Genomic DNA, 57,671 nt, shown 5'->3' with positions numbered 1-57,671 from the left:
TTTTTATCACAAACAAATATTGATAAAATTAAATCTGAAAATTATTTGAAACGGGGTTTAGTGCTATATAATTTTCTATATTATCAAAAATCAAATTTTTATTTGAAAAAATCTTTAGAGTATAATTCAAGAAATTATATTGCAAGATATTTTTTAGGCTGGAGTTATTTTAAAAGTGGATTTTTACAAAATGCTTTATTTGAATGGGAAAATTTAAAATCTTTAGGATATAAAGATGACCTTTTGGATAATATGCTAAATAACATTTATTTCCAGGAAGGGAATATAGCAAAATCCAAAATTGTTAATGATTATACCTTTTATTCAAAAATTGATGGTAAAAAGTTACAAAGTAGTTTTTTTCTATGGCCATTAGGTATGACAATTGATCCAAAAAACAATATATTTATTTCAGGGCATAGATCATATAATGTTTTATTAATGAATAATGGCCAAATTGAGAAAAGTATAAACATTTTTGGTGAATTTTTAGGTTATCCTTATGATGTTGCTTATGATAATTTATCCCATACATTATATGTTACAGATTTTAAAAATGATTCAGTTATTCATATGACTACTTCTGGCAAAATTCTTAATAAGATTGGAGAAAATCTAAAAGGTAATCAGAAATTAATTGGTCCATCTGGAATTGATATTGATGATGATGGTAATTTATATGTTGTTGATCAAGGTAATAATCGAGTAGTTAAATTTGATAAAAATGGGAAGTTTCTTTTTTCTTTTGGAGATTTTGGTAAAGAAAAAGGGTATTTTTTTAGACCGATTGATATAGTTTATGATAAATATAGAAAACAATTATACATCTCTAATAGTTATTCCAATAGAGTTGATATTTTTGATTTATGGGGTAATTATATTAGTTCCATTGGGGAAAAATTTTTAGAGAATCCTAAGGGTTTGTTTTTATATAAAGATAATCCTTTATATATAGCTGATTCAAACGGTGTATATTATTATGATTTTGAAAATAGATCAATAAATAAAGTTAATTTAGGAAATTATAAATTCGATAATCCTTATTTTATTTTAATAGATAAAAATCAGAATCTTATTTTAAGTGAACCTTACAAAAATTATGTTGATTATTTTGTTCCTAAAAATCAATTATATCTTAACCTTGATGTAAAATTAGAGCATATTGATATAAGAAGTTATCCTCTTATTGTATGCTATATTTCTGTTAAGGATCAATCTGGTAACCCTATATATGGTTTAAAAGATGCTAACTTTTCTTTTCAGGAAGGTGACCAGATTATTACCAGAGTTAATTCTGATTATTCAAAAACTATAGAAAATTATAAAGCTCTCTCTATTGTTATAGATTCTTCTAAAAGCATGGAGAAAAAGAAAAATGAAGTTGTTAAACTTTTAGAACAGATATTTACAGAAGATAAAGGTTCTATTAATTACAATCTATTCTGGTCTTTTAAAATTAATCAGGTAACAGATTTTTCCTATTCTAAAGAAGTAATAAGAAATGATATCTCTAATAAAAATAATTATGAAGGCAATAACTATGTAGATATTGCTCTTTATGATTCTATAACTGCATTTTTTAGGAAATTTGTAAAAGGTGGACTAATTTTTATTACTGATGGTAATTTTACCAATGATTCTTTTCAAACTTATTCCCAAAATGATATAATTAATTATGCTAAAAATAATTATATACCTGTATATATCTTTTATTTTGGAGATGGGAAAGGTAGAACATTTTTAAAAGAACTAGCTACAAAAACATCAGGTATGTTTTTTGAAAAAGATGACTTATTACATCCTGAAAGGGTTTTAGACAAATTTGAAAATTACCAATCTCCAGTTTACATTGTTTATTATAAGACCCCTTATACATATTCTGAGGATTATTTTAGAAAAGTATTTGTAACAGTTCAGTATAATGGAAGGGTTGGGAAAAATTGGTTAGGTTATTATATGCCTGAAAAATAAAAAGGTAAAAGAAAAAAATGTTAAAAATAAAGAATTATAATTTATTATTATTTATTTTAACTGTTCTGATGATTTTGTTATTTATTTCTACAACAGCTTTTGATTATTATCAAGCAGGTTTAAAACTTGAAGAACAGAAAAAATATTTTGAAGCAATAGAATATTATCAAAATGCAATTGATAAAAATTCGAATTATTTTGATGCTTATTTCCATCTTGGGTTATGTTATTTTTATTTAAATAGAATTAATGAAGCTAATAATGTTTTTGAAAAAGCATATTTTTTAAATAAAGATAATATACAACTTATCTATTATTTAGCGACAGTTAAAGAGAAGTTAAAAGATTATGAGAATTCTTTAAAATATATCAAAAAAATTAAAGAACTTAAACCTACTTTTTTAGATGCCTATTATCTTGAAGCTTTAATATTTCTTGATCAGGGGTTTCCAGATCAAGCATTGAGAATTTATAAAAATATTTATGAAAAATACCCATCTGATTGGAAAGTTAATCTTAATATATATAAATTTTATAAAAACATTGGACGAATTGATGAAGGAATTCAATATTTACAAAATGCTTTAAATATTAATTCACATGAACCTTTAATATATCAAGAATTAATTTTATATTATTATTATCAGGGGAAATATGATAAAACAGAGGAGTATCTTGATAAATTATATTCAATAGATAAGAACAATCCTGTAGGGTTAATGATTTCAGGAAGTATTTTATTTAAAGAGGGAAACTTTAAAGATGCTATATCATATTTTTATAAACTTTATGAATTAGAACCTGAGAAAAGAGATAATTTGTGGATTCTTGCTAATTTGTACTTTTTAAATAACCAGATTGATTTATCAATGAAATTTATTAAAAAGGGATTAGACCACTATCCTCAAGATGAGGTCTTTAGATTTTTTATTGAAGAAATTTCTTTACAGGATAGGCAAAAAAATGAAACATTACTTAATAAATTAGCTGAGTTTGAATTCAAATGGGGTAAATATTTTTATACCAATGGATATGAAGATTATGCTTTAAGCTTTTTAAGGAGAGCTGTTAAATTAACTCCCTTTAACCCAAATTATAGGTATTTTATGTCTGAAGTTTATAAAAATAAAAAGATGTATTTTTTACAACGTGATGAATATAATTTACTTAAAGATTTAAACTATCCTCAAATTGATATCAAATTGCAAATAATTAACCATTATTTGCAAAATACTCTTGAAGAGAAGTATAATTTCCCTCCATATCAACTTGAGAAAAAAAGTATATTAACTGTTGGTATTTTTACTTTAAATAATAAAGATAATATAATTTCTTATTTTGAAAAAAAGGAATTAATTAAATTTTTATATAGTAGAATGAAAAATTTACATAGGATAAACATAGTTAAATCAGATCAAGATTTTGCAACTCTTGATCAAATTGCTAATTATTGTAAATCAAATAATATCGATATTATATTACTTGTAAAACCTGTTGGTTCATACTCTGTTTTAGAAACTCATATTGATTTTGAATTAATCAATCCTAAAAACTTAATAATAATAGAAAAATTTAATCTCTTTTCTAATAGCGACTTCCCTTTAAATGAGATTGTTTATGATTTATCTGGAATATTAAATAAAAAAATCCCTTTAAGAGGTAAGCTGATTGATCTGGAAGGATCAATAGGAATTATTAATTTAGGTAGGGTTCATGGTATAAACAAAGATACAGTGATTAAGATTGTTTCTAAAAAGGATTTAGAATTAAAATTTGATTCTCTTAACCTTGATTATGATGATAATGATATTGTTGCAACCTGTAAAATAATGGAAAGTAGTGAAACAATAACCCGTGTTTTGATAAATAAAAAAGATTATTATTCAAAAGTTCAGTTGGGTTACTATGTTGTTTTTGAAAAATCTGAAGAAGAAAAGGGAAAAAATCAATAAACCTTTTATAAGATTTTCCTTTTTATTTTAAATTTTTAACATTTAATGAATTAAGGTTAGACATTTCTCTATTATAATTTGTTTCAATTCAATTTAATATCTTCATAAAGTTAAAATCAATTAAAGGTATTATTATTTTAAAGTTAAATATTATATGGAAATAAACTATATATAATCTAAAAATAAAACAAAGAAAACAATTTTAAACATTTTTATTAAATTTATATTTTTTTTTAATTTATATTTCTTTATAAGACGTGTTAAATGAAAAATTAATATATAATTGATTAGATAGTCAAAAAAAAACATTGACTTTTTGTAAATTATTAATAATTTTAATTGACCAATCAAAATAACGAGGGGGAGATAATGGGTATTAAAATAACAGGAGTGGGTAAAAGCTTACCACCAAAAGCTGTAGATAATAAAGAATTTGAAAAATATTTAGAAACATCAGATGAATGGATTACTACAAGAACCGGGATTAAAACAAGATATATTGCTGAAAAAGAAGTTTCTGCTTCAGATCTTGCATTTAAAGCTTGTGAGGAAGCTATTAAAAATGCTAGCCTTAAAAAAGAAGATATTGATGGCATATTGGTATCAACAGTTACACCAGATTATCTTTTTCCTTCAACTGCCTGCATGTTACAGAAAAAGTTAGGTTTAAGAGATGTCTTTGCTTTTGATTTTTTAGCAGGATGCACAGGTTTTGTTTATGGGATAGAAATTGCTAATAATTTTATAAAATCTGGTAATTATAGAAACATTTTAGTTGTTAGTGTAGAACTTTTATCAAGGATTACAGATTTTGAAGATAGAAATACAGCTGTTTTATTTGGAGATGGTGCTGGTGCTGTTGTTGTTTCAAAGATTGAAGAAAGTGAAGGTATCCTTTCCACTTTTATTGCAGCTTCTGGAAAGCAATGGGACAAATTAATTATGCCTGCTGGTGGTTCTGTTAAACCAGCAAGTGTTGAAAGTGTTAAGAATAAAGAGCATTTTATTAAAATGGATGGAAGAGCTGTATTTAAAGAAGCTGTTAATACAATGATCGATTCAACTAAAAGAGTATTGGAAAAAGCAAACCTTACTAAAGATGATATTGATTTATATATTCCACATCAAGCTAATAAGAGAATTATTGATGCAATTGCAAATTTTTTTGAAATTGATAGCAATAAAGTTTATGTAACAGTTGATAAATATGCTAATATTTCTTCAGCTACTATACCGGTTGCAATTTATGATGCAATGAAAGAAGGAAAAATAAAAAAAGGTTCTAAAGTTGTATTAACTGCATTTGGAGCTGGTTTTACCTGGGGTGCAGCATTACTACAATTTTAATATGAAAAAAGTTTAATTAATTTAGTATTAGAATAAAATAATACTATTGATAAAGAAAGCATTTTATAAGTTTAAAATTAAAGCAAATATTACTATAAAATTGAGATTATATTTAAGATTTATTATTTATCTGTTATATTTATTTATATTTGATAACAGCATATAAATTGGAGGATCAAATGCTAACAGTAAAAGAAATTGAGAAAATATTACCACATCGATATCCATTTTTAATGATTGATAAAATTACAGAAATTGAACCTTTAAAAAGAGCAAAAGGTTACAAAAATTTGACTTATAATGAATATTTTTTTCAGGGACATTTTGAAAATGAACCAGTTATGCCAGGAGTTCTTATAATTGAGGCTCTTGCACAGGTTGGAGCATGTGCTGTTCTTTATGATGAGAGTAATAAAGGGAAAACTGCATATTTTTTAGGAATAGATAAAGCAAGATTTAAAAGAAAAGTTGTACCAGGTGATAGACTTGAGCTTGAATGCATTTTAGATCATTTTAAAAATGGAAGAGGATTTGGCAAAGCTACTGCCTTTGTTGATGGTGAAGTAGCAGCAGAAGCACAAATATTATTTGTTGTAAGATAATTTGATTTTTACTTTTGTAATATTTTTAAGCTTAATTTGTGTTTTTTATAAAATATTTTATTCTTTAATAAGAAACTCCTGATATCAAATTTTTTTCTTTTATGAATAGATAAAATTTATTTAAATTAATCTAATAAATTTATTTGACAAATTGAATAATTATATATAATTTATTAAGAGATTCCTGGTAGATATAAAACTAAAAATAATGTAAGAAGGGTATTATGGGAAGATTAAAAGGGCAAAGAAATGAACAATCAGTTAAAAGAAGAATCAAACAAATAATGATTGCTGCTTTTCTTGAAACAGTTGAGAAAGGGTATAAAGATATTACTATTAAAGATATTGCCAGTAGAGCAGGTTTATCTCCTGGTTTACTTTTTTATTATTTTAAAGCAAAGGAAGAGATTTTTATACAAACGTTAAATTGGGTTAATGAAAAAATTTCCAGAAGACTTAAAAGAAAATTAAGTTCAATAGATGATCCAGTTGAAAAATTAAAAATAAGAATATCTGATTCTTTTCTTTCAATTAAAGAAAACAGAAGATTTTATCTTTTCTATCTTGATTTTCTAAGAGAGGGTACAAGAAATAAAAAATTTGAAAAACCAAATCTTGAGTTTAATAAATTTGCAATATCAAAATCACATGACATTTTGAAAGAGGGTGTTGAAAAAGGGATATTTAGAAAAGGTTTAAAGATAGATGATATTTCTTCAACTATTAAAGCTATTATTGATGGATTACTATTACAATGGCTTTTTGATAAACCTGAATCTTTTGAAATTTATAAAAAAAGAGCAATTAATTCTATATTAACTCTGGTTATAGAAGATAATGCTACTTTAAAAAAATATCTGGTATAATTATAATACTTATTTTATCCTGGATTATTTATGTTATTTTTAAAACTTTTACTGATTGTTTTCATTGCTGTTATTTTATTTATTTTAATTGTTAAATATAATTTAGAAAAGAAAATACAACCTAGAAAAATATATTTTAACGAAGAAAAAAAGCCCTTAATAATAGGTCATAGAGGTATTTTGTCAATTGATGTTGAAAATTCTATCCCTTCATTTAACTTAATTAAAAAATTTAATATTGATGGAACAGAACTTGATGCAAATTTAACCAAAGATAAAAAGTTAATTGTTTTTCATGATTTTAACTTGTTAAGGGTATTTGGGGTAAATAAAAAGATATCTGATTTAAATTATTCAGAAATTAGAAAATTTAAATTAATAAATTTTTCAAATGAATTAGAAGAAATTCCTCTTTTAGAAGAGGTTTTAAAATTTTTAAAAGATGTAAAACTTATTAATATTGAAATAAAATCCAATACACTCTTTTCTAATGGGATTGAAAAAGAGGTCTATAAAGTTATAAAAAAACTTAATTTAGAAAAAAAAGTTATTGTTTCTTCATTTAATCCTTTTTCATTATATAGATTTAAAAAAATAGCTCCTGAAATATTAAGAGGGTTGCTATTATCTAAAGAGAATGTACCTTTTTACATTAAAAACCTCTGGTTTTGGGAATTTGCAGCTCCTGATTATATCCATTTTCATGCTGATTATCTTAATGAATTGATTGTTTATGAGTTTGATAAAAAGGGTTATGGGACAGTATTCTGGGGTATAGATAATTTAAATCTTTTTAAAAGAGCTATCAATCATAAACCTCAGATAATTATTTCAAACATTCCTCATATACTTAAAAAATATAATTAATAATAAAATTGAAATTATTGAGATATTTAAAAAATAAGAAATAGATTCTATCATTATTAAAATTTTTCTCATTAGGTCAGTTATGTAATTCTTTTAGTTTAATCTTTTTAAACATTAATTAAAAATAAAAAATATTATCTCTTTAGCCTTTGACAACTTACATCCACTCGAAAAATTTTAATAATGATAGACATATTAATTTTAATTATTTAATCAAATATAATAATTTCAAATTTTATTATTAACTGCACAAACCTCGTAAAAACATATTTATCTTTTAAGTCTTTGACAAATAACAATCGCTCAAAAAATTTTAACAATGATAGAGATATAACAATTAATTATTTAAGTAAATATTATAATTTAATATTTTTTAAATATCTGTTCCAGCAACGAAGTCATAGTACATCTATCTTATTTGACAACTACAATCCAGTCGAAAAATTTCAATTAGGATATATATGTTTTTAATTATTTAATAAAAATATAACAATTTCAATTTTATTATTAACTTCACCAACCACGGAAATAAAATTTTTTCATTTCTGCAACTTTTTTGAATATTTTCTTGTCTATAAATAATAAAAGACAAAAAAATAATATACAGGAATAATAAAAAAGAATAATAAATGGAGATATATTTTATGAAAGAACTATATCATAACTTTATTAAACATCCACATGACACTTTCTTTAAAATTGTTTTTAAAAATAGTAATAATGCGAAAGATTTTATTAATATCATATTACCTGATAATATCAAAAAATATATTAACATCAATAACCTAAAAGTTGTTAACTCTTCTTACATTACAAAAGAATTTAAAAATAGATTTGCTGACCTTGTTTTTGAAACCAATCTAATTAACTCAAAACATAATATTAACATTTACTTCCTTTTTGAACATAAATCTTATAAGGATAATGCTATCTTTATTCAACTATTACGATATATGTTGGTTAAATGGGAACATGATTTTCAAAATAACAAAGATTTATCTTTAATATTACCTGTTGTATTTTATCATGGTAAAAGTAAATGGGATATTGATACAGAATTTATAAATAATTTTAAAATAGATAAAGAGATTAAGAATAATTTTAAAAACTATTTATTAAATTTTAAATATCTATTTTTTAATGATAGTAAGAATAAATTAAGTTATAAAGTAATGAATTATAATAGATACTTGAAATTAGCTCTTGATGTATTAAAATATAAAGCAGAAGAGGATAAGGAAATAATATACAATATACTTGATATAATAGATAAAGATATAGGAAATAGTGAGATAAAAGGAATATTTTATGTATATATATTTGGAATATTGAAAAGTGAAGATAGAGAAATGGTGATAAAAAAAATTGAAGAGAAGGAGAGCAAGATGCCATCAATATTAGAATCATTAATAAAAGAAAGTAAAATAGAAGGATTAAAAGAAGGAACACTAAAAGGACAAATACTTGAAAAGCAAAAGGATTTGATAAAATTAATAGATTTAAAATTTGGAATAAGTGAAGAAGAAAGACAGGTTATATTAAATTGTTTTGAAAAAGATAAGCTTGAGAGGGGGATCGAAAAAATCCTATTTGTTAATAATAAAATTGAAATTATTGAGATATTTAAAAAATAAGAAATAGATTCTATCATTATTAAAATTTTTCTCATTAGGTCAGTTATGTAATTCTTTTAGTTTAACCTTTTTAAACATTAATAAAAAATAAAAAATATTATCTCTTTAGCCTTTGGCAACTGACATCCACTCGAAAAATTTTAATAATGATAGACATATTAATTTTAATTATTTAATCAAATATAATAATTTCAAATTTTATTATTAACTGCACAAACCTCGTAAAAACATATTTATCTTTTAAGTCTTTGACAAATAACAATTGCTCAAAAAATTTTAACAATGATAGAGATATAACTTTTAATTATTTAAGTAAATATTATAATTTAATATTTTTTAAATATCTGTTCCAGCCACGAAGTCATAGTACATCTATCTTATTTGACAACTACAATCCAATTGAAAAATATTAATTATGATGGAGTTATTGATATAAATTAATTTATAAAGTCTAATTATTTAAATTTTATTATGTAAAAATTAAATAAATCTTTTTTCTAAAAATGATTTCACAGAATCAGGATCCAATTTTTCTACAGTTTTAACAAAATCCTGCCAGTGCATCTCTTCTTTTTTATAAATATTTTTTATATTATTGGTTTGCAAAAATTTATGTAAATACAATAACCTTTCAACACCATTGTATAATAAATATTCTCCATTTTCATACTGATTTTTAAGTATTAATAAAAAAGTATTATAAACTATAGTAATGAAACTTTGGCAAAAAGCCATATTACTAATGAATACTCCAGGTAATGGGTCAAGATAATTTTTATTATTTAAAAATTTTCCTATTTCACTAAACAAGATTAACCTGTGTATGTCTTCAATTAATCTATCAAAAGTAGTTTTTTCCTCTGAATGAGAATATTTTTCTTTGTAATGTGTTATTCTTAATGTTTCAATAAAAATTCCTCTTATCCCTTTTGAAAAACCAGAATAATAAAAAGCTTGATCTTCAGCTCTTGTTATGAAAGAAGGACAAAAAGGGGTATATTTTTTTAAACCAGAATTTTCGATACCATAACCACCCCCTTTTACAACAGGATGAGAAATTGAATTGGAATCAAATTCAGAATTATTTTTTTCAAATTTATATTTAGAAAATTTATTGTAAATAGAAGTAGCTTTTGCATGAGCGAATCCTTTGTTAAAGAATATCATATTGTTATTATAGGTTGAGGGAGGTTTAACATCAGATTCAAATAATGCATTTTTATATCCTGTTTTCATAATATCTATATTATTAACATATTCTCCAATAATGAAACTTAATTTAAATTTTTTCCCATTTCCAGCTTTAGCAATATTTCCAATACTTTTATTACACAATGTCTGAAACCATGTCCTTGATGTTACTGAATATAAATTTTCAGAATTTATCCCTTCATCTGTATCAAGTTTAAATCCTGCTTTTATGTTAAACCCTTTTTCAAAAATAAGTTGCATATATTTTAAAGCATTAAAATGGTTAGAATAATTTCCTTCTACTGTGAATAATTCAAACTTATTTTGATTTTTGAATAATTCCTTTTTTAATTGCTCAATTACTTCATTGTCAAGAATAAAAATATTTAAATTTTTAAGGTTTAGATTTTTAATTTCAAATCTTACCCATTTTGAGACTATGAGTTCAAGATTTTTGTGTGTAGTTGATATTGAAATTATAACAGGTACTTTATAGTTTTTATTAAAGACATTTTTAGTTTTTTCAAAGCTAATATCATTGTCAAATTCTTCTAAAAAATTCAAAAGTTCATGTTCTTTTTTTTCACAAAATATTTCTACAGGGTGATCATAAACCCCAATCCTTTCACCAGGATTATTTTCTATTTTCTTATACTCTTGGATAAGATTTTTATAATCTTCAATAATTTTTTTTCTTTCTGAGGAATTTAAACTTTCAGATTTATTTATGTTTTTAAAATTGTTCAGATTATTTAAATATTTTTCATAATTTCTTATTCTATTTTTTATGTTAGAAAAACTACTTAATGTATACAATCCATTTAATTGAATAATAAAATCTTGGGGTTTTAATTCCCTGTTTTTATTTTTTATTATTTCAATTTTCCATTTATTAAGAATTTCATTTTCTTCAATTTCTAATTCTGGTAAAAAAATCTCTGAAATCAATTTAGCTATATTATCAATAATTGTATTTCTATTATTATTATTATTGTTATTGTTGCTAGTTTCATTATTTGTTTTGTTTTTATTGTTTTCTTTTAATTTTATTTTTTTTATTAAATTCTTAATTTCTATAAATTTATTATAAAGATAATTATAGTTTTTTTTATAGTAATTTATAAATTGTGATACACCAAGATTAAATAAGAATTTTACTATATTATCTTTATTGATATTTTTAATATTGTTATCATCAATCTTAAGAAAATTTTCAAATTCTGAATAATTATTTGAATTATAACATTTTTCTAATAATTTGATAAAAGAATGAAATTGTAATATATATTTTTTTTTATAAAATTTATTAAAATTATTTTCCATTATTGATTTGTATGTATTAAAGTTATTTAAATTAAAAAAAGCGATACTTATTAATTCAAAAAGTATATACTTAATATTATTTTCAATATTATCCATTTTATTTTTCAAATTAATTCTCCTTTAGTATGTATTAAAAATCTTGATTCTCTTTTATAATTTATGGATATTTATTCAAAATTACATTAATTTATGATATTTTTATTGATAGGCTCAATTATATCTGTTTTTATATTTAAATATTTTATATTAGTTTTACAAATAAATCTTTAAAAAATTATAATTGAAAATAACATATTTTCACTAACAAATTTAAATATTAAAAGTATTTGATTTTTAAAATATTTAAAGTTAAATAAAGGTATATGAAAATAAAATCTTATACAGGTAAAATTTGGTATTTAAATGATGAAAATAAAAGATTTAATGAACAGGAATTTTTTAAAGATATAGATAATATTGACTCTTATATATTTTCAGTACCTAAACCTATTTTAAAAATTCTCTATTCAAAGGGATTCACAAAACCTTTTCAAATTGATAAACTTTTCTTTTCTGATTTTTATTATACTTCAATTCCTTTCTTATATCAAGATATGTTAAAAAGCATTGAAAGAATTAAGGGGGCAATTAAGAATAAAGAAAAAATTGCAATATTTGGAGATTCTGATGTAGATGGAATTTTAGCTTTAACTTTGCTTTTTAATTTTTTAAAAACATTTGGTGCAGATATTATTTATGCAATACCTTCTGAAAATGAAGGGTATGGTTTAAGTAATGAGCGAATAGATTATTTTTACAAAAATGGTGTTAGTTTAATACTTACTGTTGATAACGGTATTTCTGCTATTTCAGAAGTTCAATATGCTAAAGAAAAAGGTATAGATGTAATTATTACTGACCATCATAATCCAAAAGAGGTTTTACCAGATGCTTATGCAATAATTAATCCTAAAATAGAAAAACACATTTATTTTAAATTTTTATCTGGATGTGGGGTAGCATTTAAACTAATTGAGGCATACCTTTTTTCAACAATAAAGTTATTTAATGAAATATTTATACTTGTTGATTTGTCAAAAATTGAATGGAAGATTAAGTCTAGAAAAGATATTTATATTAATATAGAAATTACTGAAATTAAACAGTTAACTATAAATAAAAATTTTAGTTATTCTGTTAAAGTAGAAAATAGTGAGTTTCTTAAAAAAGCTAATGATATTGCATTAAAAGGTGGTAATGTATTTAAGTTTGGTAATGTTATAGAAATAGAAAAATTACAGGAATTTATAGAGTCTTATTTTCCAGGAAAAACTGTTATTACTGATAATAAATCTCTATTATTCAGTTTTTTTAGGTCTATTAATATTTCTAATAAGGTTTTATCAGGTTTAAAACTCAAGGAATATAAAGAACTTTACCCTGATAAATATCCAAAAATTGGATTTATTCAATTTTTTAAAGAAAATTATCCAGAACCACATATGTTCAAATATTTTGAATTCTTTTCTCTTTTAAGAATGAATTATAAAAAAATATATAAATATCTTAAACAACAATTAAGTTATGTTGCTTTAGCAACTATTGCAGATATAATGCCTTTACAGGATGAAAATAGAATTTTTGTTAAAGAGGGATTAGAAAATATAAATTCCAGGACTTTAAAACAAATTGATGTAATGGTTTCAGATGTTTTTTATTTAGAATATCCTATAAGTTCTGAAGATGTTATCTGGAAGATTTCACCTATACTAAATTCTCCAGGAAGATTTGGTAAAGGTGAGATCCTGTTAAATTACTTTATATCAGATGACTATATTGAACTTAAACAGATAATATCAAATGTTATCTCTTTAAATAGAAAGAGGACAGAAACTGTTGATAGAATTATTAAATCGTTTCCAACTGTTCATGATGAAAACGATATCCTTGTATTTGAATTGACTGATACAGAGCATGGCCTCTCAGGATTACTTGCTTCAAGATTTGTTTCAATGTATAATAAACCAGCTATAGTGATTATTGATAATAAAGATAAAATAACTGGTTCTTTTAGAAGTTTTAAATTTTTAGATGCTTTTGATTTTTTAAGCAAATTTAATGATTATTTTGAAAATTTTGGGGGTCATCCTTCAGCATGTGGTTTTACATTGAAAAGGGAAAAATATAAAGAATTTTTAATTGAACTAAAAAAAACTATTAAAAAAGTTAAAGTTGAAAAAGATATTAAAAACTATTTTGACTGTATTTTGAATCTTGATGATATTAATGAAAATTTTAAAAAGTGGTATTTTATGATGGAACCTTTTGGTGAAGGTTTTAAAAAACCAATTTTTCTTTCATATCCTGTTGAGATTACAAATCTTAGATATATCGGTAGGGAAAATAGCTCAGCAAAATTTATTGTAAAACAGGGAGAAAATGAATTTGAATCTGTTTTTTTTAAATCCAAAACTTATTTGCAAAATGTTAAATTAAAGGATATAAAAGGGATTATTTATTCTTTTCAAAAAGATATTAATTCAGGTAAATTAAGTTTAAGAATCCATGATATATTTTTAGAGATTCAGGAGAACAAAAATGAATCCATTTAGAAGACCAAATTTTTATGTATGGTTATTTTTTATTTTTATAGTTAGTATTATAATCCTTTTTTATTTAAATCTTGTTTATTATGGCTTAAAGATGAATATTTATTTTTATATCTCATTATCAATTTCATTTTCAAGTTTTTTATTGTTAATATTATATTCACTTATAAAAATAAATAGTATTTCTACTTATATGAAAATTCTTAAAAAATTTGATCTTTCAGATACTGAAAGATTTAATCTTGATATAAGATTTCCGGAAAATGATGAATTTGGGAATTTAGGAAAATATCTTAATAATTTTGTAAAAACTCTATCCGAATTTGATAATTTAAAAAGGGAGAAAATAACCTTACTGGATAAAGGTAATGACCTTCTTATTGATCTAATAAATATTCCTACTATTGTCATTAATGAAAAACTCGAAATAGTAAAAGTTAATAATAGTTTTTATAAAGAATTAAAAATTAGTCCAGATCTAGAACTTGAAAAAACGAAGATTAATATTCTTTTACAGGGGGAAGAACCTTCAAAATATTTTACAGATATGTTATCAGGAGCTATAGAAGAAAATAAAAAGTATGATATTTCCTGTAATGTTGGTAATTCAAATTATTCTCTTACTATTTCTTATAACAAAGTTACTTCTTATAATTTTGTTTTAAGTCAATATTATATTTTTATAAATAAAAAACATAAAACAATATTTAATAAATAAAGTAGTATTAATTCTTTTTCTAATTTATCGATAAAATAATGATGAAAAACAAATTTATATTTTTCTTAATTGTATTATTATTTTTCTCTTTTTCAATAAAAAATACTGTAATTTATGAAAATAAAGATAATAACTGGAATAACATTTATAAAACTGAAGGTGTTAAAAAATTTCTTTTTAAAAATAATATAGCTTTTTCTTTAAAAGAAAATGAATACACTTATGATCAAAACACTGACCTTATTTTACATTTTAATTCTAAATATAAAGAAGATTTGAAAATATATGGAAATTACATAAAAAAATATATTTCATACATTCCTGATATAAATAATAAAATTTTAGGAAATGCATCAGCAAGTTTTTCACTTCACCATCATAAGATAGAGCTTTTTCCAACAGAAAATTCGATATTTTATCCTGGAAAGGAATTAAAATCATTTATTATAGATTTTTGGTTATATCCTCAAGCTTCATATGAAGGGAATACGATATTTTCTTATTATGGACCAACTTATATTAAAGAGTTTGATAAGATTGATTATGCAGGCATTAGATGTTATCTGGAGAAAAATCAAATTAAATTAACTTTTTCAAATATTTTTTATTTAAAAGATAATCCTATATCTTTTGATGTATTAACAAATGTATTTTTAGACATTGCAAGCTGGCAACATATTGCAATTAGTTATAATGCTTTAAATGGGAAACTTGTAATAACAAAAAATAATAGAAAAAAGAAGATAGTTTGGATAACTGAAACTGGTAAAGAAAATGGAACTTTGTTGGTTCCAAAGATTTCAGATTATTTAAAAGTTCCCTTAATAATAGGCAATTCATTTTTTGGTAATATTGATGAGTTTCATATTGGGAAGTATTATCAGGAAGAATTTAATTTAAGTAAATATATTACATCTTTTGGGGAAATTACATCAAAAGTAATAGATTTTAATTATTATTCCTCATTATATAAAAATTTTAAACCTATTGCAGATGAAAGTAATAAAACAAAAGTTTATGTTTTTGCAAGAGCTTCAGAAGAGATATTTGATGAAAATGATGATACAATTCCGTGGGAACAGATTACATCTAATGGACCTGTATTAAAAGGAAGATATGTTCAATGGAAATTAAAACTTTTCCCTTCATTTAATGGTGAATATAGCCCTTTAGTATATGATTTGAAATATGATTTTGTCCCAAATTATCCCCCTTCTAAACCAACAGGATTAACTTATGAACTATTGGGTAATGGTAAAATTTTGATAAAATGGGATAAGAATCTTGAAAGTGATATAAAAGGATATTATGTTTATTATGGAAAAAGATCAAGATTTTATATTGACCATGATGCAAAGGAAGGCGATTCTCCTATTTTTACTACAAATAACTATATAACTCTAACTTTAGATAAGTTTATTCAATACTATATATCAATCAGAGCGGTTGATGATGCTTATATCAATCAAAAATCTGTATTTTCAGATGAAATTATAGTAAGACCTGAATAAGTTTAAAATCTTAAATTTATTAAAGTTTTTACCATTAAATTGATAAGATCTTGAAATTCAAAAGGTTTTTGCAAAAGGACAATATCATCTTTAACATAGTTTAGTTTATTTATAAGATTAAGTGGATAACCAGAGATAAAGATCCAGGGGATATCTTTTAAATTTTTCATCCTTTTATAAAGATTGTAACCATTTTCCTGTTTTAAAATTACATCTGAAATTATAAAATCAAGATTATTATAATTAAGACTAATTTTATTTTTAGCATCTTGAAAATTATTAGCTACTATTGTTTCAATTCCAATATTATTAAAGGATTTTTTCAAAAATTTTAAAATAGTTTCTTCATCTTCTATTATTAAAATTTGTTTTATATTATTTTTTAAATAATTAATGTTATTTTCATTATTTGTATCTTTTATATGTTTAATGTTTTTATTTTCAGAAATATCTGCTGGTTTAAAATTAATAGAAAAATGGAGTGAAAAGGTAGTACCAACATTTGGTTTAGAAGTAACGCGAATAAATCCTTTATGTTGTTCTACAAATCCTTTAACAAATGATAAACCAAGTCCAGTTCCTTTTGTTTCTTCTTTAGTAGTAAAAAAAGGGTCAAAAATTTTGTTTATATATTCATCAGGTATTCCTGTACCTATGTCTTCAACTTTTATTACAACCATTTTTTTGTTTAAAAATTTTTCATCAACTTTTGGATATTCTTTTCTTGTTATTTTAATTGTTTTTACACTTATACTAATAGATCCAATTCCTTCCATTGCATCTTTAGCATTAATAAATAGATTCATTAATACATGAGATAATCCATTTTTATCAATTGTTATATAAATAGATTTATCAAAAGGTTTAAAACTAATTTTTACTCTTTCACCAATTAAATTTTTTAAAATTTTAATTTCATTTTTTAGATATTTGTTTATTTCAATTGTTTCTAATTGTGATGGTCTTTTTTTACTATATCCAAGTAAATTAGTTGTTAACTCTTTCCCCTTGTCAGTAAGATATAAAATATCGCTTATAGATTCTTTCAGGTTTTCAAAATTAGCATTTTCTAGGTTTTTATTTTTTATTAATGACTCTACCTGCATTCTAATTAATTCAAGATTACCTTTTATTCCAGTTAATAAATTGTTGAATTCATGAGCTACAGTTGATGTTATATTTCCTAAAGATTCAAATTTAGCAATTTCAGCATATTTTTTACTTAATTTTAGTCTATCTGTTAAATCATAGAAGATTATAATATATTGAATATTATTGTTATTTATGATCTTTTTTTTATGTATTTCAAATATATAAAATTTTTCTGTCTTTTTAAGTCTAAAAAAGAATTTTCTTGATTTAATATAGGGATTTTTTAAAAAATTGAAAAAAGCTATAGAATTAAAATCCTTTTTTAAAAAAAACTTTTTAATATTTTCGTCATCTAAATAATATAATTCCCCTCTAATATATGATAATAGAAAAAAATCAAACATATTTTTATTTATTATTTGTTTAGATTCTTTTTCGACTAGTTTTAAAAAGAATTTATTGGTTTGTATAATATTATAATTAAGGTCAATAACAATTGTTGGTAATGGAATTGATTCAAATAAGTTTTTATAATTTTCAATTGTTTCATTAATAGATTTATTGTATCTCATTGATTCAAGAAAATGAGCAATAATTTGACTCATAGAATCGAAAAGAGACTTATCATATGCTCTTAGTATTATTTTCTTTTCAATATAACATAAACCTAAAAGCCAGGAAGTGTCATTTTTTGGTTTAATTTCACATGTAATCTGGGACTTTATATTTAAATATTTAAATCCTTTATCTTTTTTAAATATAGGGTTATCTTCAGTAACAAAAACTGACTTATTTGATTTTGAAACCATTTTATTGATATTCATGAAAGAACTATCATTAATTAGGTCTTTTCCCTTATTTATCATATTTTGTATTTTTATATTTTTAAATTGTTCCCATAAATTATAAAATGATTTTGAATTATCTGAGTTTCTTAGATTTTTATGATTAAAAGGATATGAGAGAAATATATAATCAGCATTGTAAAATACTCTAATTTTTTCCAGAATTTCTTCAAATTTTTTGTTATAAGATTTATGTTTATTATAAAGAATAGAAAAAATTTCAGAGATAAGACTTTCTTTTTTAATATAGAAATTATTTTTAAGAATTAACAATTTTGGTGATAATTTATTATCTAAGTCTAATGTTATATCAATCATTGATATATCATTGTAGATATTATTTTTATAATATAATATACAGTTAGTTATTGTTTTATTATTGTTAATCTTTTTATTTAATTCAATAGTTTCAAATATATCATCAATTCTTTCCCCTTTTTTAATATCTTTAAATAATTTGTCAGGTGAATAAAAAGTTATTATTTCATTTTTATGGTTAAGAATAAAAAATGAAGTAAATCTTAAAGTTTCTAGAATTTTAATAAGTGGTAAGTTTTCAACTATTGTTGAATTAAGAGATTTTAAAACATTCTCTAATAAATTAAAGTTAGTTGTAATTAATGTATTTGTTTTTTTATCAAGTTTATGAGAAAATCCCAAAATATAAACTAATGACATATAATTGTTAACTTTAATAGTATATACATTTACAGAATATTTGTTTAAAAATTTTTCTTTATTCCTAATAGTAAATATTGTTGATAATAAATTATTATCTAAAGATATATTTATGATTTTATTGGTAGTTTTTAACTTGCTATTGTATTTATTTATAAAATTGGTATAAAAATTTTTAAAAGAAGAATTTTCATTTTTAATAGATAAATTTCTATTATTTATTTTTTTATCTATTTTTAAAAATACCCTATTTTTATTATATATCAAAAAAGATATTATAAACGCAGAGTATTTATTTAGAAATTTTAAGGTGAATTCATGAGACATTATAAGAAAGTTTGTAGAGAATAATTCAAAAGTAGTTTTTTTATCCATAGTTTTTCTCTTAAGTAAATGTAAACTGAAAATTATTCATATTTATAAATTTATTATATAATAAATTATAAAGTAATCAACTTTTTTCTTCTTTTTGTATGTAATTTTGTTTATTTTAAATAATAATATAATACATCTGGAAAAGTTTCATTAAACTTACAATAGAAAAATTTTAAAAAGTAACTATATTAAAGTAGTAAAGATGTAAACAAGATTAAAAATAAAAATATTAGTTTATTAAAATTATGATGGTTTTAGATAAAAAAATATAAGGTTTATTGGTTGAAAGTAATTGCTTAATATTAATGATGTAAAATGTTTAGGTAAAAAAAATTAGAGTTTGTTATGTTAAAAAAATATTTTGGAAAAATAAAATATAGATATTTAACTTCACATTATCTCACTTTTAAAAATACCAAAATTAATGAAATTAAAAACCCTTTTATAATGCATATTAGTGATATACCTTATGGTTATTATAATTTTGTTTTTTCTATTATTAATATTTTGAAACCAGAAATTGTGATACATACAGGTGATATAATTGATAATTTAAAACTTGAAATTAACAAAAAAATAAAAAATGAATATCAAGAAAAATTTCTTAATTTGATTAAAAGATTTCATTTAAATAAAGATATAATTTTTATCTTATTAGAAGGAAACCATGACAATTTTTCAGAGATTGAAAAAAATATAGATGATAATATAATATTTTTGAAAACAAAGTTTAAAAAGAAAGAGTTTATTGAAAAATTTAGTATAAGCAATTTCAAAAAAAATGATATGAATAATATAAACAAAAATATTTTAGATGAAGCTTATAAAATGGATCAAATTAAAATTATACCAGAGCTTTCAATTATCAATAAATTAAAAAAACAGAATAAAGAAATTAGTGAGAAAGACATTTATGACAACTTTGGTTATAAAATAGAAATTGGTAATTTAAAAATTTTAATCTCACATATTTTTCATAAAGAATATTTATCAACTTATAAATTGGATAATAAAATAAATAACAATATAGATAATAAAATAATTACTAAAATAAATAATAATGAAAATATTAAAATTAAAAATAATGATGAAGAAAATAATATAGACTATAAATTAAACAATAAAATTAATATTAATGAGATGAATAATAATATAAATTATAAAAAATATTATAATAGTATAAATATTAAAAATTTTGATAATTATTTAGATTTTTATCTTTATGGCCATGATTTAACAGTGTTCAATTTGTGTAATAAATCAGGTATATATTTCAAAAGTGGATGTAGATTATTAAATGGGTTAAACTATATAAATCTAATATATGAAAAAGATGATAAAGTAGTAAGAATAAAGTATCCTTCTTCTATAAATGAATGTCGAAAAATAAGAACTGGTTTTAGAAGAGGGATGTAAATTAAGGAAAAGGGGGGGTATATGCTTTTTTTAAGAAGATCATCAAATTATGTTTTTATTCAACCTATTAACATAGAAAAATTTAAGGAAAAATTTGAAAGTGTTTTTAATGTAAAACCAACATCCTTTTATATTGCTGGTGAATTAGCAAAAGAGGATACAACCATAATTTTTCTTACAGAAAATAATATTGTCAAAACTTCTGCAGAAGATGCTAAATATGTTTATTATCTTGATTTTAATTCTGAAGTTTTTCTTTCTCATTTAATTTTGAAACATCTATGTAAAGATGTAAAAGATATAAAGTTTGGACCTTCAAATATAATAATGCGCTATATTGAAAATTCAGAAAAAGTTAAAGAATTATTAATTGATAATTATAATGCTAAACCAATGAATGTATATGAAGCAATTTATGAAGGTGAATTAAATGATTCTATCATATTTCTTTCAAAAAAATCTCTTTCTAAAGTATTAAAATTCAAAGATACAATTCCAGAAGTTTTACTTATTAAAAAACCTGTTAATAAATTATTTGCTGAGTTAAATAATAATATTCTTATGTATATTGTCAGGTCACTTGATAAAATAGAAGGTATTGAATATGAGGTTGGATTATATGATAGTGAAGAGAGGTATGATCTTCATTATAAAAGATTAATGTTGGCTTTAGGAGCAATTGATGATGGGGGGTTTATTTTAAGTGAAGGTTGGTCAAAAGACCATCCCTTTGTTATGATTACAGTATTAATTTATAAAATGAGGATATTTTCATTTTTAAAACCAATAGAATTTAAAGAATTTCTCCTTGGCCTGGAATATAATGGAGATGGAGAAAGAGTAGCTGATTTCGACCTTTATTTAAAAGGGAAGAAAATATCATGGTTAAATAAAGAGGTTAAAAGTAAATTTAAAAATAGAGAAGAGATAGGTATGTACTATAGAGAAAAGTTGTATGAAAAGTTAGATGAATCTGCAGCAAAACAACTAAAGCTTTTTGATATAAAGTTAAAGGAAGAATCCAAAAAGAAAAGAGATCAAGGTGAAATGATTTAATATCTTTTTTTTAAAAATATTTTTTATATTCCTTTTTATATTCCTTATTTTTATAATCTTATAATCTTATGATGTATATTTTTCTTATTACTTGGATTTTTCTTATTATTTATTTTTGTATTTTTTGCAATATTTTATTGAAATTTATAAAAAATTAGTTAAGTTTTCTTAACTATTTAAGGCAATCAACTTTTATTTAAAATATAAGGATTATTGATGAATAAATTTAAAAATTTACAACAATATGACCTAACGAAGGGTAATATTTTAAAATCACTTTTAATTGTCGCTCTTCCTATTATGCTGAGTAACTTTTTACAAACTCTTTATAATATCACAGATGCTTTTTTTTTAGGAAAGTTGGGAAGAGCAGAAATTTCAGCCCCAACAATTTCATTTAACATAATCTTTTTTTTAATAATTTTTGGTATGGGTCTTTCAATGGCTGGTACAACTCTAATTGCCCAATCTAAAGGAAAAAAAGATCAGGAAAAAGTTGATTTTTATCTTGGCCAAACAACATTTTTATTGTTTTCTGGAGCAATTATTATAGCGATAATTGGAATCCTTTTAACTCCTTTTTTATTGAGAATACTACAAACTCCTGACGATGTATTCGTATTTGCTAAAGATTATATGACAATTGTGCTTGCTGGTTTACCCTTTATGTTTGGGATGTTTATCCTGTCTTCTTCGTTGCAGGGTATAGGTGATACAATAACACCATTAAAAATACAATTTTTTACTGTAAGTTTAAATATAATTCTTGATCCTATATTAATTTTTGGTATCTGGATTTTTCCACGATTAGGGGTAAAAGGTGCTGCAATTGCAACAGTTTTTGCAAGGATGATATCTACAATAATTGCATTAAATATTTTAATTAAAGGTAAAAAAGGTTTAAAATTAAAGAAAGAAAATCTAAAACCTGATAAAAATGCAATTCTTTTGTTTCTAAAAATTGGACTTCCAGCTTCTATAGGGCAGGGGTTATCTGCTTTAGGGTTTACTGTATTGCAAGGAATAGTTAATTCCTTTGGTACAGCAGTTGTAGCAGCATTTGGAGTGGGTAATAGAATTATATCTCTTTTTAATATGCCTGCTATGGGATTGTCAAGAGCTACTGTAACTTTGATGGGACAAAATTTGGGCGCAAAAAACATAAAAAGAGCAAAAAAAGCTGTAAATATAGCTGTTTGGGCAGATCTTGCATTTTTAATTCCTGCAATGACTTTTACTTTCTTTTTTGGAAATTCTTTTGTAAAATTTTTTGTTAATGATCCAGAAACAATTAAGTGGGGAGCTATGTTATTTAAAATAGTTTCACCATCAGTTGTATTTTTTGGAGTGTTTACAATTATAACAGGTGCATTTCAGGGTGCTGGTGATACTAAACCTGTTATGTTTCTAAATATTGGTAGATTATGGGGTATAAGAGTGCCTTTAGCATATGTTTTAGCAGTCATTGTTTTAAAAGATCCATTAGGGATCTGGTTTGCAATGTTTGCTTCAAACCTTTTAATTTCTTTGATAGGGATTTATTGGTTTTCAAGAGGGAAATGGATTCATGCAATAGATATAGATAAAATTTAGTTATCTTATTTTTTTCCATTTTATAAGTTAATTACCTATATATATCAAATTAAACATTATTTTTCTATTTCAATTAAGGTCTTTTTTATAATTTCGATTCTCTTTCATAATGTATGAATAATTATTCTAAATCCCCAGCAATTAGTAATATTTTTAATTTTATAGTTTAAAAATTAATTTATTATTTAATTTTCTTGACTCCTATTTAAATTTTTTTTATCTTTTATATATTGATATATGCCAATATAGGAATATTAAAAAATAAGCTAATATAAAAGGAGATATGTTATGAATCTTTTAAAAATTAAAAATCATCTGGATAAGTTTTTAATGGTTTATGTAACTTTAAGTATTATAGCTGGATTCTTTGTGGGTAAAAACATTAATGTTTCAGCACACAAAAATTTATTTAAAATATTAAACTTAACTGTTGTTATAATAATGATATACCCAATGATGATAAATTTACAGTTAGGTGAATTAAAAAACTCTATAAAATTGTGGAAACAAATAAGCATTGCTCTTCTTTTTGGTTTAATTTTAGCTCCTCTATTAATGTATGGACTTATAGCTTTAACAAAGCTTTTCCATAATGTTGAGCCAAATCTTGCATTAGGTTTAATTCTTGCAGTCGTTGTTCCCTGTTCATCAATGTCAATAGCATATACAGGATTCACTGATGGTAATTTTGAACTAGCAACAATTTTGGTTGCAATTTCTTTTACACTTGCAATTGTTACTGTTCCTTTATGGTTAAAAGTTTTTGCTTCAGCATACAATTTAAGTGTTTCAGCGTGGTTGTTAATAAAAACAATTATAATAGTTGTAATTATTCCTATGTTTCTTGGTGTGCTAACAAGATCAATACTTTTAAAAAAGCTTGGTGATGAAGGATTTCTAAAAATTAAACCATTATTTCCTTCAATATCCTTATTAGGTATGTATACAATAGTTTTTTTAATTTTTATGGAAAAAGCAAAACTAGTTGCAAGTAAACCTGCTGCGGTTGGTATATCATTGATCCCTTTAACATTCTATTATATTATTTCTTTAAGTTTTTTAACTTATTTTGATAAATTTCTTAAATTACCATATAAGGATCATATGGCAATTGCATTTACATCTGTTGGAAAAAATGAAGGTACAGCTATGGCAATTGCAATGGCTGCAGGGATGGGTATGATGGCAATTCCCTCTGCAATTACCCCTATTTTACAAATCCCAATGCTTGTAGGGTATGTAAAAATAGCAAATAAAGTTAAAAATTACTATGAAGGAAAATAATTTGTTTTATATAAAGGGTAAATAATTAAACTTTTAATAATATAAGATTTTTAACTAATATAAAAGTTAATATGTTAAAACAAAACATAAAATTTATTAAAGTAACCAAGAAAAAAGGGCTGTCTTATAGTTTAAGACGGTCCTTTTTTATATTATTTTTTTACAAAACTATTTGACCATAAATTTTAGGTGTTTATGTATAAAAAAAATAATTGTTATATTACAAATTATTATCTTGAAAAAAAAAATCTATATCTTAATTTAAGTGTGGATTATTTGGTATGTAAGTAATTTTAAACATTAAAAAATGGAGTTAATTATGGATAAACTTATTATAACAGCAGCAATTTGTGGAGCGGAAGTTACTAAAAATGATAATCCAAATTTACCTATAACTGCTGAAGAATTAGCACAAGAGGCTAAAAAAGCTATTGATGCTGGTGCTTCAATTATTCATCTTCATGTTAGAAATAATGATGGAACTCCAACACAGGATATAAATGTATTTAAAAAGGCTATTGATGCTATAAAAGAAGCATGTAAAGACAATATGCCAATTATTCAACCTTCAACAGGTGGAGCTGTTGGAATGAGCTGGGAAGAGAGGATTCAACCAGTAAAATTAAAACCAGAAATGGCAACTTTAGATTGTGGAACAACCAACTTTGGAAATGATATTTTTGTTAACGATCTTCCTTTAATGAGAAATTTTGCAAAAGAAATGGAAAAATATAATGTCTTACCTGAGCTTGAATGTTTTGAAGTAGGACATATTTTTAATGCACTAAGATTGAAAAAAGAGGGTTTGTTGAAAAAGCATTTACATTTTGACCTTGTTTTAGGTGTTCCAGGAGCATCTCCTGCTACTTTAGAGATGTTAACAACTATGGTTTCACATTTGCCAGAAGGCTCAACCTGGACTGTTGCAGGGATAGGAAGACATCAGTTACCAATGGCAGTTTATGCTATACTTATGGGTGGAAATGTAAGGGTAGGTTTTGAGGATAATATTTTTTATAAAAAAGGGGTCCTTGCTATTTCCAATGCTCAACTTGTTGAAAGAATTGTCAGGATTGCTAATGAAATTGGAAGAGAAATTGCAACACCTGACGAAGCTAGAAAAATTCTTGGAATAAGGAGTTAGAATGATAGTTAATTTAAATCCAACAATTGCAAAAATTGGTCCTTTTGAAATTAGATGGTATGGATTAATGTATGTTATAGGTTTTATTATAACTTTGATATATCTATCAATTATATTTAAAAAGAAATATTTAAAAGAAAGATTTAATCTACCTGAAGATTTAGAATGGGATTTAATTTTATGGGGTGCAGTAGGAGTATTAATTGGTGGAAGATTAGGATTTGTGTTAATTTACAATTTTAGTTATTATTTACATAATCCTTTAAAGATTCTTTATACATTTGAAGGTGGTATGTCTTTTCATGGTGCTTTATTGGGTGTAATTTTAGCAATCTGGTTATATTTGAAATATAAAAAAATCGATTTTTATGGTCTTGCTGATGCAATTGTTGTAATAATTCCAATAACTTTATTTTTTGGTAGATTAGGGAATTTTATAAATGGTGAATTATATGGAAGGCCATCACATGTACCATGGGCAATGGTTTTCCCAAGATATGGTGGTGATGTACCTCGTCATCCATCTCAACTTTATGAAGCTCTTTTAGAGGGATTAGTTCTTTTTTTAATCCTTTATTTTATGGAGAAAGCTCAAAGAAAAAAACATAAAATTGAAAAAGGTGTTGTTTTCTGGACTTTTATTGGTGGCTATGGATTATTTAGATTTTTTGTAGAATTTTTTAGAGAACCTGATAAATACTGGGGAAATAATGGATTTATTTTAGGTCCATTTACAATGGGGCAAATCCTTTCTTTTCCAATGTTTTTATTAGGTATTGTTATGATTTATTTATTACAAACTCGAAAGGTTTATTTCCCTGATCTTGTCTATTCAGGTAAAACCAAATCAAAAGAAAAACAAGAGATAAAAGTTTGGAAGAAAAAGAAAAAAAAGAAATAATAAAATTGAAATTATTGAGGTATTTAAAAAATAAGAAAGAATTCTATCATTGTTAAAATTTTTTTCGCTAGGTTAGTTATGTAATTCTATAGGTTTATAAATAATAACATCAAGCGAAACCAACTATTTAATCTTTTATGTCTTTGACAACTAACATACTCTCAAAAAATTTTAACAATGATAGATAACACTTTTTAACTTTATTTAATAAAATATATCAATTTCAATTTTATTATTAACTTCATCTGCCACGGAAAAATATATCTTTTGTTTAATCTTTGACAACTAACAATCGTTCAAAAAATTTTAATTAGGATATATATTAATTTAATTTATATAATTAAATATAACAATTTCAATTTTATTATTATCTGCACCAACCACGAAGTTTTTATACTTGTTTAGCCTTTGGCAACTGTAATCCAGTCAAAAAATTTCAATTTGTATAGATATCAAACTTAAATTTATTTAGTTAAATATAATAATTTCAATTTTTATTATTAATTGTACCAACCACGAAAAAATATATACTTTTTAGCCTTTGACAAATAACAATCGTTCGAAAAATTTTAATAATGATAGATCTTTTTTGCTAATAATAAAATTGAAATTATAAAAATATTTTAAAAATAAGAACTAGTATATCCTAATTAAAATTTCTCTCCTTAGTACAACTATGTAAATATTAAATTTAATCTTTTATAATATTAAACAAAAATATTTTATTTTTTTCTTTTTTGCCTTTGGCAACTGTAATCCAGTCGAGAAATTTTAATTAGGATATATATTAATTTAATTTATATAATTAAATATAACAATTTCAATTTTATTATTAACTTCACTAACCACGAAAATAATATTTTCTTTTAAGTCTTTGACAACTGAAATCCATTCAAAAAATTTCAATTTGTATAGATATCAAACTTAAATTTATTTAGTTAAATATAATAATTTCAATTTTTATTATTAATTGTACCAACCACGAAAAAATATATACTTTTTAGCCTTTGACAAATAACAATCGTTCGAAAAATTTTAATAATGATAGATCTTTTTTGCTAATAATAAAATTGAAATTATAAAAATATTTTAAAAATAAGAACTAGTATATCCTAATTAAAATTTCTCTCCTTAGTACAGCTATGTAAATATTAAATTTAATCTTTTATAATATTAAACAAAAATATTTTATTTTTTCTTTTTTGCCTTTGGCAACTGTAATCCAGACGAGAAATTTTAATTAGGATATATATTAATTTAATTTATTTAATTTATATAATTAAATATAACAATTTCAATTTTATTATTAACTGCACCAACCACGAAGTTTTTATACTTGTTTAGCCTTTGGCAACTGTAATGTAGTCAAAAATTTCTTTAATAAAAAAATATATCTTTAATTTATTTTAATTAAAAAATTCTCTTAATTTAGTATTATTTTATTTATCTATACATTTTATTCACATATAAAAACTTAACTTTTTTTATAAATATTTTATTTTCAAATTTAAAAAACCTTTAAATTACTATTAATCCATTAAAATAAGGTCAATTATTTTAACTAGCTATAGATATGCTTTGTTAGACGAAGGATTGTATCACTTTATTTCTTTTAGAGCTAGTTCTATCAATTTTTCAAGTTTAATACCTTTTTTATAATGCTTATCATATAAGGATAAGAACTTATTATCATTAAATACAGATAAAGTATAACTCAATTTTTTAGACTTTAAAACTTTCTGATTAAAAAACTTAGCTAAACATTCAAAAGCTGCATATCTAATTGGATCAAATTTTTCTAAAAGTATTAGGTCACATAATAAATGTGTTCCAACTTCGTGGCTAACAAAATCTCTAAGGTAATCATCTGGTGAATCATAGTAAAATATATTTTTATCATAACTTAAACTATTGGCATCTGGTCCATTCTTATTTGTATAGCATAGTAAAATATAATAATTATTTTTTAAAAAGGTTTTCCCTGTGACTTCTTCCCATTCGTGAATAATATTAGTTTTACCAAAGTATTTATTCAATTTCTTTGCCCTTTTTTTAAGAATTAACTCAACCTGTTTCCAGATTGGGTAATATCCATCAATATTGTTAATAAAAATATTAGCTATTTTTTTGAATTTTTGCATTAATGGTTTTATATTATTTTCCCATATCTCATAAGGGATTCCTTTGAAGATCTTATACATTGTCAATAAAAAGGGATCTTCAAAATCAAGAGAATACTGCTTAAGAAAATTAGAAAAGTTATTGTTTACAAGACTGTTAATTAATAAATTATAATATTTTATAAAATTATCTTTTGTTTCTAGATTTAGATAAGCTGGTAGAAAGAAACAGAAAGAAGTAAAAGGTCCTGACTTACCATTTCCAAATTCAAGCAGATACCTATGGCTTTCAAGGTACTCGAGGTCCTGATGATCAACACTTGATCTGTATAGGTTTGCGTATTCTGAATCATAACTTATTTTAGCTACTGAAAAGATATGAAGAATGTAATTGACTGCAAAATTATAAGTGAAAATAATTCTTTTTGTCATATTTAACATTCCAGTATCTTTTTTTAATATATTGTATTTTTAATTAATATTTTCAATATTTTAATGTGCATTATAGGATTTTCAGAATAGCAGAAAAAAATTAATTTTATTAATAACAAATTTTATGCAACGAATATTTTTACATAAGCTTTATTGTTTTCTTCATTAGCATTAACTGTAATAGAAAATGGATCTTTTGTTCTTTTCAGTACTTTATATATCTTTTTAAATATTTTTAATTTCTTTCGGTGTTCTTTTGGTATAAATGACAATTTTTGTAAAAATTTTGAGGCGAATATGCCCATTAATCCAAGAGGAAAGTCAATTATTACTTTTTCAGGAACATTCTTTTTCTTTTTTCTACTTTTGTTTTTCCAATCTATAATGTAAATAATAAGTTTTTTATTTTTTCTTATTTTTCTATGTTCTACAATATTATTAATGAAATCATCTATATCTTTATCTGAAATATCCCTATCTAAATATTCATCTGTAAAATCATCAAGTTTTTCTTCTTCAAAAGCTATCATTTCTTCTATGTTTGTTTTCCTCATATATTCACCAAGGATTAAAAGAAAATATATTATAATTAACCACCATGAATTAAAGGTAAACATAACAAGTAGAGTGAAAACAAAATATAGTATTTGCTTAGTTTTATTGTAATCATTTTCATTTATTTTTATTCTATATAGAAAAAAGATACCTACTCCAATCCCAAAAGATATTGCGAATGTAAGTAATCTTAACAAAAATAATAATATATGTCCCATTTTTTCCTCCAGATTTTTAAAAATGTTAGATAATCAAATGATTATCAATTGCTTCTTTAATATTTATTCAATATTTTTTTGATTAAAAATTAATATTATCAAATTAAATAAACATAAATTTTTACTTTAGTACCATTCTCTTCTGTAATCTCAATAAAATCACTTTGTTTTCCTTCATTTTTTAATTTATTAGTCAGATTTATAATATCTCCAACATCAACCTTAAAGTTTTTATCATTAAAAGTAAAGTCAATATCATTATCTTCATCAGTTTTAAGTTCATTTAGCAAATTCAAAAATTTAAAAGATATATTAATATCTACATCAACTTTTTTATTTTCACTTTCTTCAGCTATGATTTTAATTTTAATACTTTCTTCTTTTATTGTATTTTTATAGTATTTATCATTAATTTCAGATGATAGAACTGTTTTTAGAAGTTGTTTGGCTTCTTTTCGTGATATTTTACCATCATTAAACATTGATTTTATTAATTTTAGCTCATCCATGTTTTTTCCTTTTGTTTTTTTATTTACCTTTTATAAAAATATAATCCACTTTTTGATATTGTCAAACAAAAATTTAAAATTATTAATAAAAATAGTAAATAAATAAAATATATTAATTAAAAGATTAATAAATTTAATTAATGTCTTATTTATTTAAAAAATTAAAGGTAAAAATGGAAATTGGAAGATAATTTTTTATTAAGTATTACAATTGATAAAAGATATAATAAAAAAAATATAAATAATAATATGCTATAAAAATATTAATAGTAAGATTAAAAAAATAATTTTAAAACAAAACAAAATAAAACAAAACAAAATAAAACAAAATAAAATAAGACAAAATAAAATAAAATGCAAAATAAATTATCTAAAAGATATAAATGAAATTGTAAATAAACTGATATTGTATTTAAATACAGGGTAAATAATAAATTTTTAATAATATATAAGAATTAAAAAAATATAAAATGTATTTAAAGAGAGTTTATATAAGGAGAAATAAGCTTTAATTATTTTAATTAAAAATAAAATTTATATTCCCATTATATTCATTCCACTGTCAACATATAATATTTCACCAGTAATTGAGGAAGCCAGGTCCGATACTAAAAAAGTAGCTGCATTTCCAATGTCTTCAATTGTAACATTTCTTTTTAAAGGAGCTTTCTTTTTAGCATGATCTAAAAGTTTTGAAAAACCACTTATTCCCCTTGCTGAAATAGTGTTTACGGGTCCTGCAGAAATTGCATTTACCCTTATCTCTTTTTCTCCTAAACAATGTGCTAAATATTTTACTATTGCTTCCAGTGCAGCTTTAGCAACACCCATTACACTATATGAAGGGTAAACTTTTGTTGAACCATCATATGTTAATGCAAGTATAGAACCTCCCTCTTTCATTAACGGAAGTGCAGCTTTAGAAACTTCAATTAATGAATAAGCAGAAACTTCCATTGCATTTAAAAATCCCTGTTTTGAAATATTATAAAACCTTCCTTTAAGGTCATCTTTATTTGCAAATGCAATTGAATGAACAAGAAAATCAATTTTTTCATATTTCTTTTTAACATTGTTAAAAAAGTTTTCTATTGTTTCAGGTGAAGTTACATCAAGTTCGAACAGATCTGCATCAAGTTCTTTTGCAATAGGTTCAATTTTAGATTTAAATTTTTCATTAAGGTAAGATAAGACAACTTTTCCACCATTTTCTTTTATTCTTTTTGCAATACCATAAGCTATTGAAAACTTATTTGCAACCCCTAAAACTACACCCACTTTGTTTTCAAGCAACATACTCACTCCTATTTTGTTTTCTTTTTAATTCTTAAATATGTAATTATAGCAATTAAAAGTAATAATCAAAATAATAATTTTGATAACTATTTTATGATAACAACAAAATTATTACCATGTGTTATATAATTTAATTAAAATTCTGGAAATTGAAAAGTAAAATTTTGAATAGTTGGTTAAATTAAAAATTAATTTTTACCATTTATCAGGATATCTTTATTTTCAAAAAAGAATTCTGTATCATTGTTTATAATTTCTGATTTCATTTTAACTTCTGGTAAAGCATATTCTAAAAAATATTTAGTCATTGCTTTTTTTCTCTCAGATTTTAGTCCATCTCTTAGCATAAGGTATCCAATAAAGACATTTGTCCCCATTTCTACAAGTCTTCTAGCATGATATGCAATAAGTTCTTTGTCATTTTTTTCTTTAACAAACTGCACAGTATTTTCAAAAATATTTTTCATATCTAAGACAATCTTGTGAAAATGACCTAGATTAGAAAAATCAAATTTATTATCAAAATCATCAAATGATTCTGATAATACACCTTTCATAATCCCTCCAATTGCAGCAACAATTTGAAGTTGGGTGGTTCCTTCATAGATATTTGTAATTCTTGCATCTCTATAATGTCTTTCAGCATTAAAATCTTTCATATATCCTGTTCCACCATGAACCTGAATAGTATCATATGTAACTTTATTTGCGATTTCTGTTACATAAGCTTTTGTTAAAGGAGTTAAAACCCCTGCAAGATTTTTATATTTCTTTAGTTTAGGGTTTAGTTCAATCTTTTTTTCAGGATTTTCTTTTATATATTGTTCAATACTTTCTTTCAAATCAACATATTTTGTAGTTTCATATAATAAAGCTCTAGCTGTTTCAATTCTCATCTTCATAGATAGAAGCATTTCAGAAACAGGATGGAAATTGATTATTTTTTGTTTAAACTGTATTCTTTCCTCAGCGTATTTTTTTGCTTCTCTATAAGCAGCTTCTGCAATACCAAGAGCTTGAGCTGATACTCCAATTCTAGCTTCGTTCATTAATGACATAACATATTTAATAAGTCCCATTCTTCTTGCTCCAATAAGTTTAGCAGGAGCATTATTAAATTGAAGTTCACAGGTAGGAGATCCATGTATTCCAAGTTTATTTTCAATTCTTCTTATTTTCATATGTTTATCTCTTTCATAAAGGAACATTGATAATCCTCTTGCATCATGAGTACCTTCTTCACTTCTTGCAAGTACAAGTGCAATATCTCCATTTCCATTAGTAATAAATCTTTTTACTCCGTTTAAATACCACTGACCATCTTTATCCTTATGTGCTTTTAACATAACAGCTTGCAAATCACTTCCGGCATCTGGTTCAGTTAAAATCATTGCAGCTGTGCATTCCCCGCTTGCAAGTTTTGGTATATATTCTTTTTTTATATCATCATCTGCAAATTTAAAAATTGTGTTTGCAATATCTGCAGATAAACCAAAAATATTCATAAATGAAGCATCAGCTCTGGATACCATCTCAATGACCATATTATAGATAGTTGTAGGACAATTTAATCCACCATATTCTCTTGGAACAGTTAAACTCATTAATTCAGCTTTTTTACATGCATCTAAAGAGATTTCTGTACCTTTTGCATATTTTACATCACCGTTAATTAATTGAGCACCTTCTTCATCAACATCTGGTGCTAAAGGTGCAATAATTCCACCCGAAATTTGTCCAGCAACATCTAAAATCCTGTAATATGAATCCATTGCATCTTTAAGGTTTTTAGGAGCATAAGGGTATTTATCCTTATCTTTAAAATGATTTTCTTTATATTCAATAACTTCTTCAAGATCAATATTTTTAAACTTGAAAAGAAGATCATCATTATCTTTAAAAAAATTTGACATATAATCTCCTTATTTTTTTAATTGTTGATATATTTCAATAAATCGAGGTACAACCTCATTTAAATCTCCAACAATACCATAATGTGCTATATCAAATATTGGGGCATCAGGGTCATTGTTGATTGCAATAATTCTATTTGATTCAGACATTCCAGCAATATGTTGAATTTGTCCTGAAATTCCAATAGCAATATATAATTTTGGTCTAACAGTCACCCCGGTTTGTCCAACCTGATGGTCTTTACTTATAAAACCTGCATCAACAGCAGCGCGGGATGCACCAACTTCAGCTCCAAGGACATGGGCAAGTTTATAAATTAATTCAAAATTTTCTTTTGATCCAACACCCATACCACCTGAAACAATTATAGAAGCACTTTTTAAATTAACAGATTTTTCATGTTTTATCTTTTTTATAATTTTTGTTAACAAAAGTGTTTTATCAATAACTGGTTTAAATCTAACAATTTCCCCTTTTCGACTTTTGTCAGGTTCAGGCATTTTCATAACACCTTCTCTAACAGTTGCCATTTGAGGTCTATAATCAGGACTAACAATTGTAGCAATTATATTTCCACCAAATGCAGGCCTTATTTGATATAGTATATTTTTATAGTTTTTTATTGAACCTTCTTTTGTTCTACCAGTATAATCACCAATTTTTAGGTTTGTACAATCGGCTGTAAGTCCAACTTTTAATTCTGATGCTATTCTTGGTGCTAAATCTCTACCATTTGTAGTTGCTCCATATAAAACAATTTGAGGATTGTATTTTTTTATTAGATCACATACTATTCTTGCATATGGTAATGTCGTATATTCTTCAAGGATTTCATCTTCAGCATAATAAATTTTATCAGCTCCATAATGGAAAAGTTGTTCAAAAACGGAATCTACTTTATATCCTATTAGAATAGCTCCAAGTTTAACATTGAGCTGATTTGCAAGTTCTTTGCCTTTCCCAAGAAGTTCAAGACTAACATCAGCAATTTTGTTTTTATAATGTTCTATATAAATCCATACTTCAGAAGTTGACATTAATTACCCCCTATCCTATTATATGTTCTTTCATAAGTTCACTAATAAGAAGACTCAAACCTTCTTTATCTGGAGTGATTACTTTTTTCTCTTTTGCTTCTAAAACAACACTTTCAATTTGTTTAACTTTTGTGGGTGAACCTGATAATCCACATTGTTCAGGATCAATTCCTAAATCATCATGGTTCCACAATTTTATTAGAAAATGTTGTTTATGAATCCCATTTGATTGAATATATTCTTCATCATAATTTTTCATTTCCAGTTCAGTCATTGCATATTTATAAGTTAGTATTTTTTTTACAGAAGGTGGGCGTGGAATATTTGCTTCAGATGTAACTGTTAATAAAACTGGTAAAGTTACCTCAAGTTCTTCATAACCCCCATCAATGCTTCTTTCAACTTTAATAATATTTTTATTAATACTATTAATTTTATCAACAAATGTAACCTGATTAATCCCAAGTTTTTCTGCAACCTGTGGACCAACCTGTGCAGTATCTCCATCAATAGCCTGTCTTCCACAAAATACTATATCATAGTTACCTATTTTTTTAATTGCTTTAGCTAGAACATATGAGGTTGCAAGAGTATCAGCCCCAGCGAATTTTCTATCAGAAAGAAGAATTACATCATCAGCACCACGAAATAATGATTCTCTAAGTATTTCTGATGCATTTGGAGGTCCCATAGTTATAACAGTAATTTTACCACCAAATTGCTCTTTAATTTTTAATGCTTCTTCTAAAGCATTTAAATCTTCGGGGTTGAATATTGTAGGTAAAGCAGCTCTATTAACTGTTCCATCTTCTTTCATAACATCACCCGAAATATTGTGAGTGTCAGGTACCTGTTTTGCAAGTACAATCATATTATATGCCACAATATAACCTCCATATTTAATTTCTAGATTCAGGTATTAGTTTTTGAATAAAATAAAATAAATAATTGAAAAGTCAATTAAAAGTATATTGTCAAAAAACTATTGTTAAATATTTGATTTGTTGTAATTTTATTTTACAAATTTAAAATATTTTGAAAACATTACTTTATTTTGTATAGGTAAAAGTGTTTTAAATAATTATATTTTTTTAAATAATTATAAATATTTGTTAAAAAAAATTATTTAATTTTTAGGAGTTTTTATGGGGGAACCAGTATATTTTATCAATTTTAAAAAAACCAGGAAATCAATTTTAAAATATATTGATCAGGTTTTTAATAAAATTAACCCTCATTACAAACAAGGTTCTTTAACAGCTATTAAACTTCATTTTGGAGAAAAAGGTAATACAACCTATATAAGGCCAATTTATGTTAGAAGAGTTGTTGAAAATTTGTTAAAAAAAGGTGTTAACCCTTTTTTAACGGATACAACTACACTATATTATGGAGAAAGGTCAAATGCAATAGATTATTTAAATTGTGCTATATATAACGGATTTGATTTTTCTTCAATTGGCTGTCCTATAGTTATTTCTGATGGTATAAAATCAAATAATTTTAAAAAAATTGATACTCCTAATTCAAAATATTTTTCATTTATAAAATATGCAGGTGATATTGCGAATGCTGATGAAGTTGTTGTTATATCTCATGTAAAAGGTCATATTGCAGCAGGTTTTGGAGGTGCTATAAAAAATATATCTATGGGTATGGCTACAAGATCAACTAAACAACAAATGCATGGAGATGTTAAACCAAAAATCAATCTTGATAAATGTGTTGGATGTGGAATTTGTAAAACATATTGTCCAACTGGTGCTATTGAAATAATTAAAGGTAAAGCAACTTTTGATTATGATAAATGTATAGGTTGTGCAGATTGCATTACAGTTTGTCCTGAACATGCTTTAAAAATATTATGGAATGAATCTTCAGAAAGGTTTTTAGAAAAGATGGGGGAAGTTGCAAGTCTTATTTTAAAAGATTTAAATAAAAAAATACTCTATATAAATTTTATTATGGATATTACACCAAATTGTGATTGTATGGATTATTCTGAATATCCATTGACTCCAGATATTGGAATATTATTTTCATATGATCCTGTAGCTATTGATAAAGCATCAGTTGATCTTGTTAATAAGGAAACAATTTATTTTCCTGAATTATTTAAAAATAGTAAAGATTATCAAGACCATATTCATAAAGATGTTATTAAAAATATTCATGATTTTCAAAATGGGGTGGAGGATAAATTTAAAACATATAGACCAAATATTAACTATTCCCATCTTATAGATTATTGTGAATCGCAGGGTATGGGAACAAAAGATTATGAATTAATTGAAATATATTAATTAAAATTATATTAATTAAAAATAGATTAATTGGAAATATATTAATTAATATTTTTAATTATATCGTTAAATAAGAGGTTAACAATTGCATACTTAATTAATGAAATTACATATTTTAAATAATTATTTTTTATTTAGGAGGCAGTATGAAAGAAGTTTATATCGTTGCTGCAAAAAGAACAGCAATTGGAACAATGGGTGGTACATTAAAAGATGTACCTGCACCAGAATTGGGTGCAATTGCATTGAAAGCATGTCTTGAACAAGCTAATATTAAACCAGAAATGATTGATGAGGTTATTGTTGGAAATGTATTGCAAGCAGGTGTTGGAATGAATACTGCAAGACAGATTTCAATTAAAGCTGGAATCCCTGTAGATAAACCTTCTTTTACTGTAAATAAGGTTTGTGGTTCAGGGATGAAAGCAATTATTTTAGGTGTTCAATCTATTCTTGTTGGAGATAATGAAATAGTTGCTACTGGTGGAACTGAAAATATGGATCTTGCTCCATATCTTTTAAAAAAGGGTAGGTATGGATATAGATTAGGTAATGGTGAAATAGTAGATCATATGGTATTTGATGGGTTAACTGATATCTTTAATAACTATCATATGGGGGTAACTGCAGAAAATCTTGTTGAAAAATACAATATATCAAGAGAGGAACAGGATAAATTTGCATTTGAGTCTCAGCAAAAAACTTTTAAAGCTATTGAAGAACACAAATTCAAAGATGAAATTACACCTGTTGAAATTAAGGATAGAAAAGGTAATATTACTATTTTTGAGGTAGATGAACACCCCAGAAAAACAACTTTGGAAAAACTAGCAAAATTAAGACCTGCTTTTAAAAAGGATGGTACAGTAACTGCAGGAAATTCATCAGGTATTAATGATGGTGCAGCCATGCTTGTATTAGCATCGGAAGAAGCAGTTAAAAAATATAATTTAAAACCTCTAGCAAAAATTGTTGCCTATGCATCAGGTGCAGTACCACCTGAAATTATGGGTATTGGCCCTGTTGCTGCAATTAAAAATGTATTTAAAAAGTCTGGTTTTAGTTTTAATGATATAGATTTATGGGAATTGAATGAAGCATTTGCAGCTCAAAGTATTGCTGTTTTCAGAGAATTACCTGAAATTCCAAAGGAAAAAGTTAACGTGAATGGTGGTGCAATAGCTTTAGGTCATCCTATTGGAGCATCTGGAGCAAGAATTACAATTACTTTACTTTATGAAATGTTAAAACAAAATTCAAATAGAGGGCTTGCTTCTCTATGTATAGGTGGAGGACAGGGTACAGCAATTATTCTTGAAAAGCTTTAGTTTATGATTTAAATATCTGATTTAAATGAAATGGGCTGTCTCAAAACTTAAGAGACAGCTTTCTTTTTATTGAAAAATTTAACCTAAGTTTCAGGACAATACCTTTTTTATTGTTTGTTGTTTTTACTACACTATAGAAAATAATTTAATCTATTCTTCGAAATATTTATTGTATAACATTTTATAATAGTTATTATTTTTCAAAATTTCTTCATGTTTCCCTTGTTCAATTATTTCACAATTTTTCAACATAAATATGTTATCGAGAAAAGATGTTATGGATAATCTCTGTACTATGATTTATAATTGAAGAAGAAAAAGATTTTATTCTAATTCATTTACTTTGTCTGAATTCAGATTTTGATTAATTTGAAATGCAAAAGAAATTGTTATTAACATTATTAAAGCTAACAAATATAAAACATATTTTAATTTCATTAAACTAAATAATATACCGACACAACTTAATGATATTAAATTTGATATATTAGAAAATGTATTTGCAATTCCATAATATAATCCACGTCGAGATTTTGGTGAATTTAAAATAAATAAAGTTTCTGAATTTACTCCAAATATTGTATTTCCAGCTCCATTAATAAATCCAGCAAGAAGGGAAATATACCATATTTTACTAAATAATCCCCATAAAATTATTGGAATAAACATTAATATTAATCCAATGATAATTTTAACTTTTTCATTTATATCGCATATAAATTTAATATTTAATAATACTGATCCAAATAGAAAACCAATACCAATAGCAGAGAATAATGAACCAAGATTTAAAGACATTTTTTTTCCCATTTCATTACTAATTGGAACCAGCAATACATTTAAAGCACCACCACATAACATTAACATTGTGTTGATTACTATTAATAAGAAAATAATTTTATTATTAATTATCTCTTTTAATATAATATTAAATTTATATTTAAAATTATAATTGTCTTTATCTTTATCTTTAATCTTGTTATTATTATTTTTATATTTAACAAATAATATTATAAAAAAAGATATGAAAAAAGTAGCAGAATCAATAGATAAAGCACATACATATCCAGATAAACTAACTATAGCGCCACCAACTATTGGAGCAATAACAGAAATAAAATCAAATGTTACTGATATAACTGAATTAGCTTTATATAGATTTTTATCAGTTACCAATTCAGGTAATATTGTTGACATCGCAGGTCTAAATAATACTTCCATTATAGTTAGAATTAATATTAATATATAAATAGATATAACATTAAATGAAATAATTAATAAAATTATTATAAAACCCCTAACCAGATCAGTAATTAATATAATATTTTTTTTATTATATTTATCTGTTATAGCCCCTGATATTGGAGAAAAAATAATACGGGTTATTGCTTTAATTATTAATAGAAGGCTCACATTAAGCAAATTATGTGTTTTGTTATAAAGAAAAGTCATAAGTGCTATGTAATTTAAGTGATTTCCACATTCAGATACAATTTGAGCTAACCATAATTTGGAAAAACTTTCATTTTTAAAAACTGTAAAATTGGGGAAAAATTCTTTTAATTGTTTTGTCATACTTAAATTTCTTCTATAATATGATTGTAATAAAGTTCAGTAATAAACTCATAAAAATCAAAAATAAATATATTTTTATATTTATAATCCTTTCTTTCTATGAAAAAATTGTATATTTTAGATAATGATCTTTTACCATCAATGCTTAGATTCAATAATATTTTTTTAGAAGTTAACATCATTAATAAATTTCTTTTAAAAAAATCAAGCATTTTTTATTTTATTTAACTTAAGTTTTCAAAATATAGATTGCTTCTAACAAATAATTATTATATATATTTTTAATTGAAAAAATTATAAATAAAATTATAATTAAAATAATATGTGAAAATTGGCATATATTGTATAAGATTAATAGTGTGGTATAAAATATATTTTATTTTTGTTTACATTTTATTTTTATTATTGAAGGATAATTAAATGGGAGAAGTTGTTGTTAATCAACATTTTTTATTACATCTTGCTCTAATATTGATATTTGCTAAAGTTGGGTCATCTTTATCATTAAAATTAAAAATGCCACCGGTTTTAGGTATGCTTATAATTGGTATTATTTTAGGGCCATCTGGTTTTGATATAGTTAAAACTGATATTGTAATTTCATATCTTGCAAAGATTGGAGTAATTATGCTTCTTTTCTCTGCAGGACTTGAAACTGATATAAAAAAAATGAAAAGCCAGGGTAAAATTTCATTATTTACTGCTCTTGGTGGAGTTATTATCCCTTTTGTTTTAGGGTATTTTACAGCTTTATTTTTTGGTAAAGACCATTATAATGCCACATTGGTTGGAACAGTTTTAACAGCAACTTCTGTAAGTGTTACTGTAATGACATTAATTGATATGAAAAGGCTGCATTCACCAGAAGGGACATCTATTTTAGGTGCAGCAATTATTGATGATATTATTGGTATTATCCTTTTAACATTTGTATTTGGGTTACATTCTGGTGGAACAAATATAACATGGTCAATCGGTAAAATTTTTATTTTCTTTATTTTAACCTTTTTAATAGGATATTTTTTAATAAAACCTGCTATTTTTTATTCAAAAAGACTAAATATAGAGTATTCTGTTTTATCAATAGCTTTAGCTATCTGTTTCTTTTTTGCATGGGGAGCTAAAATTTCAGGTGTTGCTGAAATTACTGGTGCATATTTTGCAGGGCTATTTATTGGTCAAACAGATAGTAAAAGAAATATAATAGAAGGAATTGAAGCACTGGGTCAATCTTTTTTTGTATCAGTTTTTTTTATAAATATAGGGCTTGAAACTCATCTTGAAAAAGTTTCAGGTAATCCCTGGTTTATAATATTGATTATAATTTTTGCAGTTGCTGGTAAGTCATTTGGTGCAGGATTTGGTGCAAAATTTGGCGGTTTTACATGGAAACAATCAATTAGAACTGGTTTTGGAATGATACCAAGGGGTGAAGTTGCTTTAATTATTTCTTCCATGGCTTTAACAAAAGGAATATTTACTCAAACAGAATTTTCAACAACTGTTTTACTTGTAATAATTTCTGCAATTGTTACTCCATTTTTATTAAAAATGAGTTTTAAAGAAAGTAATGTAACATAAAATATAATATTTTTTTACTTTAAAATTTGAAATTTTTTAAAATAGTAAGACAATTATTTCAGGAAGTTAAATAAATTTTAATAAGTTTGGGTAAATTAGTTAATAATAAATTGATAAATTAATTATTAAAAAAGTTATTTTATAATAAAATTTGTTCTATTATAAAAGAAAATTAATCTGGAGTTTTAATATGAAAAACAGTAAAATTGGAGAAATCAGGAAATTAATTACGGGTGAGCCCTGTTTTGTTTATGAGAATAGTTTAATTAATGATGTTATTGATAAATTTATTGAAAATCCAGTAATTAGAGCTGTTTATGTTATTGATAAAGAAAAAAAACTTAAAGGTATTATAACAATACAGGAGATTTTAAAAAAAATTTCTTTAGATTTTTATTCAACTTCTTTTTTTCATTCTTCAACCAGTTTTACAGGATATGAAGTTATTTCTTCTATTTCTGAAATTCATGCACAGGATTTTATGAATCCAGATATTTATTATATAAAAGATAATGATAGTGTTGAGAAAGCTTTCCAGATTTTATTTACAAAAAAAGCAGGTGAAATTCCTGTAGTTGATGATGATTTAAAACTGATAGGGGATTTAAATGTTATTGAACTACTTGTTTTATGGAAAAAATATTATAAAAATGAAAGAAAATGATGAGAACTAAGACAATAAATTCTTTCTCAAAAAAGTATATTCCAGAAACTCAATAAAAAACTAACAATTTATAAATCAAAAATATAAATAGGAGGTAATTTATGTATATTATAGATTATTTGAAAAGTGATGGGATATTCTTAAAGTTAAAAAAAAATAAAAAATTTAAAATTATTGAAGAATTAATTCAAAATGGGGCAAAGAAAGGTTTAATTCCAGAAGCATCAATACAACCTATTTTAGAAGAAATTGTTGAAAGAGAAAGGCAGGTAACAACAGGGATTGGTAATTGTGTTGCAATTCCGCACTGTAAATCTGAACATATTGATAAAGCTGTGATATTAGCAGCTACAATACCAGAAGGGATAAAATATGATGCAATGGATAATAAACCTGTAAAACTTATTTTTATGTTTTTATTTCCAAAAACTGAAAGTACTCAATATTTGCAGGTTTTAGCAAAAGTATCAAGATTATTAAAAGATGAAAATATAAGAAATAAACTCATCCTTTCAGAAAACACTGAAGAATTTAGAAAAATTGTAGCAGAAAATGATATAATTCCAATTGAAGAAGGTGGGGAAAAAGGGAAGTATATTTTTATTCTATCTATAAATGACCCAAAGAAAGAATCAGCTGTAATATCATCATTACTGGAAATAGGAGCTCAAACAACATTAATAATTGATAGTGAAACTTTAGAGAAAAAAATGGCTTATGATATTCCATTATTTGCTGGATTAACCTATTTTAAAGGGAAAAACCCTTATTCAAAGACTTTTATCGGAATAATAAACAATGTAGCAAAAATAGATTATTTGACAACCTTATTAAAAGATGCTGGTATAGACCTTCAAGAAGCTGGAGCAGGGTTTCTAATTTCATTTGAAGCTATTAAAATTGTAGGAGGAATCCCTGCAGAGATTGATATATAGTTATTTTAGTTTTTCAATTTCAAATATATAATTTTTCAAATACTCAGTTTCTAAAATATTCATAACAACAGGATGATCTGGTGGTTGTTGACCCCTATAAATAAGTTTCAATAAGCAATTGTTTTTTAAAGCACTTTCATGAATTATTTTTTTAAATTCTTCCTCATAAAGAAGTTGTGTGCAGGAGGAGGTTGAAAGCAATCCTTCGTTATTTAATATAGATATTGCTAATTTGTTTAATGTTTTATACCCTTTGATTGCATTTTGTAAGTTATTTCTTGATTTTGTCATTGATGGGGGATCTATTATAACTATATCAAATTTTTTAGATAAAGATTCAAATTTTTTAAGAATTTTAAAACTATTCCCATTTATTATTTCAGTTTTGTTTTTATCAATACTATTTGCTTTTAAAGTTTGCTCCAGAACATAAAGAGCTCTTTTTGAATAATCAATAAAAGTAGTGTGCTTTGCCCCACCAACAAGGGTATGAATGCCGAAATTACCAGTATATGAAAAAGCATCAAGGCATATTTTCCCTTTTGAGTATTTTAAAATTTCTAAAGCATTTAATCTCTGATCGAGAAAGAAACCGGTTTTTTGCCCTTTTGTATCTGCAAAGAAGTTTATACCATTAATTTTTAAAGGGATTAATTCTGGTCCCTGTTTATAAATCCAGTTATCAATTGGGGGAAACCCCTCAATTTTAGCAAAGTTTTCATCATCTTTTTCAAAAATAGCAATTGGACTAAAAAGTTCTTTTAAAATATCAATTATTATAGATTTATATTGATAGATTCCATATGTAGAAATTTGCAATGATAGATATTTTCCAAATTTATCTACAATAAGGCCTGGTAATCCATCACTTTCGGAAAATATAGCTCTAAAACTATCCTCTTTGTTAAAATGTTTTAATCTGTAATTTATAGCTTTTTTTATTTTTTTATAAAAAAAATCTTTATTAATATCAATTTTCTCTTTTGATAAAAGTCTTATAATTATCTTTGAATTGGGATTTATATAACCTGTTCCAATAAATGTATCTTTGTGATATACCTCAACCAGACTTCCTTTTTCAATATCACTTTCATCTAAATTTAAATTAGATTTTTTATAATCAATTTCATTTTTGTATATCCATGGATGTCCATTCAAAACTCTGGTTTTTATATTGTTTTTAAGAAAAATTTTTATCTTTTCCATTGATTTGTTTTCTCTCTATATTTAATTTTAATTAAATATAGGTTTAAATTTGTGAGTTTTCAATAACTTTTCTTTGTTTGGCAAATTTATCAAATAATTTTTTATAAAGACCCTCTTTATTAATGAGATCGTTATGTGTTCCTCTATCAACAACTTTGCCTTTATCAATAACTATAAATTCATCTGCTAACTCTTTTAATATATTTAATTTGTGTGAAATTATTATACCCATCTTATTTTTTAATTTTTCTTTTGCAATTTGTAAAAGTTTCTCTTCTGCTAAAATATCTAATGAGGTAAAAGGTTCATCAAATACAAATAAATCATAATTCTTCTTTAATAAAAACCTGCCAAATACTATTCTCTGTCTTTCTCCTCCTGATATAAATGCTCCATCTTCTCCAAATTCTCTTCCTTCAAGTTTTTTAAGTTCAAGTCTTTCTATTACTTCTTCATAATCCTCTTCAAATACATATTTCAAATTGAATATATAATCCTCTATCATCTTTTCTAATCTGTTTTCAAACAATAATTTTTTAAAATAGTAAAATAAATATATATTGTTAGATTCAATTTTATCAGATATAAACCCTGTTGATAAAAAATAATTTTCAATATCTTCATCCTGTTTAACTATTTTTTTTATTAAATTTATTGTTTTTTTTATAATTTTATTATAAATTATGTTTTTTCCTGATTTTATAACCTCTCTATTTTCTAAAAGAACATCTTTATATTGATCAAAATTTGTTTGTAAGATTGATTTATTATTGGCTATTATATTTTTTAATTTAATTATAACTTTTTGAACTTTTTCTTTTATTTCTCTTTTTATTTTATCTGAATCATTCAATTTTATTAATGTTTTATTAAATATTAGATTTTCTTTCAAAGTTCTGTTTAATATTTCTGTTTCCTGAGAGAAAACATTTATGTGGTAATAATAATTTAATAATGGTATTAATTTTAAATCTATATTGTTGTTAATAATAATTTTATTTTCATAGTTATTGGATTGTTTATATAGAACTTTTAATATTGATGTTTTACCCTCTCCTGATAACCCAACTATTGCAATCTTTTTGCTATCTTTAATTTCTAAATTAAAATCTCTTATTACATATTTAATATTATTTTTTTCGAAATTATTATTATCTTTATTATTTTTATCTTCAATTTTATAGAATATTGATACATTGTTAAAATTTAAGCTATTTATTTTATCTTCTAATATTATTTTTTCTTCTAACTGTTTATAGCTATTATTAAAAAGAAATTTATTATCAAAAACATTTGATAAAATACTATTTATAGAATATTCACTATACCTTAAATTACCTAAAAAGAATTCAAAATTATTAAACGATTTAAACATTAAATTGTAATATGAAATTATTGCTATTAATTGTCCATAATTAAGTTTTTTTTGTAAAATAAGTTTAATAGAAATAAAAAGTATAAGTGAAAAGAAAAGATATTTAAATAAATTAAAAAAATAATTATTTAATATATGAAGTTTAAAATTATAAGATTTTAATTTTATTACAGAATGTTTTATTATATTAAAATATTTTTTTAAATAATCATAACAAATTGTATAAATTTTTATGCTTGTATTATTTTTTAATATTTCACCAGAAAATTCAGCTCTAGATGTATTGGAATTTCTTATAAAAGAATATTTCTTTTCAAATAGATTAAATTTATTAAATAAAAATAAAAAACCTGATATTGAAGGAATTATAAATAATAAAAATATCAATTTATTCCATTTATAGATCAAAAATAAAATAAAAATTGATTGGATAAAATTAAAGATAAAATTAAAACTTTGAGATTGAAATAAAAGAGAGGCATTTTTAGAATCATTATATATTATGTTTTCATAGTAAGATGCACCTTTTTTTTTAAAATCGAAATAATTTTTATTGAAAGTTTTATTAAATGTTATTCTATAAAAAAATTTGTTTATGCTTATTTTTATTTTATTATCTAATAATTTTATTATGAATCCAATTATAATAATTAAAATGTAAAAAAATATTATATTAAATAAATATTTATTATAAATATTTTTAATTTTTATGGAATAATTTATAAAATTTTTTTGAGTTAAAGGAATAATATAATCTATAGCAAAAAATAGGATATTTAAAACCATAATTAAAATAAATATAATTTTAATATTCAATGGAAATATTTTAAATATGCTAAAGGCTCTTTTTTCAGATTTATCTAAAATAGCCATTATTTAACCCCTTTTACTTTTCAATAACTTTTCTCTGTTTGCTAAATTTATCAAATAATTTTTTATAAAGCCCCTCTTTATTAATGAGATCGTTATGTGTTCCTCTATCAACAACTTTGCCTTTATCAATAACTATAAATTCATCTGCTAACTCTTTTAATATATTTAATTTGTGTGAAATTATTATACCCATCTTATTTTTTAATTTTTCTTTTGCAATTTGTAAAAGTTTCTCTTCTGCTAAAATATCTAATGAGGTAAAAGGTTCATCAAATACAAATAAATCATAATTCTTCTTTAATAAAAACCTGCCAAATACTATTCTCTGTCTTTCTCCTCCTGATATAAATGCTCCATCTTCTCCAAATTCTCTTCCTTCAAGTTTTTTAAGTTCAAGTCTTTTTATTACTTCTTCATAATCCTCTTCAAATACATATTTCAAATTGAATATATAATCCTCTATCATCTTTTCTAATCTGTTTTCAAACAATAATTTTTTAAAATAGTAAAATAAATATATATTGTTAGATTCAATTTTATCAGATATAAACCCTGTTGATAAAAAATAATTTTCAATATCTTCATCCTGTTTAACTATTTTTTTTATTAAATTTATTGTTTTTTTTATAATTTTATTATCAATTATGTTTTTTCCTGATTTTATAATCTCTCTATTTTCTAAAAGAACATCCTTATATTGATCAAAATCTATCTGTCCGATTGATTTATTATTGGTTATTATATTTTTTAATTTAATTATAACTTTTTGAACTTTTTCTTTTATTTCTCTTTTTATTTTATCTGAATCATTCAATTTTATTAATGTTTTATTAAATATTAGATTTTCTTTCAAAGTTCTGTTTAATATTTCTGTTTCCTGAGAGAAAACATTTATGTGGTAATAATAATTTAATAATGGTATTAATTTTAAATCTATATTTTTGTTAATAATAATTTCATTTTCATAGTTATTGGATTGTTTATATAGAACTTTTAATATTGATGTTTTACCCTCTCCTGATAACCCAACTATTGCAATCTTTTTGCTATCTTTAATTTCTAAATTAAAATCTTTTATTACATATTTGATATTATTTTTTTCAGAAGTATTTTTATTATTATTTTTATTATTATCTTTATTATTATCTTTATTATTTTTATCTTCAATTTTATAGAATATTGATACATTGTTAAAATTTAAGCTATTTATTTTATCTTCTAATATTATTTTTTCTTCTACTTGTTTATAGGTGTTATTAATTATTTCAAATAATTTATTATATGAAGTTGATAAAGTTGATAAAGATCCAATAAAATAAAAAATATAGTCAATTGGTCTATAAATTATCATAAAATAAGAAATAATTGCAACTAATTTTCCATAACTAAAATTAGATTTTATTATTTGGTTTATTAAATATATTAAAATAAAAACAAAAGTTATATATTTAATAATATTGTTTAATGTCTGGAAAAATACTTCAATTTTACCATATTTATACTTATCTTTAAATAAATTATCTGAATTTTTGAAAATTTGTTTTTTATAATAAAAATCAAAACAATTTAATTTTAAACTAAAATTAGTTTTCAAGGCTTCAATTATTTTAAATGATAAAATAGATTCTTTTTCTCTTAATTTTTTATATATTTTATTTCTAAATTTGTAGTATAATAAAATATTTATATCAATAATTAATACAGAAGCAATTATTACTATTGATATAATTTTATTCCATAAGTATATAATTCTAAAGATAAAGATTGATTGTATCAACATAAAAATAAAAATAAAAGTATAACTTTTGAAAAAATGCATTAAATTTTCTGATTCCATTGCTGCTATACTTCTGTAATATCCAATCCCTTTTGATAATAATTTTTTTCTATCAAAAAAAAATAATTTTGTATAAAATTTTTTTGTATTATAATATATTCCATTATCCTCTGATAATATATTAAAATAATTTTCCAGGCTTTCTAATGTGATGAATAAAAAATATAAAAACAATAATATATAAAGGTATTTAAAATATATAGTTTTAATTTTCAAAGAATTATCAATAAAATAATTTTGAAATAAAGGGATAAAATATTCAATTATTATTAATATGATTCCAATTATTAAAGCTAAAATAAAATATATTTTTAATTTTTTATGTAATAAATTAAAAGCTTTTTTTAATATTTTAATTGTTTTAATCATAAAAACATTTCCCTTTAATAAAATTTAAAAATATAGGCATAATAAAATTTGTATTTCTAAAAAAATATTTATATATATAAATATTTTAAAATAAAGAACAAAGCAGAAATTATTCTGCCTTGTTCTCTTTTTTTTCTAAATAAATTTCAGAAAATAAAAAATTAATTTTGAAATTAATTATCAACAACCACATTTACAACCATTAGTATTGCAAGTACCATTAGATGTTAAAATATCAAAATTTTCAACATTTTTAAGATCAAATAATTTTCTTTCTGCTTTTTTTAAAACTTTCATAAGTCCTCCTTTCTTTAATATTATTTAAATTTGGAGCTCCAAAATTTAAAACTATTCGTTCAGGAAAAGATCTACAAGATCAAATTGCTTTTCATAAAAACAATTTCTTTTTTTGTTTTTTAAGTAATTTAATGGGCAACTACCAAAGCATAAAGGTAAAAATTTACAATTTATACAGGTATTATCAACAAAAGGATCTTTAGAAAACCATTTAAATAATTTTTTATTATCTAATATTAAATCCCCATTATCATCAATATATCCGATATTTGCATCTTTAAAATTCATATCATTCATACATTTCCATATTTTTAAATCAGGATTTATATGAAAATTATTCATTCCAAGATCACCTTCGCAATAATATGAACTAACAAGAATTTTAGAGAATTTAAAACTTTTTAATTTGGCTAACTTATAAAATTGTTCAAGATTTTCTCTATTTTTATTAACCATGCAAAAATTATCATTATTATATATTGGTCTGAAGTATATTTTCATTATTTGTTTTTCTTCATTACTAAATTCATCTAATAATTCTTCTATATCTTCTAAAGAATTATTTAATAAATTTATCCTTAAATTTATATTTACTTTGTCATTAGATAGTAATAGCAGTTTTTTTAAATTATTTAAAACTACATTATAAGTTGGATTGTTATTTTTTAATATCCTTGTTGAATTATGTGTTTTTTTATTTCCATCAATAGAAATCTGAAATGATATACAATTATAATCATTAATTAATTTATTAATAATATTTTCATTTAATAAATATCCATTTGTAGCAATTGATGAGGAAAAATTAAAATTATATTTAATGTCTAAATTTTTTATATAATCAAAAAAATTTTCAATTTTTGACCATTCCAGTAATGGTTCACCTCCAAATAAACTAATATGAACTTTTTCTTTTTTAATAAAATTATTTTTTGAAAATAATTTTAATGTTTCTACTATTTTATTATTCCATTTAAGATTTTTCTCATTTTCAAAACAATATTTACATTTAAAATTACAATTTAAAGTTGGAAGTAAAGTAATATATAAATATTGATCATTAAAATATGCTTTGTAATATTTGTATTTTAAAACTTCAGTTTCATTAATGTCATTATCAATTAAAAATCCATTTTCTATTAAATAATTTTTATATGTCATATATTTTTTTGAATATTTTTTATCAACATTTATATTTTTTAAAATTTTTTGGACAAATTCTAATTCATTTTTATCGATTTCTACAATAGCTTTAGATAAAGTATTTAATAAATATATTTTATTATCTTTTTCTTGAAAAATATTATATTTACTTTCTTTAAATTTAATATTAGATATTTTTTCCATACGTTCCCCTTTTATAGTTTTATTTTTTAAAATTTAAATTTACAAATTTTTTAAAAAATAATGATTGATTTTTGTTTTTTATTATCAATTTTTCATTTCCATAAAATATGATTTATAAATATACATTAATTTTGTTTTTGTCAAAAACAAAAATTCGCAATTTTTCAAGGGGGGGGGGTGGGCATTTAACTATTTTTAAATTTTATTTTTTAATTTGGTTATTAAAATATGATAGAAAAAATGATAAATTATAGAATATAAGACAGGAGGGAATGTGAAATAGAAGAATAATTGTTATAAGCAAATAAAATAAATAAATAGAAAAAATATAGCTAATTTAAAAAAAAGTATTATAAAAGTATGTATAAAATAAATTAAAGTTAATTGTAAACTTTAAGGAAAAGAAAATGGCGAACTACAGGTTTAAATTAAAACAATTTATAAAAAATATTGATAATATTAATCATGTTTTAGAAGAAAAAAATATATCTATAAAAAAATTATCAAAAATTGTTCATATCAATAGAAGAACTTTAAATAGAATATTAAAAAAGAAAATATGTTTTACTTTTTATAATATTATAGATATTGAAAAAAAATTGAATAGGTATTTAGAAGAAAATTATGAAAATGATCTTAATATTGTGTTTAATAAATGTAAATTAAAAAAATTTAAAGAAATAGGTTTATATAAAAATTTATTGAGTTTAAATTTTTATTTTAATAGATATTTACAAGCAATAATTTTTGCTTTATCCATATTTGATAAAATTAAAAATTATTATTTGTTTTTTAAATTAACTTTACCAATTTATCCTGATAACATTCTGACTTTTGATAATGCAATAGAATTATTAATAAAAAATAAAATTATACTTATTGATAATAATGATATGAAAAGAGGAAAAAATTTTATAAAATGTGATTTAAATAACAAAATGAAAACAAGATTATTAAATTCATTTATTGAGTATTTTAGAAAAAATAAGAATTATAATTATCTTTTTTATTTGATTTTAATAAATGAATCACTTTCAAATATTGAAAGAGAAGCATTTTTAATGGAAATAATTTTTGAAAAAACATTTGCCGGTGATTTTGTTTATGTTAAAAAAATTTTTAATGACTATTTTAGTTATTTAAAATACCATAACAAAAAAAAGTCTAAATATTTCAAATTATTTTATTTTGTAGTAAATATAAGTATACAAACTCTTAATTTATTTACTGTTAAATCATTACTTTTATTTGAATATGTATTAAAACACTTTCCAATTAAAAACAATGTTTTTGAAATCAATAATAATGAATTTGATTTTAAAATTATTGATAATTATTTTAATAAATATAAACAATTTAAAGTATATCCATTATATTTTATTTATGATTCTTTTTTAAGTTTATCATATACTTATTTTAAACTTGAAATGTATCCTCAGTTTTTTTCATTTTCTGAATATGTTATTAGTAATCTTAAAGAAGATAATTATTTTAGGTCATATTTTATTGGGTATCTTTATCTTTTTTTTCTTAAATATGGAAATTTAGATTATCTTGATTTTCTGATTGATTTAATAAAAAAGTTTAAAGATAAATCTCAAAATGAAATTTATTTGAAATTAATTCAATCAAAATATATTTTATTAAAAAATAATAAAATGATTAAAAATATAAATAAAGAGTATTTAATTTTGTTTGAAAAAAATAAACTTAATTATACATACTTAAATAATTTTAATGAGAGATATATAAATTCACTTATAGTTACTAAAAGGTACAAAAAAGCTATAGCTTATAGTTTTTTATTAATGATAAATAATAAAATTGATAGAAATTTATATGAAGGAATTTTGTTTTTTTATCTAATTTTTATAGTTTTACTGAAAGATAAAGATATAGCTAATAAAGAATATTATATATTTGATATACAATTTAAATATATTCTTTTAGAAATTAATAGTGATCCATTTAATAAAATATTGTGTGAAATTGATTCTAATGGAAATATTAATACTAAAGAAATTATAAAAAAATGCAAAGATATTGTTTTTATAAACTCTAATAACTATAGGAAAAATAATATAGATAATAATTATATAAATAAAATTTTAAATATGAAATTAAAAGAGATTTTTCAAATAGTTTTTTCTTTGTCAAAAAAGGTTTTTAAAAATTTAGAAAAAGAAATAAAAATTGGATTTGAAAAGTTTACCAGATGCAAGTATGATACAATTTTAGAAATAACCAATTATTTAATCGAAAATGGGAAAATCGAAAAAAAATTGGTGGATTTTGATACCTTAGGAAAGATGAAAATTGATATAATAAGTCAATATCTTAAGTATTGTAAAACTGGATTTATAAATAGATTATCATCATCTGATAATAAATTTTTTGGAAAAATAAAATATCAGCAGGAATATCTTTTTTACATAAATTTTTTTTATAAAATTTACAATAATATTTATAAAAAAAATATTAAATACAACATTTTAAAAAATAGTAATTTAATAAAAAATAGCAACTTTGATAATATAATAAATATTTTATTTGAAAAAAATAATTTAAAAATAGTAAATAACCATTTTTTTGATCTATCATCCTTTATATCAGAATATTTTTTTAATTATCTTAAAAGTCTTTCTGAAAAAAGAAACCTGATATTAAAAGATCTTGAAAAAAAAGAAACTAATATTTCATTAAAAAATAAATATATTTTTATTGGAAAAAATATTTATAAAAAGAAAAAAAAATTGAATATTACAGAAGAATATTTAAAGCTATATGATAATTTACCTTTATATCCTTTTTTAAGTTATTACAAAGCAAAAATTATTGAATAAATATATTTATTATGAAATTTTATTTTATTTTTAAAAACTCAAATGTGTTGAAAATGTAAATGTTATTTTATCATTATTTGTTAATCCATATGTAAATTCTTTATCTGAACCACCGCCATAATATTTCAAGCCAAAACTTAAAGGTAAAGTGTCAGGTAATGAAAGATTAAATGTTAGTGAACCAATATATGATAGGTCCGATAGATTTGAAACAACATAGATTGAAATGGAACTGTAATCTGATAAAAATTTTGATTTTGAAAATGAGATATACCCATAAAATTTTCCCAGATACATTGGTGTGTACAATTGCAATCCTGTTGCACTTTGTGCCATAAATATCAATGTAAATGGTATGTCATCATATCCTGCAGAATTATAAAAAAATTCAGAAGCTAATGAGTATTCACTATTATCACCAAATGATTTTTGTATACCAAATGATGCTTTTACAACATAATCTGGATATTCAAGTTCATATGGAACAAATCCTGTTGATTCTTTTACAATTGGTATATCAGATCCTTTAGAAAAAGAAATTTCACTATAAATATCAAAACCAAAAAGTGCTCCTGAAAAATCAAATCCAAAATAAGTTTTTTGATTTTTGCCAAAATTTGTGGATAATGCAAATTCATAATCTGAAATATGAAAATCATATCTTAATGATACAGGAATTTCAGATATATCCTCTAATGAATTATTAGTGTTATAAAGGTCAAAAAAAGCAAAAAAGTTAGAATTTTTAAAAGGGAAATTTAAAGGGATATTTACCTTAATACCAGGTTTTCCTGAACGTAAATCTTCTGAAGAAGTAGCATTGTATTTTTCAATATTTATAAAATCAACAGGTGTCCAGAAAAATGAAGATCCCCAGTGAATTACTTGAGATCCAATTCTAAAAAAGATGGATTGTTTAATATTGAAATCAAAGAAAAATTCCATAAGATTTGTGCTAAGTTTGGTCAATGAATCAGCAGAATATGAAGAACTAGAACTGGAATTTGTAAGATAGAATAGGTCATATGAAAATCCATAAGAAAGGTAAGCAAGCCCAACCATTGGAACATAGATTTTAATAAAAGCGGAACCTGAAAAACCACCATTAAGTAAGTAATTATCAAAAGTTGTGTCAGTTATAAGAGGCATACTGAAAGAGAAACTTCCACCAAATAAGGTTTGAAGTTTGTTGCTTTCTGCTTCTTCTGTACTTTTTTCAAGTTCTTGATTAAAAATATCTTCATTAAAAATATCATCATCAGATGATTGATCATTATTTTCATCAGGATTATCATTCTCCTGCGCCATAATAGTAATAGATAATAAATTATTATTATGATGTAGAACATTTATATTTAAAAATTCAAAACCTGATAAAACTAAAAATAGAATTAATACCAATCCAATTAGTTTATATCTTTTCATAACTGCCTCCCAGCTTTTTGCATTAATATAACTCCTGCCATTACTGCAATCCACCAGATTATAAAAAAAATAAAATTTAAATATGCAAAAAACACAATATTAAAAATCCATGTAATAAAAACACCATATGCAATAATTGTAATTATTGTATGAATCCATACCCATGTTTTGTAATCTGTAGCTTTTTTTAAAGAATTTGATTTCATCCATCCTGTAGGGAGGGGTAACCAGTCAAAGACAGCGGCAATTATACCATAAAGAGGATTTTTAAATATAACAGCAATTATAAAAAAAATTCCTGCTATTGTAACACATAAAATAGTTTTATTCTGATTTTTCATAAAAAATCTTCCTTTATTTATTTTAATTTTATCTACTTTGATTTTCTAAAAATGCTTTTGTAAAAACGGCATCAGGAATCTTTTTTGTGGAAACATTTTCAAGTTGTATCAATGTTTGTTTCCCTTTTTCAAGATTGTTAATAAATAAAGCTTTTGTAAATATATATTTATTTTTCTTTATCTCTTCATATTTTATAAAGTACTGTGTTTGCATTAAAGTATTTGATAAAGAGTAATTTTCTATTTTTACCGGGAGATAAAGATCTTTTCTAATATACCACTTCTGAATAGGGTATGATACATCAAGTTGTTTGGCTTCAAGTTGAAGCACATAAGTATCCCATTTTGATATTTTTTTTGAGCCAATAAGTTTTACATTATATAATTCTTCAATTTTTTTCTTTTCAAATGTATCCCCTTTTGCATCTGTTGAACCAACATTTTCCTTTCTACTTTTATGTACAAATTCTCTAGTTGCTGGTAGATACATCCAGAAGTTATTACCTATTCTTAAATACCCTTTTCCTTTTTCAGAATCTGGATATGTAAAAATCAATGTAAATTTATCATCTTTATCTCTTCTATAATATACTGCTTTTAAAATTTTATCAGATGCTTCAGGGTCTTTCTGTATTAATGTAATATCAGCTTTTAAGTCTTCATCATAGTTAAGTCGTTGTTCTACTTTCTTGGCAATTGATAAACCATCTTCAGAAAATATATTAACGGACAATAAGATAAAAATGATTGAAAATAGTATCGCAGACAAAGTAATAATAGGGTATTTCAAAATAGTTCTTTTTTCTATAGTTTTTATTTTCATAAATTCCTCCTTTTTTCTCTTCAATTTACTTTTGTTTTTAAATTTGCATTTAATATTTATTTTTTATTCTTACTTAATATTTGCTATTTATTTACTTAAAACTCTTTTCTTAAAGCCTCAACAGGATCAATTTTCCCTGCATATCTTGATGGGAAGTATGAAAAAATAATTGAAAACAACACAATTATTATAAACATTATCAATAAGTCCAATGGTCTTGTATAAAAATAGAAATGGTTGTTTGTTAGAAATACAGAAAGATTTTCATTTGTAATCTTAAAAAGAGAGATAATAAATGTAGTTAATATTCCCAATATTATACCTAAAAAAGTAAAGATTATACCTAAAATAACATTTTCTAAAATTAATAAATTTACAAGTTGTTTCCTTTTCAATCCAATAGTTCTTAATGTTCCAATTTCTCTCATTCTATCATTTATAGACATTTTTATATTTACAAACAAAGCAATTCCAATAATAAAAAACATTATTATTCCAATTACAATCCCAATTGAATTAACTGCAGTTGAAAATTTAGATAGTTGAGATAAAACTTCATCAATTGTTAAAATAATGATTTTGGGTTTGGTCAAATCACTTGTTATTAAAGATTTCATTATTTCTGGCATTGATTTTAAAGAAGGATCAGGTTTTTCAACAAAAATTCCATTAGCATTTAATTTTTTTATTAAATTATTTCTAAGTAAATCTAAGTTTTTTGCTTTTTTAAAATAGATACATAAAAGCTGGGTAGAACCTTTAGGCATTAATTTTAATTGTGCAAGATAATCATGATGAGCAACAACGCCAATACTTGCAAATATATTTGATGAACGGTAAATTCCAGCCACTCTAAATATCCCTGTATTATATGCACCATAAATAGTCTGAATTGAAGCAACAATTTCATCTCCAACTTTTAATGAAAAATAATCAGCATCTTCTTTTGTTATAAGTATGTTTTCTTTTTGCTCTTTAAATTTTTCATAACTTCCTTTTATAAATTTTAGATTACTTGCGAATTTTGTTTCAAGTTCTGGAACAATCCCTTTAAACATCAATCTTTTAGTGTATCCATTATAGTATAATTGAATATTTTCTGAAAATCTTGGATAAATTGAGACATCAGGATATATTTCTTTAACTGTTTTGTTAATGTTTTCATAATTTTTTAATATTTGAACCAGTTTTCCATTGTTTTTTTCTATTCCAAATATATTTAAATGTCCCATGATTGAAATTGATATATTATTTGTAATATTTTTAACTGCACCTGCAGAAAATGAGAATAAAACAACCAGAAGAAGTGTAACAAAACTGTATGTTATACCTAAAGAAAATGTCCTTTTTTTCTGTCTAAAAACATTTCTAAATGCTATTTTAAAAAATTTAAACATATCTATCTCCATTTTATTTCTAATTTATTTTTATTTAGAAGACATAGCTTTTAAAGGAGTAACTTTAGTAGCAATTCTCAATGGATATAATGTTGCAATTATAGAAACTACTAAAAC

At 23.1% G+C, this 57,671-nt stretch carries 42 protein-coding genes (2 of these 42 only partly in view); 22 read left to right on the top strand and 20 right to left on the bottom strand.

Features of this window, described 5'->3' with window-relative positions; genetic code table 11:
- The 7 genes from ACZ5EC_RS08245 to ACZ5EC_RS08215 form a co-directional block, all read left to right on the top strand.
- Window positions 1-1,971, top strand: partial view of a VWA domain-containing protein gene (locus ACZ5EC_RS08245; protein WP_464302005.1) — the 3' portion only. 48 nt of this gene lie to the left of the window's left edge; only the last 1,971 of its 2,019 coding nucleotides appear in the window; its start codon lies off the left edge, out of view; it ends in the stop codon at window positions 1,969-1,971.
- A gap of 68 nt (window positions 1,972-2,039) precedes the next feature.
- Entirely contained in the window at window positions 2,040-3,923 is a 1,884-nt protein-coding gene (locus ACZ5EC_RS08240) for a tetratricopeptide repeat protein (protein ID WP_464302004.1), read from the top strand.
- A gap of 369 nt (window positions 3,924-4,292) precedes the next feature.
- Window positions 4,293-5,270: a beta-ketoacyl-ACP synthase III gene (locus ACZ5EC_RS08235; RefSeq protein WP_464302003.1), complete on the top strand. Its 978-nt coding sequence runs from the start codon at window positions 4,293-4,295 to the stop codon at window positions 5,268-5,270.
- A gap of 179 nt (window positions 5,271-5,449) precedes the next feature.
- Entirely contained in the window at window positions 5,450-5,872 is a 423-nt protein-coding gene (gene fabZ, locus ACZ5EC_RS08230) for a 3-hydroxyacyl-ACP dehydratase FabZ (RefSeq protein ID WP_464302002.1), read from the top strand.
- A 224-nt stretch (window positions 5,873-6,096) separates the two neighbouring features.
- Window positions 6,097-6,738: a TetR/AcrR family transcriptional regulator gene (locus ACZ5EC_RS08225; protein WP_464302001.1), complete on the top strand. Its 642-nt coding sequence runs from the start codon at window positions 6,097-6,099 to the stop codon at window positions 6,736-6,738.
- A gap of 30 nt (window positions 6,739-6,768) precedes the next feature.
- Window positions 6,769-7,605 (top strand): glycerophosphodiester phosphodiesterase, encoded by an 837-nt coding sequence (locus tag ACZ5EC_RS08220; RefSeq protein ID WP_464302000.1) that lies wholly within the window; start codon window positions 6,769-6,771, stop codon window positions 7,603-7,605.
- Between the two features lie 644 nt (window positions 7,606-8,249).
- Window positions 8,250-9,239: an Rpn family recombination-promoting nuclease/putative transposase gene (locus ACZ5EC_RS08215; protein WP_464301999.1), complete on the top strand. Its 990-nt coding sequence runs from the start codon at window positions 8,250-8,252 to the stop codon at window positions 9,237-9,239.
- Window positions 9,240-9,719: 480 nt separating this feature from the next.
- Here the strand turns inward: ACZ5EC_RS08215 and ACZ5EC_RS08210 are convergent, their stop codons facing one another.
- On the bottom strand, window positions 9,720-11,861 hold the full coding sequence (locus tag ACZ5EC_RS08210) for a hypothetical protein (RefSeq protein WP_464301998.1): 2,142 nt from the start codon (window positions 11,859-11,861) through the stop codon (window positions 9,720-9,722).
- A gap of 254 nt (window positions 11,862-12,115) precedes the next feature.
- Between ACZ5EC_RS08210 and recJ the strand changes: the two genes are divergently transcribed.
- The 3 genes from recJ to ACZ5EC_RS08195 are packed head-to-tail and all read left to right on the top strand — an operon-like array spanning window position 12,116 to window position 16,570.
- Complete coding sequence (gene recJ, locus ACZ5EC_RS08205; RefSeq protein WP_464301997.1) at window positions 12,116-14,344, top strand: single-stranded-DNA-specific exonuclease RecJ; 2,229 nt, start codon at window positions 12,116-12,118, stop codon at window positions 14,342-14,344.
- Window positions 14,331-15,059 (top strand): hypothetical protein, encoded by a 729-nt coding sequence (locus ACZ5EC_RS08200; RefSeq protein ID WP_464301996.1) that lies wholly within the window; start codon window positions 14,331-14,333, stop codon window positions 15,057-15,059. Before recJ ends, ACZ5EC_RS08200 begins: the two co-directional genes overlap by 14 nt.
- Before the next feature lie 41 nt (window positions 15,060-15,100).
- Complete coding sequence (locus ACZ5EC_RS08195) at window positions 15,101-16,570, top strand: LamG domain-containing protein (protein ID WP_464301995.1); 1,470 nt, start codon at window positions 15,101-15,103, stop codon at window positions 16,568-16,570.
- Between the two features lie 2 nt (window positions 16,571-16,572).
- Here ACZ5EC_RS08195 and ACZ5EC_RS08190 read toward each other — a convergent pair whose 3' ends face one another.
- Window positions 16,573-19,560, bottom strand: coding sequence for a hybrid sensor histidine kinase/response regulator (locus ACZ5EC_RS08190; RefSeq protein WP_464301994.1), 2,988 nt, complete (start codon window positions 19,558-19,560; stop codon window positions 16,573-16,575).
- Window positions 19,561-19,905: 345 nt separating this feature from the next.
- Here ACZ5EC_RS08190 and ACZ5EC_RS08185 point away from each other — a divergent pair, with 345 nt between their 5' ends.
- The 6 genes from ACZ5EC_RS08185 (at window position 19,906) to lgt (ending at window position 26,954) form a co-directional block, all read left to right on the top strand.
- The gene (locus ACZ5EC_RS08185; protein ID WP_464301993.1) at window positions 19,906-20,976 is read left to right on the top strand and encodes a metallophosphoesterase; all 1,071 of its coding nucleotides are present in this window, start codon (window positions 19,906-19,908) and stop codon (window positions 20,974-20,976) included.
- Between the two features lie 21 nt (window positions 20,977-20,997).
- Complete coding sequence (locus ACZ5EC_RS08180) at window positions 20,998-22,032, top strand: hypothetical protein (RefSeq protein ID WP_464301992.1); 1,035 nt, start codon at window positions 20,998-21,000, stop codon at window positions 22,030-22,032.
- Window positions 22,033-22,248: 216 nt separating this feature from the next.
- Window positions 22,249-23,625: an MATE family efflux transporter gene (locus ACZ5EC_RS08175; protein WP_464301991.1), complete on the top strand. Its 1,377-nt coding sequence runs from the start codon at window positions 22,249-22,251 to the stop codon at window positions 23,623-23,625.
- Between the two features lie 288 nt (window positions 23,626-23,913).
- The gene (locus ACZ5EC_RS08170; RefSeq protein WP_464301990.1) at window positions 23,914-24,909 is read left to right on the top strand and encodes an arsenic resistance protein; all 996 of its coding nucleotides are present in this window, start codon (window positions 23,914-23,916) and stop codon (window positions 24,907-24,909) included.
- A 319-nt stretch (window positions 24,910-25,228) separates the two neighbouring features.
- Entirely contained in the window at window positions 25,229-26,053 is an 825-nt protein-coding gene (gene kce, locus ACZ5EC_RS08165) for a 3-keto-5-aminohexanoate cleavage enzyme (protein WP_464301989.1), read from the top strand.
- A 1-nt stretch (window position 26,054) separates the two neighbouring features.
- On the top strand, window positions 26,055-26,954 hold the full coding sequence (gene lgt, locus ACZ5EC_RS08160; protein ID WP_464301988.1) for a prolipoprotein diacylglyceryl transferase: 900 nt from the start codon (window positions 26,055-26,057) through the stop codon (window positions 26,952-26,954).
- 1,598 nt (window positions 26,955-28,552) lie between these two features.
- On the opposite strand, the gene ACZ5EC_RS08155 is transcribed toward lgt, so the two are convergent.
- The 7 genes from ACZ5EC_RS08155 to ACZ5EC_RS08125 all read right to left on the bottom strand — a co-directional run bounded on the left by ACZ5EC_RS08155 (window position 28,553) and on the right by ACZ5EC_RS08125 (window position 35,918).
- Window positions 28,553-29,506, bottom strand: coding sequence for a hypothetical protein (locus tag ACZ5EC_RS08155; protein WP_464301987.1), 954 nt, complete (start codon window positions 29,504-29,506; stop codon window positions 28,553-28,555).
- A 122-nt stretch (window positions 29,507-29,628) separates the two neighbouring features.
- A complete protein-coding gene (locus ACZ5EC_RS08150) occupies window positions 29,629-30,279 on the bottom strand; it encodes a hypothetical protein (RefSeq protein WP_464301986.1) in 651 nt (216 codons plus the stop codon).
- A 98-nt stretch (window positions 30,280-30,377) separates the two neighbouring features.
- Window positions 30,378-30,788, bottom strand: a complete 411-nt coding sequence (locus ACZ5EC_RS08145) for a hypothetical protein (RefSeq protein WP_464301985.1) — start codon at window positions 30,786-30,788, stop codon at window positions 30,378-30,380.
- Between the two features lie 534 nt (window positions 30,789-31,322).
- Complete coding sequence (locus ACZ5EC_RS08140) at window positions 31,323-32,084, bottom strand: enoyl-ACP reductase FabI (RefSeq protein ID WP_464301984.1); 762 nt, start codon at window positions 32,082-32,084, stop codon at window positions 31,323-31,325.
- A 188-nt stretch (window positions 32,085-32,272) separates the two neighbouring features.
- Window positions 32,273-33,997 (bottom strand): acyl-CoA dehydrogenase family protein, encoded by a 1,725-nt coding sequence (locus ACZ5EC_RS08135; RefSeq protein WP_464301983.1) that lies wholly within the window; start codon window positions 33,995-33,997, stop codon window positions 32,273-32,275.
- Between the two features lie 9 nt (window positions 33,998-34,006).
- Window positions 34,007-35,035 carry an electron transfer flavoprotein subunit alpha/FixB family protein gene (locus ACZ5EC_RS08130; RefSeq protein ID WP_464301982.1) on the bottom strand — a complete coding sequence of 343 codons (1,029 nt, stop codon included), beginning with the start codon at window positions 35,033-35,035 and terminating at the stop codon, window positions 34,007-34,009.
- 10 nt (window positions 35,036-35,045) lie between these two features.
- Window positions 35,046-35,918, bottom strand: coding sequence for an electron transfer flavoprotein subunit beta/FixA family protein (locus ACZ5EC_RS08125; RefSeq protein WP_464301981.1), 873 nt, complete (start codon window positions 35,916-35,918; stop codon window positions 35,046-35,048).
- A 262-nt stretch (window positions 35,919-36,180) separates the two neighbouring features.
- Between ACZ5EC_RS08125 and ACZ5EC_RS08120 the strand changes: the two genes are divergently transcribed.
- Window positions 36,181-37,338, top strand: a complete 1,158-nt coding sequence (locus tag ACZ5EC_RS08120; RefSeq protein WP_464301980.1) for a DUF362 domain-containing protein — start codon at window positions 36,181-36,183, stop codon at window positions 37,336-37,338.
- A 146-nt stretch (window positions 37,339-37,484) separates the two neighbouring features.
- Entirely contained in the window at window positions 37,485-38,666 is a 1,182-nt protein-coding gene (locus ACZ5EC_RS08115) for an acetyl-CoA C-acetyltransferase (protein ID WP_464301979.1), read from the top strand.
- A 324-nt stretch (window positions 38,667-38,990) separates the two neighbouring features.
- Here ACZ5EC_RS08115 and ACZ5EC_RS08110 read toward each other — a convergent pair whose 3' ends face one another.
- The gene (locus tag ACZ5EC_RS08110; RefSeq protein ID WP_464301978.1) at window positions 38,991-40,241 is read right to left on the bottom strand and encodes an MFS transporter; all 1,251 of its coding nucleotides are present in this window, start codon (window positions 40,239-40,241) and stop codon (window positions 38,991-38,993) included.
- A 2-nt stretch (window positions 40,242-40,243) separates the two neighbouring features.
- On the bottom strand, window positions 40,244-40,453 hold the full coding sequence (locus ACZ5EC_RS08105; RefSeq protein ID WP_464301977.1) for a hypothetical protein: 210 nt from the start codon (window positions 40,451-40,453) through the stop codon (window positions 40,244-40,246).
- A gap of 208 nt (window positions 40,454-40,661) precedes the next feature.
- Between ACZ5EC_RS08105 and ACZ5EC_RS08100 the strand changes: the two genes are divergently transcribed.
- The 3 genes from ACZ5EC_RS08100 (at window position 40,662) to ACZ5EC_RS08090 (ending at window position 43,421) form a co-directional block, all read left to right on the top strand.
- Window positions 40,662-41,822, top strand: coding sequence for a cation:proton antiporter (locus ACZ5EC_RS08100; RefSeq protein ID WP_464301976.1), 1,161 nt, complete (start codon window positions 40,662-40,664; stop codon window positions 41,820-41,822).
- Between the two features lie 190 nt (window positions 41,823-42,012).
- Window positions 42,013-42,486 (top strand): CBS domain-containing protein, encoded by a 474-nt coding sequence (locus ACZ5EC_RS08095; RefSeq protein ID WP_464301975.1) that lies wholly within the window; start codon window positions 42,013-42,015, stop codon window positions 42,484-42,486.
- A gap of 101 nt (window positions 42,487-42,587) precedes the next feature.
- Entirely contained in the window at window positions 42,588-43,421 is an 834-nt protein-coding gene (locus ACZ5EC_RS08090) for a PTS sugar transporter subunit IIA (RefSeq protein ID WP_464301974.1), read from the top strand.
- Here the strand turns inward: ACZ5EC_RS08090 and ACZ5EC_RS08085 are convergent, their stop codons facing one another.
- The 4 genes from ACZ5EC_RS08085 to ACZ5EC_RS08070 form a co-directional block, all read right to left on the bottom strand.
- On the bottom strand, window positions 43,422-44,627 hold the full coding sequence (locus ACZ5EC_RS08085; protein WP_464301973.1) for a class I SAM-dependent rRNA methyltransferase: 1,206 nt from the start codon (window positions 44,625-44,627) through the stop codon (window positions 43,422-43,424).
- A gap of 43 nt (window positions 44,628-44,670) precedes the next feature.
- On the bottom strand, window positions 44,671-46,875 hold the full coding sequence (locus ACZ5EC_RS08080) for an ATP-binding cassette domain-containing protein (RefSeq protein ID WP_464301972.1): 2,205 nt from the start codon (window positions 46,873-46,875) through the stop codon (window positions 44,671-44,673).
- A gap of 13 nt (window positions 46,876-46,888) precedes the next feature.
- Window positions 46,889-49,081, bottom strand: coding sequence for an ATP-binding cassette domain-containing protein (locus ACZ5EC_RS08075; RefSeq protein ID WP_464301971.1), 2,193 nt, complete (start codon window positions 49,079-49,081; stop codon window positions 46,889-46,891).
- 348 nt (window positions 49,082-49,429) lie between these two features.
- Window positions 49,430-50,725, bottom strand: coding sequence for a radical SAM protein (locus ACZ5EC_RS08070; protein ID WP_464301970.1), 1,296 nt, complete (start codon window positions 50,723-50,725; stop codon window positions 49,430-49,432).
- Window positions 50,726-51,132: 407 nt separating this feature from the next.
- Between ACZ5EC_RS08070 and ACZ5EC_RS08065 the strand changes: the two genes are divergently transcribed.
- A complete protein-coding gene (locus ACZ5EC_RS08065) occupies window positions 51,133-53,568 on the top strand; it encodes a helix-turn-helix domain-containing protein (RefSeq protein ID WP_464301969.1) in 2,436 nt (811 codons plus the stop codon).
- Between the two features lie 30 nt (window positions 53,569-53,598).
- Here the strand turns inward: ACZ5EC_RS08065 and ACZ5EC_RS08060 are convergent, their stop codons facing one another.
- From ACZ5EC_RS08060 to ACZ5EC_RS08040, 5 genes are all read right to left on the bottom strand, one after another.
- Complete coding sequence (locus tag ACZ5EC_RS08060; RefSeq protein ID WP_464301968.1) at window positions 53,599-54,993, bottom strand: hypothetical protein; 1,395 nt, start codon at window positions 54,991-54,993, stop codon at window positions 53,599-53,601.
- Complete coding sequence (locus tag ACZ5EC_RS08055) at window positions 54,990-55,334, bottom strand: hypothetical protein (protein ID WP_464301967.1); 345 nt, start codon at window positions 55,332-55,334, stop codon at window positions 54,990-54,992. The genes ACZ5EC_RS08060 and ACZ5EC_RS08055 overlap by 4 nt, the downstream gene beginning before the upstream one ends.
- Window positions 55,335-55,362: 28 nt before the next feature.
- On the bottom strand, window positions 55,363-56,157 hold the full coding sequence (locus ACZ5EC_RS08050) for an outer membrane lipoprotein-sorting protein (RefSeq protein WP_464301966.1): 795 nt from the start codon (window positions 56,155-56,157) through the stop codon (window positions 55,363-55,365).
- A gap of 95 nt (window positions 56,158-56,252) precedes the next feature.
- Window positions 56,253-57,554 carry an ABC transporter permease gene (locus ACZ5EC_RS08045; RefSeq protein ID WP_464301965.1) on the bottom strand — a complete coding sequence of 434 codons (1,302 nt, stop codon included), beginning with the start codon at window positions 57,552-57,554 and terminating at the stop codon, window positions 56,253-56,255.
- Between the two features lie 30 nt (window positions 57,555-57,584).
- On the bottom strand, window positions 57,585-57,671 hold the end of the coding sequence (locus ACZ5EC_RS08040; protein ID WP_464301964.1) for an ABC transporter permease. It continues 1,296 nt past the right edge of the window; only the last 87 of its 1,383 coding nucleotides appear in the window; its start codon lies beyond the right edge, outside the window; its stop codon occupies window positions 57,585-57,587.

Source organism: Exilispira thermophila (genome assembly GCF_055389015.1).
The sequence above is the reverse complement of the archived record's forward strand: the minus strand, read 5'-3'. Positions and strand labels throughout refer to the sequence as shown.

Bases quoted from the DNA above. Each gene is read 5' to 3' on its own strand.
- ACZ5EC_RS08065 (WP_464301969.1), top strand. From the start codon at position 51,133: ATGGCGAACTACAGGTTTAAATTAAAACAATTTATAAAAAATATTGAT.
- ACZ5EC_RS08105 (WP_464301977.1), bottom strand. From the start codon at position 40,453: ATGCTTGATTTTTTTAAAAGAAATTTATTAATGATGTTAACTTCTAAA.
- ACZ5EC_RS08170 (WP_464301990.1), top strand. From the start codon at position 23,914: ATGAATCTTTTAAAAATTAAAAATCATCTGGATAAGTTTTTAATGGTT.
- ACZ5EC_RS08130 (WP_464301982.1), bottom strand. From the start codon at position 35,035: ATGTCAACTTCTGAAGTATGGATTTATATAGAACATTATAAAAACAAA.
- ACZ5EC_RS08135 (WP_464301983.1), bottom strand. From the start codon at position 33,997: ATGTCAAATTTTTTTAAAGATAATGATGATCTTCTTTTCAAGTTTAAA.
- ACZ5EC_RS08085 (WP_464301973.1), bottom strand. From the start codon at position 44,627: ATGGAAAAGATAAAAATTTTTCTTAAAAACAATATAAAAACCAGAGTT.
- ACZ5EC_RS08050 (WP_464301966.1), bottom strand. From the start codon at position 56,157: ATGAAAATAAAAACTATAGAAAAAAGAACTATTTTGAAATACCCTATT.
- ACZ5EC_RS08115 (WP_464301979.1), top strand. From the start codon at position 37,485: ATGAAAGAAGTTTATATCGTTGCTGCAAAAAGAACAGCAATTGGAACA.
- ACZ5EC_RS08215 (WP_464301999.1), top strand. From the start codon at position 8,250: ATGAAAGAACTATATCATAACTTTATTAAACATCCACATGACACTTTC.
- ACZ5EC_RS08220 (WP_464302000.1), top strand. From the start codon at position 6,769: ATGTTATTTTTAAAACTTTTACTGATTGTTTTCATTGCTGTTATTTTA.
- kce (WP_464301989.1), top strand. From the start codon at position 25,229: ATGGATAAACTTATTATAACAGCAGCAATTTGTGGAGCGGAAGTTACT.
- ACZ5EC_RS08090 (WP_464301974.1), top strand. From the start codon at position 42,588: ATGTATATTATAGATTATTTGAAAAGTGATGGGATATTCTTAAAGTTA.
- ACZ5EC_RS08180 (WP_464301992.1), top strand. From the start codon at position 20,998: ATGCTTTTTTTAAGAAGATCATCAAATTATGTTTTTATTCAACCTATT.
- ACZ5EC_RS08195 (WP_464301995.1), top strand. From the start codon at position 15,101: ATGAAAAACAAATTTATATTTTTCTTAATTGTATTATTATTTTTCTCT.
- ACZ5EC_RS08155 (WP_464301987.1), bottom strand. From the start codon at position 29,506: ATGACAAAAAGAATTATTTTCACTTATAATTTTGCAGTCAATTACATT.
- ACZ5EC_RS08095 (WP_464301975.1), top strand. From the start codon at position 42,013: ATGAAAAACAGTAAAATTGGAGAAATCAGGAAATTAATTACGGGTGAG.
- ACZ5EC_RS08080 (WP_464301972.1), bottom strand. From the start codon at position 46,875: ATGGCTATTTTAGATAAATCTGAAAAAAGAGCCTTTAGCATATTTAAA.
- ACZ5EC_RS08100 (WP_464301976.1), top strand. From the start codon at position 40,662: ATGGGAGAAGTTGTTGTTAATCAACATTTTTTATTACATCTTGCTCTA.
- ACZ5EC_RS08225 (WP_464302001.1), top strand. From the start codon at position 6,097: ATGGGAAGATTAAAAGGGCAAAGAAATGAACAATCAGTTAAAAGAAGA.
- ACZ5EC_RS08140 (WP_464301984.1), bottom strand. From the start codon at position 32,084: ATGTTGCTTGAAAACAAAGTGGGTGTAGTTTTAGGGGTTGCAAATAAG.
- ACZ5EC_RS08175 (WP_464301991.1), top strand. From the start codon at position 22,249: ATGAATAAATTTAAAAATTTACAACAATATGACCTAACGAAGGGTAAT.
- ACZ5EC_RS08045 (WP_464301965.1), bottom strand. From the start codon at position 57,554: ATGTTTAAATTTTTTAAAATAGCATTTAGAAATGTTTTTAGACAGAAA.
- recJ (WP_464301997.1), top strand. From the start codon at position 12,116: ATGAAAATAAAATCTTATACAGGTAAAATTTGGTATTTAAATGATGAA.
- ACZ5EC_RS08200 (WP_464301996.1), top strand. From the start codon at position 14,331: ATGAATCCATTTAGAAGACCAAATTTTTATGTATGGTTATTTTTTATT.
- ACZ5EC_RS08060 (WP_464301968.1), bottom strand. From the start codon at position 54,993: ATGAAAAGATATAAACTAATTGGATTGGTATTAATTCTATTTTTAGTT.
- ACZ5EC_RS08185 (WP_464301993.1), top strand. From the start codon at position 19,906: ATGTTAAAAAAATATTTTGGAAAAATAAAATATAGATATTTAACTTCA.
- ACZ5EC_RS08240 (WP_464302004.1), top strand. From the start codon at position 2,040: ATGATTTTGTTATTTATTTCTACAACAGCTTTTGATTATTATCAAGCA.
- ACZ5EC_RS08070 (WP_464301970.1), bottom strand. From the start codon at position 50,725: ATGGAAAAAATATCTAATATTAAATTTAAAGAAAGTAAATATAATATT.
- lgt (WP_464301988.1), top strand. From the start codon at position 26,055: ATGATAGTTAATTTAAATCCAACAATTGCAAAAATTGGTCCTTTTGAA.
- ACZ5EC_RS08145 (WP_464301985.1), bottom strand. From the start codon at position 30,788: ATGGATGAGCTAAAATTAATAAAATCAATGTTTAATGATGGTAAAATA.
- ACZ5EC_RS08110 (WP_464301978.1), bottom strand. From the start codon at position 40,241: ATGACAAAACAATTAAAAGAATTTTTCCCCAATTTTACAGTTTTTAAA.
- ACZ5EC_RS08075 (WP_464301971.1), bottom strand. From the start codon at position 49,081: ATGATTAAAACAATTAAAATATTAAAAAAAGCTTTTAATTTATTACAT.
- ACZ5EC_RS08190 (WP_464301994.1), bottom strand. From the start codon at position 19,560: ATGGATAAAAAAACTACTTTTGAATTATTCTCTACAAACTTTCTTATA.
- ACZ5EC_RS08120 (WP_464301980.1), top strand. From the start codon at position 36,181: ATGGGGGAACCAGTATATTTTATCAATTTTAAAAAAACCAGGAAATCA.
- ACZ5EC_RS08235 (WP_464302003.1), top strand. From the start codon at position 4,293: ATGGGTATTAAAATAACAGGAGTGGGTAAAAGCTTACCACCAAAAGCT.
- ACZ5EC_RS08150 (WP_464301986.1), bottom strand. From the start codon at position 30,279: ATGGGACATATATTATTATTTTTGTTAAGATTACTTACATTCGCAATA.
- fabZ (WP_464302002.1), top strand. From the start codon at position 5,450: ATGCTAACAGTAAAAGAAATTGAGAAAATATTACCACATCGATATCCA.
- ACZ5EC_RS08055 (WP_464301967.1), bottom strand. From the start codon at position 55,334: ATGAAAAATCAGAATAAAACTATTTTATGTGTTACAATAGCAGGAATT.